General features: G+C 42.0%; 54 protein-coding genes and 1 pseudogene (2 of these 55 running past the window's edge). 26 read left to right on the forward strand and 29 right to left on the reverse strand.

What is annotated here, in order from left to right; translation table 11 throughout:
* The 3 genes from rplC to E0H87_RS12970 form a co-directional block, all read right to left on the reverse strand.
* Positions 1-115 carry the start of a 50S ribosomal protein L3 gene (gene rplC / locus E0H87_RS12960; RefSeq protein WP_131323971.1) on the reverse strand. Its footprint begins 524 nt before the window's first position, so only the first 115 of its 639 coding nucleotides appear in the window; it begins with the start codon at positions 113-115; its stop codon lies beyond the left edge, outside the window.
* Positions 116-175: 60 nt separating this feature from the next.
* On the reverse strand, positions 176-487 hold the full coding sequence (gene rpsJ / locus E0H87_RS12965; protein ID WP_000070912.1) for a 30S ribosomal protein S10: 312 nt from the start codon (positions 485-487) through the stop codon (positions 176-178).
* A 272-nt stretch (positions 488-759) separates the two neighbouring features.
* Positions 760-1494: a type 1 glutamine amidotransferase gene (locus E0H87_RS12970; protein ID WP_131323972.1), complete on the reverse strand. Its 735-nt coding sequence runs from the start codon at positions 1492-1494 to the stop codon at positions 760-762.
* 158 nt (positions 1495-1652) lie between these two features.
* Between E0H87_RS12970 and E0H87_RS12975 the strand changes: the two genes are divergently transcribed.
* The 7 genes from E0H87_RS12975 (at position 1653) to E0H87_RS13005 (ending at position 8922) form a co-directional block, all read left to right on the forward strand.
* Complete coding sequence (locus E0H87_RS12975; protein ID WP_413773126.1) at positions 1653-2840, forward strand: PLP-dependent transferase; 1188 nt, start codon at positions 1653-1655, stop codon at positions 2838-2840.
* A 19-nt stretch (positions 2841-2859) separates the two neighbouring features.
* Positions 2860-4443, forward strand: a complete 1584-nt coding sequence (locus E0H87_RS12980) for a helicase HerA-like domain-containing protein (RefSeq protein ID WP_131323974.1) — start codon at positions 2860-2862, stop codon at positions 4441-4443.
* Positions 4444-4648: 205 nt separating this feature from the next.
* Positions 4649-5857 (forward strand): NO-inducible flavohemoprotein, encoded by a 1209-nt coding sequence (gene hmpA / locus E0H87_RS12985; RefSeq protein WP_131323975.1) that lies wholly within the window; start codon positions 4649-4651, stop codon positions 5855-5857.
* 85 nt (positions 5858-5942) lie between these two features.
* Positions 5943-6389 carry an RrF2 family transcriptional regulator gene (locus E0H87_RS12990; RefSeq protein WP_131323976.1) on the forward strand — a complete coding sequence of 149 codons (447 nt, stop codon included), beginning with the start codon at positions 5943-5945 and terminating at the stop codon, positions 6387-6389.
* A gap of 87 nt (positions 6390-6476) precedes the next feature.
* Positions 6477-7298, forward strand: coding sequence for a ribosome biogenesis GTP-binding protein YihA/YsxC (gene yihA / locus E0H87_RS12995; protein WP_131323977.1), 822 nt, complete (start codon positions 6477-6479; stop codon positions 7296-7298).
* A gap of 165 nt (positions 7299-7463) precedes the next feature.
* Positions 7464-8408 carry a metal-dependent hydrolase gene (locus E0H87_RS13000; protein WP_131323978.1) on the forward strand — a complete coding sequence of 315 codons (945 nt, stop codon included), beginning with the start codon at positions 7464-7466 and terminating at the stop codon, positions 8406-8408.
* Between the two features lie 94 nt (positions 8409-8502).
* Positions 8503-8922, forward strand: coding sequence for a VOC family protein (locus E0H87_RS13005; RefSeq protein ID WP_131323979.1), 420 nt, complete (start codon positions 8503-8505; stop codon positions 8920-8922).
* Here the strand turns inward: E0H87_RS13005 and E0H87_RS13010 are convergent.
* Together E0H87_RS13010 and E0H87_RS13015 are read right to left on the reverse strand one after the other, a co-directional pair.
* Positions 8919-10163, reverse strand: coding sequence for a dicarboxylate/amino acid:cation symporter (locus tag E0H87_RS13010; RefSeq protein ID WP_131324197.1), 1245 nt, complete (start codon positions 10161-10163; stop codon positions 8919-8921). The two genes, E0H87_RS13005 and E0H87_RS13010, sit on opposite strands and share 4 nt — an antisense overlap.
* Positions 10164-10329: 166 nt before the next feature.
* A complete protein-coding gene (locus tag E0H87_RS13015) occupies positions 10330-11202 on the reverse strand; it encodes an acyl-CoA thioesterase (protein WP_131323980.1) in 873 nt (290 codons plus the stop codon).
* Between the two features lie 289 nt (positions 11203-11491).
* Here E0H87_RS13015 and plsB point away from each other — a divergent pair, with 289 nt between their 5' ends.
* A complete protein-coding gene (gene plsB, locus E0H87_RS13020; protein WP_131323981.1) occupies positions 11492-14074 on the forward strand; it encodes a glycerol-3-phosphate 1-O-acyltransferase PlsB in 2583 nt (860 codons plus the stop codon).
* Positions 14075-14197: 123 nt separating this feature from the next.
* Here plsB and E0H87_RS13025 read toward each other — a convergent pair whose 3' ends face one another.
* From E0H87_RS13025 to E0H87_RS13035, 3 genes are all read right to left on the reverse strand, one after another.
* Complete coding sequence (locus tag E0H87_RS13025) at positions 14198-15394, reverse strand: reverse transcriptase domain-containing protein (protein WP_131323982.1); 1197 nt, start codon at positions 15392-15394, stop codon at positions 14198-14200.
* Between the two features lie 30 nt (positions 15395-15424).
* Positions 15425-16039: a hypothetical protein gene (locus E0H87_RS13030; RefSeq protein WP_131323983.1), complete on the reverse strand. Its 615-nt coding sequence runs from the start codon at positions 16037-16039 to the stop codon at positions 15425-15427.
* Positions 16040-16293: 254 nt separating this feature from the next.
* Complete coding sequence (locus E0H87_RS13035; protein WP_131323984.1) at positions 16294-17103, reverse strand: NAD(P)H-binding protein; 810 nt, start codon at positions 17101-17103, stop codon at positions 16294-16296.
* 33 nt (positions 17104-17136) lie between these two features.
* Here E0H87_RS13035 and recG point away from each other — a divergent pair, with 33 nt between their 5' ends.
* Positions 17137-19182 (forward strand): ATP-dependent DNA helicase RecG, encoded by a 2046-nt coding sequence (gene recG, locus E0H87_RS13040; RefSeq protein ID WP_131323985.1) that lies wholly within the window; start codon positions 17137-17139, stop codon positions 19180-19182.
* Positions 19169-19804, forward strand: coding sequence for a ComF family protein (locus E0H87_RS13045; protein ID WP_131323986.1), 636 nt, complete (start codon positions 19169-19171; stop codon positions 19802-19804). Before recG ends, E0H87_RS13045 begins: the two co-directional genes overlap by 14 nt.
* A gap of 40 nt (positions 19805-19844) precedes the next feature.
* On the opposite strand, the gene E0H87_RS13050 is transcribed toward E0H87_RS13045, so the two are convergent.
* Together E0H87_RS13050 and E0H87_RS13055 are read right to left on the reverse strand one after the other, a co-directional pair.
* Positions 19845-20240 (reverse strand): NUDIX hydrolase, encoded by a 396-nt coding sequence (locus tag E0H87_RS13050; RefSeq protein WP_131323987.1) that lies wholly within the window; start codon positions 20238-20240, stop codon positions 19845-19847.
* Entirely contained in the window at positions 20240-20839 is a 600-nt protein-coding gene (locus E0H87_RS13055; RefSeq protein ID WP_131323988.1) for a TIGR00730 family Rossman fold protein, read from the reverse strand. The genes E0H87_RS13050 and E0H87_RS13055 overlap by 1 nt, the downstream gene beginning before the upstream one ends.
* Before the next feature lie 154 nt (positions 20840-20993).
* Here E0H87_RS13055 and E0H87_RS13060 point away from each other — a divergent pair, with 154 nt between their 5' ends.
* Positions 20994-22007 carry a magnesium and cobalt transport protein CorA gene (locus E0H87_RS13060; protein WP_131323989.1) on the forward strand — a complete coding sequence of 338 codons (1014 nt, stop codon included), beginning with the start codon at positions 20994-20996 and terminating at the stop codon, positions 22005-22007.
* A gap of 104 nt (positions 22008-22111) precedes the next feature.
* Here the strand turns inward: E0H87_RS13060 and E0H87_RS13065 are convergent, their stop codons facing one another.
* The 8 genes from E0H87_RS13065 to dxs all read right to left on the reverse strand — a co-directional run bounded on the left by E0H87_RS13065 (position 22112) and on the right by dxs (position 30925).
* Positions 22112-22396 carry a lipid asymmetry maintenance protein MlaB gene (locus tag E0H87_RS13065; protein WP_131323990.1) on the reverse strand — a complete coding sequence of 95 codons (285 nt, stop codon included), beginning with the start codon at positions 22394-22396 and terminating at the stop codon, positions 22112-22114.
* Between the two features lie 12 nt (positions 22397-22408).
* Positions 22409-23041: a phospholipid-binding protein MlaC gene (locus tag E0H87_RS13070; RefSeq protein WP_131323991.1), complete on the reverse strand. Its 633-nt coding sequence runs from the start codon at positions 23039-23041 to the stop codon at positions 22409-22411.
* 19 nt (positions 23042-23060) lie between these two features.
* On the reverse strand, positions 23061-23729 hold the full coding sequence (locus E0H87_RS13075; RefSeq protein ID WP_131323992.1) for an outer membrane lipid asymmetry maintenance protein MlaD: 669 nt from the start codon (positions 23727-23729) through the stop codon (positions 23061-23063).
* Positions 23729-24508 carry a lipid asymmetry maintenance ABC transporter permease subunit MlaE gene (gene mlaE, locus E0H87_RS13080; RefSeq protein ID WP_116761088.1) on the reverse strand — a complete coding sequence of 260 codons (780 nt, stop codon included), beginning with the start codon at positions 24506-24508 and terminating at the stop codon, positions 23729-23731. Before mlaE ends, E0H87_RS13075 begins: the two co-directional genes overlap by 1 nt.
* On the reverse strand, positions 24505-25323 hold the full coding sequence (locus E0H87_RS13085; protein ID WP_131323993.1) for an ABC transporter ATP-binding protein: 819 nt from the start codon (positions 25321-25323) through the stop codon (positions 24505-24507). The genes mlaE and E0H87_RS13085 overlap by 4 nt, the downstream gene beginning before the upstream one ends.
* 402 nt (positions 25324-25725) lie before the next feature.
* On the reverse strand, positions 25726-27633 hold the full coding sequence (locus tag E0H87_RS13090) for a DEAD/DEAH box helicase (RefSeq protein ID WP_131323994.1): 1908 nt from the start codon (positions 27631-27633) through the stop codon (positions 25726-25728).
* Between the two features lie 437 nt (positions 27634-28070).
* Positions 28071-28901 carry an inositol monophosphatase family protein gene (locus E0H87_RS13095; RefSeq protein ID WP_131323995.1) on the reverse strand — a complete coding sequence of 277 codons (831 nt, stop codon included), beginning with the start codon at positions 28899-28901 and terminating at the stop codon, positions 28071-28073.
* Between the two features lie 116 nt (positions 28902-29017).
* Positions 29018-30925: a 1-deoxy-D-xylulose-5-phosphate synthase gene (gene dxs, locus E0H87_RS13100; RefSeq protein ID WP_131323996.1), complete on the reverse strand. Its 1908-nt coding sequence runs from the start codon at positions 30923-30925 to the stop codon at positions 29018-29020.
* A 302-nt stretch (positions 30926-31227) separates the two neighbouring features.
* On the opposite strand from dxs, the gene ribA reads away from it, so the two are divergent.
* Positions 31228-31830, forward strand: coding sequence for a GTP cyclohydrolase II (gene ribA, locus E0H87_RS13105; RefSeq protein ID WP_131323997.1), 603 nt, complete (start codon positions 31228-31230; stop codon positions 31828-31830).
* A 57-nt stretch (positions 31831-31887) separates the two neighbouring features.
* Here ribA and hemN read toward each other — a convergent pair whose 3' ends face one another.
* Positions 31888-33258, reverse strand: coding sequence for an oxygen-independent coproporphyrinogen III oxidase (gene hemN / locus E0H87_RS13110; protein WP_131323998.1), 1371 nt, complete (start codon positions 33256-33258; stop codon positions 31888-31890).
* Positions 33259-33490: 232 nt separating this feature from the next.
* On the opposite strand from hemN, the gene hemF reads away from it, so the two are divergent.
* The 3 genes from hemF (at position 33491) to aroE (ending at position 35761) form a co-directional block, all read left to right on the forward strand.
* The gene (gene hemF / locus E0H87_RS13115; RefSeq protein WP_131323999.1) at positions 33491-34438 is read left to right on the forward strand and encodes an oxygen-dependent coproporphyrinogen oxidase; all 948 of its coding nucleotides are present in this window, start codon (positions 33491-33493) and stop codon (positions 34436-34438) included.
* 124 nt (positions 34439-34562) lie between these two features.
* The gene (locus tag E0H87_RS13120; RefSeq protein ID WP_131324000.1) at positions 34563-34859 is read left to right on the forward strand and encodes a hypothetical protein; all 297 of its coding nucleotides are present in this window, start codon (positions 34563-34565) and stop codon (positions 34857-34859) included.
* Between the two features lie 113 nt (positions 34860-34972).
* Positions 34973-35761 carry a shikimate dehydrogenase gene (gene aroE, locus E0H87_RS13125; protein WP_131324001.1) on the forward strand — a complete coding sequence of 263 codons (789 nt, stop codon included), beginning with the start codon at positions 34973-34975 and terminating at the stop codon, positions 35759-35761.
* A 73-nt stretch (positions 35762-35834) separates the two neighbouring features.
* Here the strand turns inward: aroE and E0H87_RS13130 are convergent, their stop codons facing one another.
* Positions 35835-38219, reverse strand: a complete 2385-nt coding sequence (locus E0H87_RS13130) for a hypothetical protein (protein WP_131324002.1) — start codon at positions 38217-38219, stop codon at positions 35835-35837.
* A gap of 240 nt (positions 38220-38459) precedes the next feature.
* On the opposite strand from E0H87_RS13130, the gene E0H87_RS13135 reads away from it, so the two are divergent.
* The gene (locus E0H87_RS13135) at positions 38460-40283 is read left to right on the forward strand and encodes an acyl-CoA dehydrogenase C-terminal domain-containing protein (protein WP_131324003.1); all 1824 of its coding nucleotides are present in this window, start codon (positions 38460-38462) and stop codon (positions 40281-40283) included.
* Positions 40284-40349: 66 nt separating this feature from the next.
* On the opposite strand, the gene hchA is transcribed toward E0H87_RS13135, so the two are convergent.
* The 6 genes and pseudogenes from hchA to hemW all read right to left on the reverse strand — a co-directional run bounded on the left by hchA (position 40350) and on the right by hemW (position 46127).
* Positions 40350-41219 (reverse strand): glyoxalase III HchA, encoded by an 870-nt coding sequence (gene hchA / locus E0H87_RS13140; RefSeq protein WP_131324004.1) that lies wholly within the window; start codon positions 41217-41219, stop codon positions 40350-40352.
* Positions 41220-41479: 260 nt separating this feature from the next.
* Positions 41480-41587 (reverse strand): annotated as a pseudogene (locus tag E0H87_RS13145) (IS5/IS1182 family transposase); the annotation flags it as partial.
* 260 nt (positions 41588-41847) lie between these two features.
* Positions 41848-42654 carry a hypothetical protein gene (locus tag E0H87_RS13150; protein ID WP_165493971.1) on the reverse strand — a complete coding sequence of 269 codons (807 nt, stop codon included), beginning with the start codon at positions 42652-42654 and terminating at the stop codon, positions 41848-41850.
* A gap of 141 nt (positions 42655-42795) precedes the next feature.
* Positions 42796-44025, reverse strand: coding sequence for a CsgG/HfaB family protein (locus E0H87_RS13155; RefSeq protein ID WP_131324006.1), 1230 nt, complete (start codon positions 44023-44025; stop codon positions 42796-42798).
* Positions 44019-44399, reverse strand: coding sequence for a hypothetical protein (locus tag E0H87_RS13160; RefSeq protein ID WP_131324007.1), 381 nt, complete (start codon positions 44397-44399; stop codon positions 44019-44021). Before E0H87_RS13160 ends, E0H87_RS13155 begins: the two co-directional genes overlap by 7 nt.
* Before the next feature lie 573 nt (positions 44400-44972).
* Positions 44973-46127 (reverse strand): radical SAM family heme chaperone HemW, encoded by a 1155-nt coding sequence (hemW, locus tag E0H87_RS13165; protein ID WP_131324198.1) that lies wholly within the window; start codon positions 46125-46127, stop codon positions 44973-44975.
* Between the two features lie 124 nt (positions 46128-46251).
* Between hemW and E0H87_RS13170 the strand changes: the two genes are divergently transcribed.
* From E0H87_RS13170 to E0H87_RS13185, 4 genes are all read left to right on the forward strand, one after another.
* Positions 46252-46713, forward strand: a complete 462-nt coding sequence (locus tag E0H87_RS13170; protein ID WP_131324008.1) for a DMT family transporter — start codon at positions 46252-46254, stop codon at positions 46711-46713.
* A gap of 92 nt (positions 46714-46805) precedes the next feature.
* Positions 46806-48104, forward strand: a complete 1299-nt coding sequence (locus E0H87_RS13175; RefSeq protein ID WP_319922779.1) for an MATE family efflux transporter — start codon at positions 46806-46808, stop codon at positions 48102-48104.
* Between the two features lie 280 nt (positions 48105-48384).
* Complete coding sequence (locus E0H87_RS13180; protein ID WP_131324010.1) at positions 48385-49686, forward strand: ABC1 kinase family protein; 1302 nt, start codon at positions 48385-48387, stop codon at positions 49684-49686.
* Positions 49687-49787: 101 nt separating this feature from the next.
* Positions 49788-50042: a type B 50S ribosomal protein L31 gene (locus E0H87_RS13185; protein ID WP_116761055.1), complete on the forward strand. Its 255-nt coding sequence runs from the start codon at positions 49788-49790 to the stop codon at positions 50040-50042.
* A gap of 89 nt (positions 50043-50131) precedes the next feature.
* On the opposite strand, the gene crcB is transcribed toward E0H87_RS13185, so the two are convergent.
* Positions 50132-50515, reverse strand: coding sequence for a fluoride efflux transporter CrcB (gene crcB / locus E0H87_RS13190; RefSeq protein WP_131324011.1), 384 nt, complete (start codon positions 50513-50515; stop codon positions 50132-50134).
* 161 nt (positions 50516-50676) lie between these two features.
* Between crcB and E0H87_RS13195 the strand changes: the two genes are divergently transcribed.
* Entirely contained in the window at positions 50677-51009 is a 333-nt protein-coding gene (locus E0H87_RS13195; protein WP_131324012.1) for a HopJ type III effector protein, read from the forward strand.
* A gap of 88 nt (positions 51010-51097) precedes the next feature.
* Here the strand turns inward: E0H87_RS13195 and E0H87_RS13200 are convergent, their stop codons facing one another.
* A complete protein-coding gene (locus tag E0H87_RS13200) occupies positions 51098-51619 on the reverse strand; it encodes a hypothetical protein (protein ID WP_227547363.1) in 522 nt (173 codons plus the stop codon).
* A 190-nt stretch (positions 51620-51809) separates the two neighbouring features.
* Between E0H87_RS13200 and E0H87_RS13205 the strand changes: the two genes are divergently transcribed.
* Positions 51810-52442 (forward strand): class I SAM-dependent methyltransferase, encoded by a 633-nt coding sequence (locus tag E0H87_RS13205; protein WP_131324014.1) that lies wholly within the window; start codon positions 51810-51812, stop codon positions 52440-52442.
* Between the two features lie 33 nt (positions 52443-52475).
* Here E0H87_RS13205 and E0H87_RS13210 read toward each other — a convergent pair whose 3' ends face one another.
* The gene (locus E0H87_RS13210; RefSeq protein WP_131324015.1) at positions 52476-52946 is read right to left on the reverse strand and encodes a Holliday junction resolvase-like protein; all 471 of its coding nucleotides are present in this window, start codon (positions 52944-52946) and stop codon (positions 52476-52478) included.
* 111 nt (positions 52947-53057) lie between these two features.
* On the opposite strand from E0H87_RS13210, the gene E0H87_RS13215 reads away from it, so the two are divergent.
* From E0H87_RS13215 to yccS, 4 genes are all read left to right on the forward strand, one after another.
* The gene (locus E0H87_RS13215) at positions 53058-53702 is read left to right on the forward strand and encodes a ParA family protein (protein ID WP_131324016.1); all 645 of its coding nucleotides are present in this window, start codon (positions 53058-53060) and stop codon (positions 53700-53702) included.
* Between the two features lie 116 nt (positions 53703-53818).
* Complete coding sequence (locus tag E0H87_RS13220) at positions 53819-54949, forward strand: AI-2E family transporter (RefSeq protein WP_131324017.1); 1131 nt, start codon at positions 53819-53821, stop codon at positions 54947-54949.
* 143 nt (positions 54950-55092) lie between these two features.
* Entirely contained in the window at positions 55093-55644 is a 552-nt protein-coding gene (sodC, locus tag E0H87_RS13225; RefSeq protein ID WP_131324018.1) for a superoxide dismutase family protein, read from the forward strand.
* 250 nt (positions 55645-55894) lie between these two features.
* Positions 55895-57671: the 5' portion of a YccS family putative transporter gene (gene yccS / locus E0H87_RS13230; protein WP_131324019.1), read on the forward strand. Its footprint extends 374 nt past the window's final position; 1777 of the gene's 2151 nt are visible here — the first part of the coding sequence; its start codon is at positions 55895-55897; its stop codon lies beyond the right edge, outside the window.

Genomic DNA, 57671 nt, shown 5'->3' on the forward strand with positions numbered 1-57671 from the left:
TGATTTGAGTGATGCGGTTAGGATCAACCTCAATCACTGTTACAGGCACAGAAACACCAGCATCTGTAAAGATACGGGTCATACCGCACTTGCGACCGACTAAACCAATAGCCATGTGCATAACCTCTAAAAAAGCGGCCTAATTAACTTTAAAAGCGTTAATTAACCGAAAGCCTTAACCCAAAGCGATCTGAACATCAACACCAGCAGCAAGATCTAACTTCATCAATGCATCAACAGTTTTATCTGTAGGTTGAACGATGTCGATCAAACGTTTGTAAGTGCGGATCTCATATTGGTCACGCGCATCTTTGTTAACGTGTGGTGATGTTAAAACGTTGAAACGTTCGATGCGAGTTGGCATCGGGATTGGACCACAAACTTGTGCGCCAGTACGTTTTGCTGTTTCTACGATCTCTTGAGCAGATTGATCAATTAAACGGTGATCAAAAGACTTCAAACGGATACGAATTCTCTGGTTAGACATACCAGTTAACTCCAAGCCAAATATATAAAGAATCACCCTTGACGCATCTCACCCCACTAAATAAAGGGTAAGTGTCAAGAGCAGTGAAATATCACTAAGGTCATGATCGATGCCACGACTGTCACGATGTTAACTACTTTCTTCGCAGTTAACCCCCTTTCATTAAAGGGTCGCTCATTATAGCCATTGTTTAACGCTTAAGCAAATCCATTTTGCCTTTTTTGGTCTTTTTTTCAAATTTCCATGATTTTCAGTTGTTTATTATTTAATCGCTATGCTGTTTTTTGTAAGACATACTCAATTGCTTGATTGAGCAACTGATTTCCCTCTAAAAAATGTGCCTTCTGTGAGCGTTTTAATTCACTTTCAGTTTGTACAAAGGCTCCAGAAAAGTGAGCCAGCTCATCATCATTCTCTAAAAATAAACTCAGGGTTTCTGGTGTAATTTCGGGATGAAATTGAAAACCGAGTACATTTCTTCCAATCTGGTACATTTGATTACGACAGGCATCATTTTCCGCCAAATGAATTGCACCTTTCGGAATCTCAAAGGTCTCACTGTGCCACTGCATGACATTGAAATGCTCAGGTAACGCAAAGCAATCTTGGGGTACATGTTGTACTTTACGTACAGTGGTCCAACCCAATTCCTGCATATTACTTTTACTTACTGCTGCACCCAAAGTATTCGCAATCAATTGCCCTCCCAGACACAACCCAATAGCTGGTTTACCTAAAGCCAAATAGCGTCTGAGCCAACGTTTTTCGATTTTTAGCCACGGATAATTTACTTCATCGTTTACACTCATCGCCCCTCCCATAATGATGAGAAGGTCGACATCTTCAATTTGCGGCAAAGCCTCAATTTCGAGCGGCAAATCCACAGGTAAGGCAAAAAATTCTGTGGCTGTAATCTGTGCCTGATGTGCTTTTAAAAACTCATAACAACTACCGAACCCTTCACCAGCAATATGCTGAAAATAATGTACTTTTAAATGCGACTTCATGCGCTGTAACCTATTGTTGTAGCTTTGCTTAGATTTAGCAAAATTGAAGCCAACTTTTGATTTGGTTGCCTGTTTTTACAGTTCTTCCCAATTCGGTAGCGAAAATTAACTTATTCTCTTAATCTAGATGCCATCTTACGCTTTACATGAGCCTCATCTTGAACAAGAAACCTCAAACTGCGCTAATTCATGCACCAAGAAAAGCACCCCAATATATTTCCAGCGTTCAACCTCCCTTGTTTCGTGCATCTACCATTATTTTTGAAAATACCGATGCACTATTTAATCGCCACTGGACTGACCCGTATGACTACAGCTATGGCACTCATGGCACTCCAACAACGTTTACCTTAGCAGACCAAATTGCTCAAATTGAAGGTGGAGACTATTGCTTATTGGCACCCAGTGGACTATCCGCAATTAATTTGGTCAATTCTGCCTTACTGGCACAAGGCGATGAAGTCTGGGTACCCGATAATGTCTATGGTCCCAATATGGAACATCTGCGCAATCTGGAAAAACGTTATGGCATTCAAGTCAAAGTTTATAATCCTGTCGATGTTACGAGTTTTGCGCCATCTCAGCATGCCAAACTCCTGTGGCTCGAAGCCGCAGGATCCGTCACCTTAGAATTTCCAGACTTGGTCGGCTTAGTTCAAAAAGCACAAGCTCAACAGATTTTGACCGTATTGGATAATACTTGGGGGGCAGGTTTAGCATTTAACCCGTTTGATTTTGCTGCTGAGCACTTAGCCGTAGATATCAGTGTACATGCCTTAACCAAATATCCGAGTGGTGGTGGCGATATTTTGATGGGCTCTGTGGTAACACGCAATCAGCAACTTCACCATCAATTATTCCGTATGCATGCCATACAAGGTATTGCCATCTCTGGCGATGACACTGCCCAGATTCAGCGTAGCTTGGCTCATATGTCCATTCGTTACGAACAACAAGCGACATCTGCCTTGAAGTTGCTCGCATGGTTAAAACAGCAACCACAATTTAGTCAGGTCTTACACCCAAGTGACCCTGATGCTGCTGGGCATACGCACTGGAAACAAGTCTGTACAACAGGAAAAAGTGCAGGCTTGGTGAGTGTAATTTTTAAACCCGAATATGACTTAAAAGCAGTGCGTAAATTTTGTGATCATCTGAATTTATTTAAACTCGGATTTAGCTGGGGTGGCCCAATCAGCTTGGTCATGCTGTATGAACTCAACCACATGCGCTCACTAAAAAATACACATTTACAACAAGGTTTATTGGTCCGCTTTTGTATAGGACTAGAAGATGCTGAGGATTTAGTCCAAGATATTCAAAACGCATTAAAACAGCTCGAATAAATTCTAAAATAGGTGAAAAATGAGTACACCAATCGTCATTGCAAAAAAAACCACTGATACAACACAAGACATTGTTTTACATTCTCAATTTGCCAATCGGCACGGTCTAATTGCGGGTGCAACGGGAACTGGTAAGACGGTGACCTTAAAGGTATTGGCGGAAAGTTTTTCACGCATTGGTGTGCCCGTTTTCCTTGCCGATGCCAAGGGAGATGTTTCGAGTCTAGCCCAAGCAGGCAGTAGCAATCCAAAATTTGATGAGCGTATTAAAAGCCTCGGAATTGACTCTATTCCCTTTGCCGCCTCGCCTGTAGTGTTCTGGGATTTATTTGGCGAACAAGGACATCCAATTCGCAGCACAATTTCGGAAATCGGCCCCCTTTTATTGGCGCAAATGCTGAATTTAAACGACACTCAAGAAGGTGTTTTATCGGCAGTTTTTCGCATTGCTGATGATCAAGGTTTATTGTTGATTGACTTTAAAGATCTAAAAGCCATGCTCGGTTATGTCAGCGAACATGCAGCAGAATTCAAAGCTGAATATGGCAATCTCTCCCCTGCCAGCTTAGGTGCCATTCAACGCAATTTACTGGCGCTCGCCGATCAGGGTGGAGATCAATTTTTTGGTGAACCCAGCCTAAATATTCTTGATTTTATTCAGACCGATAGTAATGGTCATGGCTATATCAATATATTAGCCGCTGACAAGCTCATGAATACTCCAAAGCTATATGCCACTTTTCTACTCTGGATGCTCTCTGAATTATTCGAACAACTGCCTGAAGTTGGCGATATGGATAAACCCAAGCTGGTGTTCTTCTTTGATGAAGCCCATTTACTGTTTGATAATGCCAGTGCCGCGCTGCAAGAAAAAATTGAACAAGTGGTGCGCTTAATTCGATCCAAAGGCGTTGGTATTTATTTTGTGACCCAGAACCCGCTGGATTTGCCTGAAAGTGTGTTAGGGCAACTCGGAAATCGGGTACAACATGCCTTACGTGCCTTTACACCTAAAGATCAAAAAGCCGTTAAAACGGCTGCGGATACGTTTCGTGCCAACTCTGAATTTAAGGTTGAACAAGCCATTACTGAACTGGGCATCGGTGAAGCCCTCATCAGTTGCCTTGATGAACAAGGCATACCGCAAATTGTCGAGCGTGCATGGGTAATGCCTCCCTATTCCTCTTTCAGCCCGATTAGTCCAGAACAACGTCAAGTCTTGATTTCACAAAGTATCGTGGCAGGCATTTATGAAAAAAGCTTAGATCGCGAAAGTGCCTTCGAACTTCTACAAAACAAAGTCGCTGAACGCCAGCAACAAGCGGTACAAGTTGAACAAGAAAAACAACTTGCCAAAGAACAAGAAGCGCTCGCGAAACAGCAGGCCAAAGAAGCTGAAGCAATGGCTAAGCAACAAGCACGTGAACAAGAGCGTATTGCAAAAGAACAGCAAAAAGAAGCCGAACATGAAGCCAAACAGCGTGAGAAGCTGATTCAAGACACGGTCGGAACTTTTGCCAAAAGTGCTGCTCGCAGTTTAGGTGGCTCAACTGGACAAAAAATTGTGCGGGGTTTATTGGGTTCTTTGTTTGGTGGGAAATAAGCTTTCCCACCACCTTAGGGCGTAATCTACACATAAAAAACTTAGGTAAATCATACAATTCCTATTGCCAAATTTTCAGCATAGACCCTTAGACTATTTATTCCATAAAAAAAATATGGTTTTGTGTTAAAAATAGATTGCAATTAAAATATCAAAGATGTATTTTAAATACATCTTATAAATAACAGCCAAGTGAGATCACCTCATGACTCCGCAGCAAATTGAACTTGTAAAAGCCACTGTCCCTGTTCTTCGTGAAAATGGCGTTGCATTAACGGGCTATTTTTATAACCGCATGTTAGGGAATAACCCAGAATTAAAAGAAACCTTTAACATGGGACACCAACGTAGCGGTGCTCAAGCACAAGCACTTGCGGGTGCTGTATTGGCTTATGCAGAAAATATCGAAGATCCTTCTGTTCTTTTGCCTGTGGTTGAATTAATTGCACACAAACATGTCAGCCTGAATATTCAAGCTCCTGACTATAATATTGTGGGCGAAAATTTACTCCATTCAATCAGTGAAGTCCTAAACATCTCGATGGAAGATCCATTAATTGATGCATGGGCAGCGGCTTATGGTCAGTTGGCTGATCTATTTATTAGCACTGAAAAAGCCATTTATAATCTGCATCAACAAACACAAGGCAGTTGGTTAGGCTGGCGTAATTTTAAAATTGCCAAGAAAGTCGTAGAAAGTAATGAAATTACCTCTTTCTATCTCGCACCTGTCGACGGCGGCGCATTACCAAAATATGAAGCAGGTCAATATATTTCAGTTCGCGTCTTTGTCGAAGAGCTAGGGTTAAAACAACCTCGCCAATACACCTTATCTACGAGCCCACAAGCAGACTATTTACGTATTTCAGTAAAACGTGAAGATGAAAAAGGTGATTTAGCGGGCGGTTGGGTATCAAGCACACTACATGGTTTGGCTAAAGGTGCTGAAATTGAAGTCTCTGCACCAACGGGTAACTTCTATCTGATTGATAGCAGCAAACGCAATGTCTTTATCAGTGGTGGTGTCGGCTTAACCCCAATGATTGCCATGCTTAATCAATTGGTTACACTGGATATGCCACAACCTGTCAGCTTTATTCATGCGTGTCGTAGCAGCCAAGTCCATGCCATGAAACAACATATTCATGAGCAAAAATCAAAATTCCCTCGCCTAACAACGTTTACCGCCTACGAATTTCCACATGAAGGCGATGTATTAGGTGAAGATTATGATGTCGCTGGACGCTTAGACTTAGGCACAGTAGATGCAGCATTGTTACCAAAAAATGCCGATTACTACCTCTGTGGTCCAATGCCATTTATGGCTGAGCAGCATAAAGCCCTCGTCGCTCGTGGCATTAAGCCTGAACAAATTCATAGTGAAGCATTTGGTACAGGTGGAGTTCGCATCTAAACCTGCTACCGCATGCGTACCGTATAAGGCTAGTCTATGTTAGACTAGCCTTATCTATTCATCTCAAAAAAAGATGAGCACAATCATGCAGCTAAATAAATTTACCGACTATGCCCTGCGCATACTGATGTATATTTCACGACCGAGAGACAATGCTTATACCATTGCTGAAATTGCAGCAGACCTTCAAGTCTCACAAAACCATTTGGTTAAAATTGTGCACTTTATGGGCAAACAAAACTGGCTGATTACCACCCGTGGTAAAGGTGGCGGCATACGGCTAAATCCCGAGGCGGTACACCTTAAAGTCGGTGAAGCAGTCCGCACCTTGCAAGGTGAAAATCCAATTGTAGAATGCAACAATCCGCCCTGTGTAATCAGAAGTCATTGCGGTCTAAAAGGTATTTTAGATCAAGCACTCGAACAGTTTTATCAGCATTTAAATCAATACACCTTAGGCGAAGTACTGGCTCGCTCAAATGCTAAAAATACCAAGACCATGACCAATGGCATTGAACTGCTCAACCTATAATATTTTCAGACCACAAGAGGAAAATTCGCGTGTGTGGGCGACTTCCTTTATACTAGGCACTTGAAAACTAGTGAATGAAGTTGAGTTATGCACCACAGCAGAGGAAAATCAAAAAACAGTAAAACCGCGCAGGCGCCTAAGCAAAAGATCAGCTATGAAAAAAAGCTTGATCCTGCGATTACTGAATATGCTGTACGTGCACTCAACTGGCTACGCAAAGCCGCATTTTTAATGAGTGCACCCAAGCTCGATATCTGTGTAGAAGATACTGGCTACGAAATTGCGTTTGCTGGACGCTCCAATGCAGGTAAATCCAGTGCAATTAATGCGTTAACTAATCAAAAACAATTGGCACGTGCCTCAAAAAAACCAGGCCGTACCCAAATGATCAACTTCTTTAGTTTGGGTAATCCAGATCAGCGTCTGGTTGATTTACCTGGCTACGGATACGCAGCCGTGCCTGAAGCCATGAAAATTGTGTGGCAGAAAGAACTCGAAAACTACCTGATTCATCGTCAAAGCCTACAAGGCTTGGTATTGTTGATGGATATCCGCCATCCCCTACAACATTTCGACGTAATGATGTTGGAATGGGCTTACTCACGTAAACTGTTTGTACACGTGTTGTTGACCAAATCGGATAAAATGAACCGCGGTCCTGCCAACAAAGCCCTATTAGATGTGAAACAACAATTGAAGAAAATGAAACTCGATTTCTCAATTCAATTGTTCTCTTCACTCAATAAACAAGGTTTAGAAGAACTTGCCAGTGTCATGGGTGGTCGTCTGAATTTCACCCTTGAACAATCTGCTGAGTTTGACCTAGCGCTTATTCCTGAAGCGGAAGCGGATGATTTGGCTGAAGACAGCCTTGAAGATGATGAGAGTGATGCTTTTGAGGTTGAATAATTTGAAGTCGATGCACCCGAGCAAGCACCGAAACAAGATTAACTACTGCTAAACCCGATCAACTCATCATGAATTGACATTGAAATGTCCCGCATTGCTAAACACATTGCGGGACATTTTTTTCATACTGCCCTCAATGCGTCAAAAAAAGCTTGAGACCGTAGAATGAAACTCTTACAACGACTGAAAAAAACAAAAATTGGCTCTTCCATTCAATATCGTATTCAACCGCGCAAAGTGAAATTTGAATGGCAAAATACCCCTGTAGATTGGGTGCCAGAACAACCATTTGTTAGCTATTTTATTAATGAAATTAATATGATTTTACCTGCTGGCGAGTTCTGGTTTTGCCGTCTGTACAATAAAGTGCTACCGCAAATTCAAGATGAAAAACTCAAACAAGACGTGCAAGCCTTTATTCGTCAAGAAGCGATGCATGCACAAGCACACAACTCTGCCAACAAAGAATATTTACGTGAACGCCACATCGATATTCAACGTAATCTGGATTTAATGGATTTCCTATTTGGAGAACTATTAGCAGATCAACCTCTGGGCTTAAATATCCCGAAACCACTGGCTCATCAATGGGACTTGTTCCGTCTAGGTATTATCGCCACTGTTGAGCATATGACTTGTGTTTTGGGTAAATATGCACTCTACAATACCGAGTGGCAAAAACGTGGCGCGGATCCTGCCATGCTGGATTTGGTTAAATGGCATGGTGCTGAAGAAATTGAACACCGTACCGTGGCATTCGATTTGTACCGCCATTTGGGTGGCGGCTATTTGGCACGTTATTACCTCAGTGTTGTGGTCATTGCTGCGGTACTTGGACTCTGGGTCGATGGTACAGCACATATTATGCAGCAAGACCCGCGCTTTCAATCGATTCGCCCCGCCATCTATAAACCTTGGATTTGGAGAGAATGGTACGCCATTTCTCAACGCAATAATGGTTTGTTACCCAATCCACTCTGGCTGATCTCACAGCAATTGGGCTACTTAATGCCGTGGTACGACCCTGTACATGAAGCCAAAACTGAAGATGCGATTGCCTATTTAAATCAATCCCCTGCGGCCTTACGTGCCATGCTCAAAGTCGCCTAAAACTCGAGAATATCCAAACACGACAAAAAGCAGACTGAACATGTCTGCTTTTTCATTCATCCTTAAAATTATGTTTAGATGTTGAGCACTCGTCATGCATGCCCATCTTAGTGTACTGACCCTTGCGGTTCATGACCTCCAAGCAGCACTGGATTTTTACTGCCAAGGATTAGGTTTGAAAAGTGAAGGGATTATTGGAGAAGAATATGAAAATGGTGCCGTTGCCTTTATTGAACTGCAATCTGGATTAAAACTAGCACTTTGGCCTCAGCAAAGTTTGAGCCTAGATTCGGAGTTGGCTCTAACGCCGTTCTGTGCGACTGGATTTTCGCTTGGACACAATGTTGGTTCAGCAGCCGAAGTCGATGCCATTATGACCCAAGCAGCGCAGGCTGGTGCGACCATCACCAAAGCGGCACAAACCACCTTTTACGGCGGCTATGCAGGTTATTTTCAAGATCCAGATGGACATCTCTGGGAAATTGTCTGGAATCCCTGTTGGGAAAAAAGCTAACTGTTTGGTTCCGTTACAGCTTCACGAGTATGACGATCAACCACCACACTAATCATCATGTCACCCTGCACGTTCACCACGGTTCGCACTGTATCCAACAAGCGATCAATCGGCAATAAAATGGCAATCGCCTCTGCTGGCAAGCCGACCGATTGCAACACCATAATCATCGTAACCATGCCTGCACTTGGAATACCCGGCGCCCCCAAAGATGCAATCATTGCAGTCAAGCAAACAATGATTTGCTGTCCCAAACTTAAATCTAAACCAATTAAATTGGCCACAAACAAAGCTGCTGCCGCTTCATATAGCGCTGTACCATCCATATTTAATTGCGTACCCAATGGAATTACAAAACCCACAGTGGCAGGACTCACCTTCAGGTTTTCTTGTGCACATTTCATAGATAGCGGCATGGTCGCAGAACTTGAACTGGTTGCAAATGCGGTAATCAGTGCGGCTCGCGTCCCTTTAAAGAACGTCACAGGATCCATCTTGCCAAAAATCCATAACAGCAATGGCAACACCACCGCGCCATGGAAAATAGTGGTTCCTGTCACCACCACAGCAAATTCAGCTAAACGACTGAGTACAGAAAGATCTTCCGTAGCAATTAGCTTGGCGAGTAATGCAAAAATCCCCAATGGCGCCAGTTTCATGACCCAACGAATCATCAGCATCATAATTTCAAAGAACTGTCCCGCAAGCTGACGCACCACTTTAAAACGCTCACCGCCATGTACCAATGCCACACCAATAAACAGTGCAAACACCACCACAGCCAAGACATTCCCTTCTGCAAAGGCTTTGAACGGATTGATCAGAGTGTTTTGAATAAAATTGGTAAAGAAAGAAGATGGCGTTAAGGTATCAGGCGTTTGGTATTGATTGATGTCATTCTGGAATAAAGCGATATCTACCCCCTTCCCGACATCAAATAAATGCGCACAGCCAATTCCTAGAATTAACGCTAAAGTGGTTGTGGTGACACAACATGCGACCGTGATTTTCCACACTTTCCCAAGCTGCCCACCCGCCTGTAAGTTAGATACCCCAACCACAATTGAACTAAAAATCAGGGGAACTAACAGCATTTTCAGTAGACCAATGAAAATACTACTAATAATGCCCAAGCCATATAAACTGGTGCTAAAAAAACTACTCTGTGGAAACACACTGAGTAGAAAACCAAAAGCAATCCCCAGAATGGCAGCAATCAAGATTTGGGTATTTAAGCTCATATCTGCTGTAATTTTATCTTTTAAAGTCACACCACTATGGCATACCTTCTACGTGAAAATCGAATTTTTCTTACCCAAAAGGAAAGACCTATATCACGCAAAGCTTGGGATAAGGATTCAAAATAAAAAAGCCTCATTACAATGAGGCTTTTCTAATTTTTAAATCTTACTGCGTTTCAATTTCTCTGAGCCGAATCAAGCCTTCTTGGGTGGTACTACAGACCAACTCACCATTTTGCCACATCCGTCCGAAATTTAGTCCACGCGAGTTGGCACTCACCGTTGCCTCCATGTCATACAACATCCAATCATCCACACGGAAGGGTTTATGGAAATACATCGCATGGTCAATACTGGCACATTGCAGACTTGGTGATAACCAGCTTAAACCATGCGGACGTAATGCCGTGGTCATTAAAGTAAAGTCTGAATAAAATGCGGCAATCGCTTGATGCAGTGAAACCTCATCGATTTCTGGCGTAATTGGATCATGCGTACGAATGTAGTGCGCGTAAGAAGGCGCTGCTGGTTGTGGCTGATATGGATTCATTGGATCGATTGGTCTAATCTCAACATGACGATCACGCATAAAACTAGCCCGTACATTTTCAGGCACAAATTCGACCAGCATTTGTTTCAATTCAGCTTCCGATTTCACTTGCAGCGGTGCTGGATAATCCGGCTCCTGAATCTGATAATTCAAGCCTTCTTCTGGTTCTGCAAAAGAAACCATTGCGGTAAAAATAGTACGCCCATGCTGAATGGCACGCACTTGACGACTGACAAAACTTTTCCCATCTCTTAAACGATCCACTTCATAAATGATGGGTGCATTCACATCCCCCCCGAAGAGAAAATAAGCATGTAAGGAATGAGCGGGGCGATCTGCCGTGTAAGATGCAGCACGTAAAGCTTGCCCCAAAACTTGCCCACCAAAAACACGTTTGCCTACCAAATTACGACTTTGGCCGCGAAAAATATTTTCTTCGAGTTTTTCAAGGCTAAGCAGTTCAACCAATTCTTGAGTTAAGGCATTCATAGCAGACCCGTTTTAAATTTTGACACACCCATGTTGGTGTTGATTAGAAAGACCATAGAGCGCTGGCTCTAAAACTATATTACATAAATGTTGACCGTTCCCCTAGAGATTAATTGACTGTACTGTCACTGTAATTTTCAAATTTAATTGCTAAAAATATCTGGTTTAACGCTAGAATCTTGGCATAAGCAGTGAATTTATCAGAAAATGACATCTGATTTTTGATTACAATTACACAGAATAATTCCCCCTTCACATTTTGGGGCTTCGTACCGTATTAGGAGTATTTATGTCCAAGCGTGGCTTTGGTCAAATGTATCGCCAGCTTTCCAGCAAGCTACTTGACCTTGTGGTAACCCCTCATATTTTGGGTGAAGTACCCAGCAACCCGACAGCTCCAACCACCAGTGAAGACCCAAATGTTGCCAACACACCGAGCAAGAAAGTGGTGTGCTATGTATTACAAAACTATTCACGTAGTAATGCCTTGGTGGTCGATGGCGAAACTCGTCGTTTAAAATTACCTGCCGCATTAGATTCACTCTTGATCGGTGAACATAAAGAAAAAGCCTCGATCTTATTTTTGCAACATCATGATGAGCAGAACTTACTGAGTCCACCACCCAATACTTTTCCACCCCGTCTATTACGCCTGATCGATTTACTCGACAAGCATCCAGATTTAGATATTGAACTGGTGCCTGTAACGGTGCTGTGGGGTCGTTCGCCAGATAAAGAAGACTCTTGGTTTAAATTATTATTCACCGATACATGGGCAACACCAAGCCGCGTGAAGCAGATGGTGAATATTGGCTTACATGGACGCGAATCTTATCTGGAATTCCACGAAGCCCAGTCTTTACGCGACCTGATTCAGTACGCTAAAACCACCCATCCAAATTTATCGCCTGCAACGTATATTATTAGCAGCTTAAATAACTATATGGATGCGCAGCGTGAAGTGGTGCTCGGTCCTGACTTATCTGACCGTCGTAACGTCATGCACAGCCTGATTAAGGCACAAGATGTGCAAGATGCCATTCGTCGTGAAAGTATCCGTAGCAAAATCAGTATGCTTGAAGCAGAACGTCGAGCAATTAGCTATTTAAATGAAATCGTCTCGGACTATTCATCTTCTGCGGTACGCTTTGCTGATATGGCGCTGACGCGTTTATGGACACAGCTCTATGATGGCGTTGAAGTGCATAACTTCAGCACGGTACGTGAATTGGCGAAAGAATACGAAATTATTTATACCCCATGTCACCGTAGCCATATCGACTACTTGTTATTGTCTTATGTGATTTATAAACGTGGTTTGATGGTACCGTACATTGCGGCGGGTGATAACCTGAATATGCCATTTGTGGGTCAATTATTACGTGGTGGCGGTGCTTTCTTTATTCGCCGTACTTTCCGTGGGAATGGCTTATATACCACCGTTTTTAAAGAATATTTATACAGCATTCTGTCGCGCAACACACCTTTGGAATACTTCATTGAAGGGGGCCGTTCACGTACAGGACGCCTGTTACCTGCAAAAACAGGTATGCTCGCCATGACAGTTCATAGTCACTTACGTGGACGTGCCAAACCAATTGTGTTTGTGCCAACCTATATCGGCTATGAACGCCTGATGGAAGGTTCAACTTATGTCGGTGAAATGCAAGGTAAACCGAAAGAAGCGGAATCTGTGCTTGGGATTATGAAAACCCTGCGCAAAATTGAACGCATCTTCGGGAAAGTACACGTAAACTTCGGCGAACCTGTGTTCTTGGATGACAAGCTCAAAGCTTTTGGTGCGGATCAGATTCGCATTCAGAAAAATGATGATCCAATTCCAAATGAGGTCTCTGATGCAGTGAACAGTGCAGCACACACTATTTTGGAAAACATCAACCGTGCCGTAGTGATTAACCCAGTATCGTTATTGTCTCTGATTTTACTAGCGACACCAAAACATACTCTGGACGAAGAGTTGTGCATCAAGCAGTTAGATGCGTATCGCAATTTACTCACCGCACTGCCTTATGATGAACGCACACAAGTTACACCTCTTTCTGGCAAAGAAATTATTGCTTACGGTTTAAAACTCAAACTGATTAAGCGCGTGAAGCACGTTCTGGGCGATATTATCGCGATTGAAGACAATCAAGCGGTATTACTCACCTACTTCCGCAATAACATTGTGCATGCTTTTGTCTTGCCATCTTTGATTGCGGCTTTGGTTGAACACAACGGTACCATCAAGCGTCACGACTTATGTAACGTGATTCGCACCTTATATCCATTCTTGAAAGCTGAGTTATTTCTTAAATGGGATGATGAAAGCTTAAAAGTACAGATCGCTGCTTATGCAGATGCTTTAATTAGTGCAAAACTTATCACTGAAGATGCGGAAGGACATTTAATTTCCCCTGCACCGAACAGCGAAGAACACAATCAATTGTTAGTCCTTGCAGGTCCTGTAATGCAGAGCCTAGAGCGCTATTACATGACTTTGGCACTGATTACACAGCGTGGTTCTGGCAACATCTCGACGCGTCAAGTGGAAGAGTTGAGTCACTTGGTGGGTCAGCGCCTCTCTGTACTGTATGAGTTCAATTCGCCAGAGTTCTTTGATAAAGCCCTGTTCCAAGGTTTTATTCGTGTACTGACGCAGCAAGGCTATATCAGCACCAATGCTGAAGGTTCGATTGTGTTTGACAGCAACTTTAGCAATATTGCTGCCAATGCCAATTTGGTACTGGACGATGTGACTTTGCAAATGTTGCAGCACATTACCACTTTTAGCGATGAAGAGTTGAAGCAGGTATTAGATGCAGTTGCTGCTCAGCAAGCGAAACGTCGTTTGAAGCGTAAGAAAAAGTAATTTTAAAAAGCATAGGTATCTGCGATTGGCAGATACCTATGCTGTATGTATAAGAATAAGATGATATTTTAGTTAAATGGACTGAAATAAATTTAGGAATGTTGAGAAAGCAAGGGGATTACCTTATATGCTAAAAAAGAATTTCTTTTGACGAGCACTGAGACGCTCTATATCTAATCCTAATGATGTTAGAAGTTTTGAGAAAATAATTACCTTCTTTGCACTTATTTCATATTGTAGTTCACTGATATTACAAGCATCAGGGAAAGCTGCACCATATCCATTAGAGATGTATTTCATATCTTGAATTACATCAGAAAAATCTTTTTTATTCTTAAGATTTTTATTTAAAGAATCATAAACTTCCAATTTACGATGAATTGTTTTAAAAACCACATCCGGTACATATGCCTTAAATTTAGTACCACCAAATTTAAATTCTAGACCCAAGAAATCAATAGGTTGGTTTTTTACTATTTGAGTTTTTGATTTACTCCCCAAAGGAGGAATATTTAGTTTTATTTTTTCTAATTCTATAGTTACTTTTTTTAGATAATCTAAGGCTTGTTTACGTGAAGAACAAAAAATAATTAGGTCATCTGCATATCGTACACATTTAATATTTTCTTTATCAATAAAACTATCAAAATCATGTAGATAAAGTGATGCAAGAAATGATGACATAGGCATACCTTGTCGAATCCCCTTACCTTTTTTAGACTTCAAAAGAGCATTTTCTTTTTCATTGTTTAAATTATCTTTTTGAAGTCTTGTTTCCACCCTGATTATTTTTTCCAGTAAGTAATTTATTTCAGGTATATCGAGCTTATCAGTAACAGTTTTTATAGCTAATCGACGATCTAAATTATCAAAAAATGAGGAAATATCAGTTTTCAATACATATGGATATTGGTTTCTTAAACTTAAAGCCTTAGTTCTCGCTTTTATGGCTCCAGCTTCTGTAATTTTAGCTGAGAAATCATGATCAGTAGCCAAAATATACTTACTTTCGTAATGTTCCTTAATATATTTTAAAAGAAGTTTTTGAATGACTCGATCTTTTATAGATGGAATACAAATCAATCGAAGTGTTCCATCTGACTTTTCTAGAAAATTAGGATGTAGTGCTGTTGGCGAATATGTTTTAGTAGCCAAGTTATTTAAAATCTCAGCTAAAATTTTTTCTTTTTTTAAATTAAACTCATTAAACGATAAATCATCTTGATAGTACTTAACAGTTAATAGATGAGGAGATTGTTTTCTAAATAATTTATTGAAAGTTGTAATGAAATTATCTTTAACGTAAGTCTCAAAATCCATTGACTCTTTCTCTGTATGCTTATAATGCAGCTACCCATACAGGTACGAAGTGATTCTACGCATCACACCATCCCTGCTGTTCACTAATTTTTCGATGAACGTATATGATCCTGTCAAGGACTCTGCTGAAATCGGTGTGATGTGCTGTACTCGGGTCGCATCATTGAAGTTTTTGCCGTGTTTTGGCATCGCTTCAGATTTACCCCACGCACAGTTTTTGACATTGCTTACAGCCATATATTTATAGCACTTTACTAAGTCATTTGTCAAGCATGAAATTGTAACAAAACATGACAGCAGTGTTGCCATGCTAAAAGGGCTAATTAATAGCACTGTCAGCATGATTAAAATCATTACTGCCATAAATATGCTTTGATGAATATCCATACTATGTTGAATCTGTTGAGCCTTCATAGCCACGACCTCCGAATTTATGTTGGATTCCTCTTTAAGACTGGTAGCAAGAGGAATGAGTTTTCTACGCATCACACCATCCCTGCTGTTCACTAATAACTCGATGAACGTATATGATCCTGTCAAGGACTCTGCTGAAATCGGTGTGATGTGCTGTACTCGGGTCGCATCATTGAAGTTTTTGCCGTGTTTTGGCATCGCTTCAGATTTAACAATGCAAATATAAGCCATAATTAATCAAAGGTATAGATTTAATTAGCGTTTTTATGGTGAATTAAATTTTAGCTAAAATATTAATAATCTTTTAAATTAACATAATACCATTTACATGAAATAATCTGCTTATTCCTTATAACTCAAAATCTCACATTAAGTCACTCTAGTGATCAGCGCACTAAAATGGCTTTAGGGCAATTTTCCATTTTACAAGACTGATTTCTAGCCAATATTTCACATCTTTCACTCGGCAAAGTACAAAATATTCCTCACTCATTCTTTACCAACAACACTGAATAATCATCAAAACAATTTGGATGCTGTAATTCAAAATCCGTCTGCTGCATGTTGGAAGCATAAATTCGTTTACCTGATACCGCATCGCTTTCCAAAACTAAAACTGGTAGTGCCAACTGCTGCTGAAACCACTGAATAATTTCATGTAAAGGAATGGGCTGATTATTCGTGACAATATAAGAACTTTCAGGATGTTCCTCGTGAATCAAATGTGCCAGAAACCGGGCTAAATCTTCAATATGAATACGATTGCTATAATGAATATTCGGATAGGTCGAAGTCTGCTGTGCCAACTTCACCATACGCGCAACAGACGCCCCGTAAATGCCTGTCGGTCGAATAATGATGCTTTGCTCAGGATATGCCGCCTGCCACATCAACTCCATCTGCCGTAGAATTTCGCCTTGTGCATCGATCGGCTTAGGTAATGTCGTATCATCAATACGCTCCCCTACCTGTTCGCCATAAACTCGGGTTGAAGACACTACGATGACTTTTTTGACAGGATGAGCTTGTAAGGCCTTCTGCATCGCAGGAATGGCATCAACGAAAGTCGCTTGATAGCCTTCTGATGTACTCGATGCGGGAGATAACAATACATAGACGATATCGACAGGAGTAATTTGACTCAAATCAAGTTGATGAATATCTTGAATCAAATGTGTAGCAAAATCCTGCGGTTTGGCAGTACGGCTAATTGTGGTAATTTGGTGGCCTTGTTGAAATAATTGTTTAGCAACCCGTTGAGATGTTTTACCATAACCTATAAATAAAATATGCATTTAGCACCTAATGAGCACTTTAGTTGAGGGGACATGGCCGCAGTCCAACAATTGCAAGGGGTTGGAAGTGCCTCTGCTGCATTACTTGAAAAACTGAATATTTTCACCACGGATGATTTACTGTTTCATCTGCCGCGGGATTATGAAGATCGTAGCACGATCATTCCAATGAACCAATTGGAGGTTGGGCGCAGCTATCTGCTTGAAGGTACGGTAAAATCTGTCGACTTTCCATCTGGAAAGCGCAAATCTATGGCCATTTTACTGGATGATGAATTCGGTAAAGTCACGTTGCGCTTTTATCACCTGTATAAAGCTTTGACGGATCGCGGCAAAGTGGGCAATCGTTTACGGGTTTTTGGTGAAGTCCGTGTCGGTGCACGTGGCTTGGAAATGTATCATCCTGAAATTCAGCTCATTAGCGAACACACGCCACTGCCGCAAACCCAGCTCACGGCAATTTACCCTGCGACTGATGGACTCACTCAAACCAAACTGCGTGAATACGTTAAACATGCGTTAAAACAGCACAGTGATGATTTACCAGAGTTGCTGCCACAGAAATTCACCAATGGCTATGCTTTAAAGCAAGCCTTGTATTACATCCATGAACCACCACTAGATGCCAATATGTTGCAGTTGAGCCAAGGCTCACACCCTGCGCAGCAACGTCTCATTTTTGAGGAGTTGGTGGCTCATCAAGTCAGTCTTCTGACCCGCCGTGCCTACATTCAACAAATTGCAGCACCTTCGTTTGCCACCAGTAAAAACTTTGCTAAACAGCTACTCTCTGCTTTGCCTTTTCAAATGACCTCAGCCCAGAAGCGCGTGTCTAAAGAAATTTCCGAGGATTTAAAACAACACAAGCCGATGTTACGTCTGGTACAAGGTGATGTTGGTGCTGGTAAAACGCTCGTAGCAGCACTTGCTGCTTGCCATGCCTTAGAAGAAGGTTGGCAAGTTGCCCTCATGGCACCGACTGAAATTCTTGCAGAACAACATTATTTGAATTTTAAACGCTGGTTTGAACCTTTAGGCTTAAATGTGGCATGGCTATCAGGCAAGCAAAAAGGTAAAGCACGTGCCTTGGCAGAGCAACAAATCCAACAAGGCTCGGCTCAACTGGTCATTGGTACACATGCCTTGTTCCAAGATAGTATTGCCTTTCATAAATTGGGCTTGGTGATTATTGATGAGCAACACCGCTTTGGGGTCGATCAGCGTTTGGCACTTCGTAATAAAGGCGCACAACAAACCACGCCCCATCAATTGGTCATGACTGCAACCCCTATTCCACGCACACTTGCCATGTCTGCTTATGGCGACTTAGATACCTCTGTCATTGATGAACTGCCGCCTGGTCGAACCCCGATTCAAACGGTGACCATTCCTTTAGACCGCCGTGAAGAAGTCCTGCTACGGATTGCTACGAATTGCGCCGAAGGCAAACAGGCTTATTGGGTTTGTACATTAGTCGAACAGTCGGAAACTCTAGATGCTCAAGCCGCAGAAGCCACCTATGCCGAAATCAAGCAACGCTTTCCAACACTCAATATCGGACTGGTACATGGCAAAATGAAAGCCGATGACAAGCAAGCCGTCATGCAACAGTTCAAGGACAACGAGCTACAACTGTTGATTGCCACCACGGTGATTGAAGTCGGCGTAGATGTGCCGAATGCCTCGATTATGGTCATTGAAAATGCCGAGCGACTGGGCTTATCACAACTGCATCAGTTGCGTGGGCGTGTCGGGCGTGGTGCCACAGCCAGTTTTTGTGCCCTATTGTATAAAAATCCTCTCTCGCAAAATGGACAAGAACGCTTACGCATCATGCGTGAAACCAATGATGGCTTTATCATTGCAGAGAAAGATTTAGAAATTCGGGGGCCCGGGGAATTACTCGGAACTAAGCAAACAGGAGATATGGGCTTTCGCGTTGCCAAATTAGAACGGGATGATCATTTGCTCAATCAGGCGCATTATGTGGCACAACAAATCCTGAAAGACTATCCAACTCAGGCCGATGCCTTACTGAAACGCTGGCTGCCTGAAGCCCCTCGCTATGCCTATGTTTAAACCTTTTTTTACAGCTCAGCAATGGCTGCATTCGGTACTACCCTGTCAGTTTTGTGGACTTGAGCGTGGTCGTCATGCGAGCCTCTGTCAAGATTGCTGGAACCATTTACCTTGGTTCAAACAATCCGTGCAACGTCAAGAAATGGAGGTTCAAGTCGCCTGCCATTATGCCTATCCCATTGATCGCGTAATTCAACAATTTAAATACAAGCAGCAATTACATTTTCAAATCTTGCTAACAGGGCTGCTTAAACAGTTGGACTATCAACAAATTCAAGCCATCGTTCCCATGCCAATTTCCACTCAACGGTTAGCCGAACGAGGTTATAACCAAAGTGTCATTCTGGCACAGCGTTTGAGTCAGCATCTCAATATTCCAGTGTGGCAACCTATTCAACGGCAGCATCAACATGCGCAGAAAGGCTTAACACGTCTAGAACGGCTGGATAGCATAGAACAACAATTTAAAATTGCCCCGACCAATCGGCTGCGTTTTCGTCGCGTGTTAATGCTCGATGATGTGGTAACGACAGGCAGCTCACTTCAAGCATTGCAGCAAGCTCTAAATGAACTGGGCTGCCGAAAAATTACAGCCGCCTGTATTGCAGCAGCTCAGGTTTAATCATAGAAGTACTGATTCAATCCATTTGAAAAAGCTATACCTATCTCTTCAAATACTGACGCACCCATGGCAACACGATTTCTCGAGTCAATGGTGCTAAAGGCGTGCTCTGGTCATCCAACTCAATCCACTTGAGTTCAGCAATTTCAGCTGCAATTTGAGGTGCAGTGTCCAGTTCTACATGAAAGACATGGCTGACCAATAAATAATCGGGTTCATTGGCCGCAGCAGTTTCAAAACGTCCCACAAACTGAATAATTTTCGCCTGACAGCCAATTTCTTCCGCGATTTCACGCAAAATACATTGTTCAGGTGCTTCATCTAGTTCTAGCTTGCCACCCACCTGCATAAAGAAACGGGTATTATGCTTACGCACCAATAAAAGCTGCTGTTGTGCATTCAAGACAATACCCGCAGCGACAGTAATTTGTTTCATTAGGCGTGTTTCACCAAGTCTTGCTGCTCAGTCATACCCCATTTCGGCGTAGGCGCAACATAGCTTTCAAACTGCTGTAAGATGACTTCTAATGATGCATCGGCAATTAAATTTTCACTAAACCGTGAATGGGTAAAACCTTTCTGCGTGGTTAAGTGAATGAACTTAAGCAAGTCATCATAAAACCCTTCAACATTTAAAAATGCACATGGTTTTAAGTGAATCCCCAATTGCGCCCAAGTCCACTGTTCAAAAATCTCTTCCAAAGTTCCCGCGCCTCCTGGCAATGCAATAAAGGCATCAGAAAGTTCGGACATTTTGGTTTTACGTTCATGCATGTTTTTCACCACATGTAATTCCGTCAAATCAGGATGAGCCAACTCACGGTCTACCAAGGCATGCGGAATAACACCAACCACTCGCCCACCCGCTTGTAAGGCACTATCCGCGATCACACCCATTAAACCTGAGCGCCCACCGCCATAGACCAGTGTTTTGCCTTGTTGCGCTAACGTTTGTCCAACATGACGAGCTGTATCTAAAAAAATTGTGTCTGTACCAACCGCTGAACCACAAAAAACTGCAATAGAATGTGTCATTATTTCACCATGTTATGATCTTGTCATACCGCGAAAGTAAAGTAGATCGAGATTTTTTCATAAATTAGCAATTCAATCAGTGTTTTTCATGAAATCCTTGTCTAAAATACACCCATCGATTTAACCCATACTGCGTAAGGGAGAAAAGACATCCATGCTTGAAGCCTTTTACGCCACAGAGCGCGGTAGTTTAGAAGATGCCACCATTAATGGCGGTTTCGATTTACACCCAGAATTGGTCTGGGTCGACCTCATTGCTCCTTCACAAGAAGAACAGCAATGGGTTTTAGATGCCTATGATCAAAATCTCCCCACTTTAAAGTCATTAGAAGACATCTCTTCATCTGCCCGATTCTACCGTGATGATGATGGTATTTTGCATATCAGCACGTATTTTTTAACGAAAAATAAAAATTATCAGGTAGATGGTGAAGCGGATGATAATTCCAGTATTTTAGCGACAGTACAAACGGTTGCTTTTATTTTACATAAAGAGCGGTTGTTTACTCTACGTGGTGAAAAACTGGTGGCCTTCCGTGCCTTTCGCGCACGCGCACGTCGCAATGATTACGAAATTGAATATAAAGACCCGACTTGGGTACTTTTGGGTTTACTGGAAGCCAAACTGGATGAACTTGCGGATATCTTGGAAGATATCCACAAGGACTTGGAAAAATACTCCACAGAAGTGCTGAATAACCGTCATCGTGAACAGATTCTCGACCTTGATGACATGATTACCCGACTGGCACAGTTAGAAGATATGTTAGGTAAAGCACAACTGTGTTTAATTGACTTACGTCGTGTGCTGACCTTTTTATCTCGTCCGCGGGCCTTGGGCAGTCATATCTATGATGCGGACATTCGAGAGTTGAGTGAAGATGTACGCTCACTGGTCGAACATGATGCCTTCTTGTTCCAGAAAGTGCGCTTCTTGCTAGATACCACCTCAGGATTCATTAACACGGAACAGAATGACACGATCCGTCGCTTCTCGATTTTACCCAGTATGTTGGCACCCCCAATGTTGGTGGCCAGTATCTACGGCATGAATACAGATGTTTTACCTTTTGCCCACGGCACCACCAGCTTTATCGCCGTTAGTATGATCATTGTCGGCTTCTTTATTGGCCCACTGATTTATTTCCGCTGGAAAAAATGGATCTGAATATTATTTTTTACATGGTGTGATCCACGAAGTACAACGGAAGATTGTCTTTTTGAGCATAAGATGCAACATAAAAAAAGCACCGCAATTGCGGTGCTTTTCTTTTAGATCAAATGCAAATCATCTTGCAGATGACAAGCCTGAATAATCTTCATCATTTTGTCAGGCACAGCCTTAAAGTGTAAACCTTGTGCTTGTGGCGTTTGGCGTAACCAACGCACCAGTACAGCCAAAGCCAAGGTACTTCCTTGTTGTAACTGCGCCAAATTTACCACCACAGGCAACTGTTGTTGCTGAATCAATGCAAGACCCTGCTGATAGTATTGCTCAGCATTGTCATAATCTATTTTTCCAGTGACTTGTAATTCCTGATTGACGAGACTAATCACCTTTCACCTATCTTATTTTTTCTTTACTGCTGCATCAGCATCGGGTTCAAAGTTAGCAATCGCTTTATCCAGATCACCACCATTACGCTTCACTGTTGCTGCAAACTGGTTACGGAATTGTAGACCTAAATCAATACCAGAAACGTTGATATTACGAATCTTCCATTGGCTGCCTTTATCCGCCAACTGGAACGAGACAGGAATCTTTTCACCATTGTTATTAAAGTCAATGGTCACAACAGGGTTAGCACTGCCTGTCGCTTTGTAAGGACGAACAGTGTAGGTTTGGTTACTGAATTTCGCAAATGCAGTCCCATAATTTTCAATCAGTGTTTCGCGGAAGTTCTTTTCAAACTGTGCACGTTGCGCCGCTGAACTGTACTGATTGGTTGCATAAGTACCCATCACAATACGCGTGAACGCTTGTGAATCCACATATGGGTCTAAGTTTTGACGTACAATTGTTTTTACCGCTGCTGGGTTATTCTGCAATTTCGCATGGTCGGCTTTTAAGCGACCAATTAAGCCATCCGCCACACGCTTAATAAATACTGGAGGGGCTTCAGCTGGCGCAGCAAATGCAGTACCTGCAATCATGGTTGATAAAATGCTTGCCGTTAGTGTTTGTTTCAACAACATATTCACTTCTAAATTCCTCTATCAATTACTGAACAAATGCTGGTTCAGCATCTGTTTTTTCAGTTGGTGCCTCAGCTTCTGCCGATGGAGTCGATGACTTACTCGCACCCGCTGTAATAAATTTACTAATCAAATCTTCAAGATCCATCGTTCCCTGAGTATTGGCAATCGATGCACCGCGCTTGATATAGTTCAAACCACCACCTGGAACCACTTTCAGATACTTCTCACCCAACAAACCGTTGGTTGCTACCATTATGTAAGCATCTTCATCAATACTGGTGATGGATTTCATGTTCGCAATAAGTTGCTGTTCCATTTCTTTTTGTTTCGCTGGTGTAGCTGCGGTATATTCTGTGCTATAGCGCAACTCATCCAACGCATTGTTTTCAACTGTCTTTAACTGCTCTGCATTAAAAGACGTTAATTTACCATCTAGCTCAAAATGTACTGTTGCCAAACGCGTCACTGGATCCAAAGTAATATCAGTTACCCGACCAATGGTCACACCACTCATGGTGACTTTGGCACGAGGCTTCAAGCCATTCACATTATCAAATTGTGCCGTCATGCTATACGCATCACGTAAGTTGGTGCCGACTAAACCACTCACTTTCATTGCCAAGAAAAACAATGCAACACCGAAAACAATGACAAATAATCCTACGGCCAGCTCACTTGCACGTGATTTCATTAAACCCCTCCGAACATGACCGCAGTCAACACAAAATCAAAACCTAATACACAAAGCGATGAATACACCACAGTACGTGTTGTGGATGTTGCAATACCTTCCGATGTCGGTACACAGGTATAACCTTGGTAAACCGCAATCCAAGTACAAAGAATGGCAAAGACAATACTCTTAATAATCGTGCCATTAAAGATATCTTTATAGAATTGCACATTACTTTGCATGCCACTCCAGAAAGACCCCTCATCAACACCCAGAAAATCGACGCCGACCATTTTACCGCCAATAATACCAATGGCAGCAAACACCACACTCAACATCGGCAAGCTAAAAATCCCTGCCCATAAACGTGGTGAAACAATCCGTTTTAAGGGATCAACCCCAATCATTTCCATACTGGACAATTGTTCGGTCGCTTTCATTAAACCAATTTCTGCGGTCAGTGCAGAACCTGCACGCCCAGCAAAAAGTAAAGCAGCCACCACAGGGGCCAATTCACGTAACAACGTTAATGACACCATGGTACCCAACATGGCTTCTGAACCAATGTTGACCAAAATAGAATAGCCTTGTAAGCCTAGAACCAAACCAATGAACAAACCCGATACCGAAATAATCAGTAAGGACATCACCCCAACACGGTACATTTGGTAAACAAACAGTTTGACCCCTAACCATGTTGGCATTGAGCATAGAATTTGTAGCAACATAATGGTTGCAACACCAACACCCTGAACACTTTGAATAACGCGTCTACCTAATGAGGCAATAGCATTCATGCACGAACCTCGCCTGCCAAATACGCTTGATGACTAAACTGATACTCTACAGGACCTTCAGCAGCCCCTGTCAGGAACTGACGCACAAATGGCGATGCATTGGCTTGCAACTCTGCGGGTGTACCTTCACCTTGCACCTTCCCTTCTGCAACCACATAAATATAATCTGCGATAGAGAGTGTCTCTGACACATCATGCGAGACAATAATAGTGGTCAGCTCTAATGCCTCACGCAGAGAGCGAATCAAACGCGTGAGCACCCCTTTAACAATCGGATCCTGACCTGCGAAAGGCTCATCATACATAATCAATTCTGGATCTAATGCAATTGCGCGTGCCAATGCGACACGTCGGTTCATCCCGCCCGAAAGCTCAGAAGGCATGAACTGCTCTGTTCCACGCAACCCTACGGCTTCTAACTTGAGTGCAACCAATTCTGCAATCAAATGCTCAGGTAATTGGGTATGTGCACGTAAAGGAAAGGCAACGTTTTCATACACACTCATATCGGTAAATAAAGCACCGCTTTGAAACAGCATGCCCATACGCGCCCGTGCCGCAAACAATTCATTTCGCGACATTTGACCAATATCTTTACCGTCGAGTAGCACTTGCCCATGATCTGGGGTCAATTGCCCCCCAATTAAACGCAACAGAGTAGTTTTACCTGTTCCAGATGGCCCCATAATGGCGGTAATCTGACCACGTCGAATCTTCAGACTGACTTGGTCATAAATGATTCGTTCCCCTCGCTTAAAACTCAGATCTTTGACTTCAATCAAAGCTGAGTTTTCAAGGGGTGCTTGATTATTCATAGCGGAGAAAGTTCCTGCAATTTTCCAGCACGCATACTATAAAGGATTGAACTATAAAATGTTACCTAGTTACGTCGGGTAAACTGTGTGCAATTTGTTTTTTGATTCGGTGATTTTAATTATATGAATCTGCTCACACAGCATAAAAATTAGAACGCTGTGTTATATAAATTGAGCGTAAAAGAAATAGATCAGATTGCTCAGCAAAAGAATAAAACCAAGATAAGGCATAATGACCTCTTTTAACGAATACCCTAACACAGATTGTTGTTCTATATTGTTGTTCATATTTGTCATATTTCAACATAAATTTGACTTAGTATACATTTTTTAAACAATAAACAAAATCTTTAAGCATAAAAAAACCAGCGCATTTGCGCTGGTTTTTTTAGAACGTATGACTTAGTCGTTAAACTTACGACGACGGTCACCACCTTCACGACGTGGACGATCTTCACCACCGAATGAACGTTGTGGACGATCTTCACCGCCGAAAGTACGTTTAGGACGATCTTCACCACCAAAAGTACGTTTAGGACGATCATCGCCAAACGAACGTTGTGGACGGTCACCGAAACCACCTTCACGACGTGGTGCTGGACGATCACCAAAATCACGCTTTGGACGGTCGCCAAAAGAACCTTCACGACGTGGCTTGTAGTCTACACGGTTACCGCGGTTGTCATCATTCGAGTCAAAACGTGGCTTATCGTTGAAACCGCCTTCGCGACGTGGACGATCACCAAAATCACGTTTTGGACGGTCATCAAAAGAACGTTGCGGACGATCACCGAAACCACCTTCACGACGTGGCGCTGGACGATCACCAAAATCACGCTTTGGACGGTCATCAAAAGAACGTTGTGGACGATCACCGAAACCGCCTTCACGACGTGGACGATCATTATTAAACTCACGACGTGGACGATCTTCACCACCAAATGATGGACGATCACCACGAGGTTTGTCATCGTAGCTACGACGTGGACGATCTTCACCGCCTTCACGACGTTTAAAGTTGCTTTCGCCTTCGAAACGACGACCGCCACCGAAACCACCACGACCGCCTTCACGACCACCGCGGCCACGACCACCACCATCACGGCCACGACCGCCACCATCACGACCACCGCGTGCAGGAGGTGGAGATGGCTCAAGACCTTCGATTTCAGATACTTCTAAACGTGCATCTAAGAAATCTTCTAAAGCACGGATTTTACCACGTTCGCGGTAAGTGGCTAAAGTGATTGCTTTACCCGTACGACCCGCACGACCTGTACGACCAATACGGTGTACATAGTCTTCGTTTTTCATTGGAAGACCGAAGTTGATTACGTGTGAAATGGTTGGTACATCAAGACCACGTGCAGCAACGTCCGTCGCAACTAAAATTTTTGCACGACCTTCACGGATACTACGTAAACGACGGTTACGCACGGTTTGTGGCATAGCACCATGAAGTGCTACAACTGATAAACCTGCTTCAGCCAATTCTTCAGCAAGCATGTCAGTGTCTTCTTGAGTAGAAGCAAATACAACAGCTTGATCTACGTCTTCAGCACTTAACCAATGCGTTAGTAATTTTTTCTTGTGCTCAAAGCCATCAGTCCAGTGTAAAGTCTGAGTGATGTCAGTATTCGTAGAGTGACCAGTTTCGATTGCAATACGTTGTGGATCATTCATCATGCGTTCAGCAAGTGTAATGATACGACCAGCAAATGTTGCAGAGAACATTAAAGTCTGTTTACGGTTTGCAGCAAGATCGCTAATCGCTTCTAAGTCTTCAGAGAAACCTAGATCAAGCATACGGTCTGCTTCGTCGACAATAAGCGCATCAACTTGGTCTAATTTAATTTGACGACGGTTTACAAGGTCAAGTAAACGACCTGGTGTTGCAACAACAACTTGCGCACCTTTTAACTGTTGGATTTGCTTACCAAACGGCATACCACCCATGATCGCTGCAATACGCGCACCTTTCATGTGACGGACAAAACCAATCGCATCTTGACTTACTTGTTGCGCCAACTCACGTGTTGGGCAAAGAACCAAAATATTTGGTTGAGTAATTGCTTTCATACGTTCTTTGAACGGAACGAAAGTCTCTTGACCTGCAAGTGCGTTTAACGTTGGAAGTAAGAACGCCGCAGTTTTACCTGAACCTGTTTGGCTTGATACTAAAAGGTCTTTACCTTCTAAAGCTGCAGGAATCGATTGTTCCTGTACAGGCGTAGGAGAAGTAAAACCTAAGCTTTGTAAAGCTTGTTGTAACGATTCATGTAAAGGAAAATCAGCAAAAGTTTTGCTCATAGAGTATTTCACCCGAAAAATGGGTGCTCCATTAAAAATAAAATTTGATGGACATCGGCAAAAAGCGGCACAGCAATAATCGCTGAAAATATAGAATCAGCGGCGATCCGAGAACGACGATGCGTATAACGCACATTTGATTACAGCCGCAACCTGAAGGAATCGCTTAAGCGATTGGGTGGGGCGCGAAATAATGTCCTCTCTTTGGACCGGACGCGCATACACAATGATAGAAGAGAATGTTCAGGTAATGAACGAAATTTAGTGCGTGGCAAGATTATAACAGCATATTTTTAAAAGTCACCTATTTTAATCGACTTTTACCATTTTTTTCTGAAATATTATTCAAAGATGCAATTAAGCCTTGGAATTCTATATAAAAAAAGCCCTCAATTTTGAGAGCTTTTTTATCATGACTTGATCACATCATCATTCGATTACTTTGCTGCATCGCCCCATGCTGGCACGACGGCCTGCATTAATGGCTTTAACATTTTCATTGAACATGCCAGCACTTGACCATTTTCCATAGAGTCGCTACCACCACGTGCATCAACCACAGTACCGCCCGCTTCTTTCACAATCAACTCGCCTGCTGCGATATCCCAAGGCTTTAGACCGAGTTCGAAATAAGCATCGAAACGACCCGCTGCTACATATGCCAAATCTAATGCTGCTGAACCTGTACGACGGTATTGCGCACCAGCTTCAGTTACATTTAACAATGAAGCAAAATGATTTTTTGCATAAGAAATCACTTCACCATTGCGTTTTGCACGGTAAGCATGACCCACAGACATGAAGGTATTTTCAAGGCTGTCTTTCACATTTACACGGATACGGCGTTGGTTCATCATGGCGCCACGACCACGACTAGCAGAGAACAACTCATCTTTCACAGGGTCGTAAATCACGCCGTGTTGAGTAATGCCTTTATGTTGAACTGCAATAGAGATACAGAAGTGAGGAACACCGTTAATGAAGTTTAAAGTGCCATCAAGTGGGTCAATGATCCAACACCAATCTGCGTCGTGACCTTTGCCTTCTTGAAGACCAAACTCTTCACCAAGGAAACTGTGGTTTTTATAGCTTTTACGTAGCGTATCGATGGTCAATTGTTCCAAATAACGGTCTACACGCGTTACTGGTCCATCAATTCCTTTTTCTTCGACTTGTAGATCAAGTTTATGACGATTTTGATGCGCTTTTAAAAGCTCTTGACCGACTGTTTGAGCCGCACGCGCAGCCATCACCACCATAGGTTCCATTGAACACCCACTACAAATTTGAAGATATTGATTAAAGAATAATGCATAAAAGCCCTTATATCTTAACAAATATAAGCGCTTTTAGGGAAAAAATGTTTCGAAAATTTAGCTTTTGATTAGCTTATATTTTGTACAAGCTTTAACCATACAGATTCTATTGATTTAACAATGCCTTGAGCATCCAAACCTGCTTGTTGCAACATCTGACTATGCGTTGCCTGATGCATAAAGTTATCTGCCAAGCCTAAATTCAGCATCGGTTTAACAATCTGCGCTTGTGCTAAATATTCATTGACTGCACTACCAGCACCGGCCATCACTGCATGTTCTTCCACTGTGACAAACAATTGAGTTTGATCGGCTAAGCGCGATAACATCTGTTCATCTAAAGGTTTCACAAAGCGCATATTCACCACACGCACACCAACATCTAATTGCTGTGCAAGGCTATGTGCTGCTTCCACAGATGCCGCAACACGACTACCAAAGGCCAGAATACTGATCTGTTCATCGGCAGTTTCATTCAATTGCAAGATGATTTCTGCACGCCCAATTTCAAGCTCAGCCATGTGCTGCTGTATTTCCACACCTAAGCCATTGCCACGCGGATAACGTACCGCAGCCGGCCCTGGATATAGATATGCAGTATGCAACATCTGACGACATTCATTTTCGTCTTTCGGTGCCATGATGACCATATTCGGCACCGTACGCATAAAGGCATAATCATATGCGCCTGCGTGGGTTGGACCGTCTTCACCCACCAAACCTGCACGGTCAATACCGAACGTTACATCTAGATTTTGTAATGCTACGTCATGGATCAACTGATCATAACCACGCTGCAAGAAGGTGGAATAGATGGCAACCACAGGTTTTAAGCCTTCGCACGCCATCCCCGCAGCTAAGGTCACTGCATGTTGCTCTGCAATCGCTACATCAAAGAAACGCTCTGGATATTGCTGCGCAAACTTGACCATACCTGAACCTTCACACATCGCAGGTGTAATGGCCAGTAAACGCGAATCTTGTGCTGCTTGATCACATAACCACTGACCAAAGACATCTGAATATTTAGGCGCTGTTTGCGGTGTCGCCTTGGCATTTATTTTACTAATGGCATGGTATTTAATTTGTTCTGCTTCAGCAGGTGCAAAGCCTTTGCCTTTTTTGGTATAGACGTGAATTAAACGTGGTCCACTGCGCTTTTTCAAAGCTTCAAAGACTTGCGCCAATTCTTTAACATTATGCCCATCGAATGGGCCGAAATAATCAAAGCCAATGGCTTTAAATAGGTTGTCGGCTGCTTCCGTCGCGGATTGATGCAAGCGCGAGTTATATGACCATTTTGGATGTGGTTGTACGTAGGCTTCACCTTGTTCTGAAATATGAACCGACTGACCACTTTCCCAAATTGCAGCCAAATGTTTGGCAAAACCACCCGTACTGCACGAAATCGACATGTCGTTGTCGTTGAGTACCACCATCAAGTCAGCATTATGCGCCACGGCATCATTCATGGCTTCAAATGCCATGCCCGCAGTCATAGCGCCATCACCCACAATCGCGACCACATCACAAGGATTTTGTTGGTAGCGACGCGCTAACGCCATTCCCAGACCCGCTGAAATTGCAGTAGATGAGTGACCTACCCCAAAAGTATCAAAAATCGATTCTTCTCGCGCAGGAAATGCCGCTAAACCATCTTTAGCACGAATGGTCGTTAATAGCTCACGACGACCTGTTAAAGCTTTATGCGGATAGGCCTGATGCCCCACATCCCAAATTAGGCGATCATTTGGCGTGTTAAAACAGTAATGCAGAGCGACTGTTAGCTCAATGACACCCAAGTTTGCGCCAAAATGTCCGCCGCTTTGCCCAGCTGCATACAAAATAAATTGACGTAACTCATCCGCCACTTGTGGTAGTTGATCACGCGCGAGCAAACGCAGTTGTTGTGGATGATCGATCGTATCCAGCAACGGTGTTACAGGGCGTTGAGTTGGTATTTCTGTATACAACATATGTGGCAAAGCCTTCTAAAGCCTGGCAAATCCTAAGCTAGGTAAATGGGTTACTCGATCATCGCGGGATGATATCACCTTCAATCAGCCACATTTCTGGCGATGCGTACTTGAGCACAAAACTCAATTGGCGTTTTTTGGTGCGTAGATTATCCTGAATAATATAGCTATTTATCAACTATTATCGTTCGCTTTCTACAAAAAAGAAAATCTTGCACACATTTTCAACGTGACTATTCTACTAATGTCCAAGCATTACGCTATACTTTAGTCAATTTATAAACTATTTAACGGGTTAAACAGTGCCTATAGAATTTGTCGCAACGTCTCGCCTTCCCACTGCTTTTGGTGAATTTAAAATTACGGTCTTTCAAGACCCGAAAACGGGTGAAGAACATGTGGCGCTCTCTAAAGGACTCGATACACCGCCAACGGGTCCAGTATTGGTTCGCATTCACTCGGAATGTTTGACTGGCGATGCTTTTGCCTCATTAAAATGTGACTGTGGCCCGCAATTACAAGCCACGCAAAAACTGATTAATGAAGTGGGGCAAGGCGTCATTCTGTACTTGCGTCAAGAAGGTCGTGGTATTGGGCTGACCAATAAAATTCGTGCCTACGCCCTGCAAGATCAAGGACATGACACCGTCGATGCCAACCTCATGCTGAATTTACCTGCCGATGCACGTCGCTACGACATGTGTAGCATTATGTTGGATCACCTCAATATCAAAGAAGTTCACTTGATCACAAACAATCCATTAAAAATTAAAGCATTAACCGATCTTGGCATTAATGTAATTGATCGTGTACCGCTCACGGTCGGTTTAAATCCATTCAATGAAGATTATTTAAAAACCAAACATGAACGCATGGCACACATGTATAAAAAGGATGACTTTTAAGTCATCCTCGTCTGATTTATTTGCAAGTTTTTCAATCAATAACAGCATTTAAATCAGCTAAATCGTCATCGAGAAAATACGATTATTTGGCATTTTCCGATTTAAACGCAAATCGAATGCCATACAAATATTCCGTACAAAGGGTTTGCCTTGCTCAGTAATCTGAATGCGATCTGCTTCAATCGTTAACAAGCCATCTTTTTGCATTTCTTCCAGTTGTTTTAATACCTGCGGTAATTCTGGAAATCGCTGAGCTTGATCCTGCCATGACGTCGTAAAGGTACACATTAAATTCAGAATATGTTGCCGAATCACCAAGTCTTCATCACTTAAAAGATGCCCCCGATAGACAGGGATTTCATTTTGCTCTAGACCTGCATAATAATCTTCTAAAGTCTTTTCATTCTGCGCAAAGCTGTACCAACTGTCGCTAATTGATGACAATCCTAAGCCAATCATGACTTGCGTTTTGGATGAGGTATAGCCCATAAAATTACGATGTAAATTGGCTTGCTGAAAGGCTTGATACATTTTGTCGTGTGACAAAGCAAAATGATCCATGCCAATTTCATGATAGCCTTGTGCCAATAGTTTTTTCTTGCCCTCTTCATAGAGCTGGCGTTTTAATTCATCTTTGGGGACATCCTGATCTTTAAAACCACGTTGTCCATTGCCTTTAATCCAAGGCACATGCGCATAACTATAAAATGCCAAGCGATCTGGACGTAACAGATTGGTTTGATCAATGGTATGTAAAACATCATCTAAGTTCTGAAAAGGCAAGCCAAAGACCAAATCATGCGAGATTGAGGTATAACCAATGTCTCGTGCCCAATCGGTCACTTGTTGTACATGGGCAAAAGGCTGGATGCGATGAATGGCTTTTTGTACTTTTTCATTATAATCCTGCACCCCGTAGCTGACACGGCGGAAACCAAGGTCATATAAGGCTTGCAGATGTTCACGCGTGGTATTATTGGGATGCCCTTCAAAACTAAATTCATAGTCTTCGGCAACTTCAGCTTTCGCCAAAATGCCTTGAATGAGTTGGATTAAATGTTCGACCGAAAAGAAAGTCGGTGTGCCACCGCCCAAATGGATTTCTTTGATGATGGGTTTTTCGACCAACAACTGACAATACAGATCCCACTCTTTTAACACCGCTTGGATGTAAGGCTGTTCCATCTCATGCTTTTTGGTGACGCGTTTATGGCATCCACAAAAAGTACATAGGCTTTCACAAAATGGTAGATGGATATACAAACTAATGCCTTCTTGAGCATTCGATTCATCAAATGCTCGCTTTAGGCTTTGCTTCCACTGCGCCAAACTAAAATCTTGCTCTTCCCAATACGGCACAGTCGGATAACTGGTATAACGTGGACCTGCAACATTGTACTTTTGAATAAGGGAGTTGGCTTGAGTCATGGATGCCCCATCAGAATCGCTGCCTGATACAACAGGCTTGAGTCCTCTATTGTGCGGAGCTTAAATTCAGAATTCAACCCAGCCTTTTAGTCGGGATAATTTCTATGAGATCAGACAGATACTGCGATTTAAACCAACCAACTCATTTATCCAAACAAGAAAAAACCTTAATTTTTTTATGATTTTATGTTACATGTTAGAGCAACTTTTATTATTTTTTTAGAGGGTTGAGATGCAACATCCAACGTCCACAGATATTCAACGTGTTCGTGACTTTCTTCTCGATTTACAAGCCCGTATTTGCGCCAGCTTAGAACAACAAGAACGTGCTGGCGGTGGAACTGCTGAATTTGTGATTGATGATTGGCAACGCCCTGAAGGTGGTGGCGGACGTTCACGCGTATTACAGAATGGTACGGTGATTGAAAAAGGTGGTGTAATGTTCTCACACATTAACATTTCCAAACTGCCTGCTTCTGCCACTGAACGTCATCCTTCGATTGCAGGTGCAAAAGCGCAAGCTATGGGTGTGTCTTTGGTGATTCATCCTAAAAATCCGAATGTGCCCACTTCACATGCCAATGTCCGTTTATTTGTAGCGGAGCCTGAAGGACAAGACCCGATTTGGTGGTTCGGAGGTGGCTTTGACCTTACGCCATTTTATCCCAACGATGAAGATGTACTGTCATGGCATCAAACAGCGTATGACTTATGTGCCCCATTTGGCGATGGCGTCTATGCCGAGCATAAACAATGGTGCGATGACTATTTCTATTTAAAGCATCGTGATGAACAACGCGGTGTTGGAGGTTTATTCTTTGATGATTTAAATCAATGGGACTTTGAAACCTGTTTTAACTACATTCAAGCGGTGGGCAATGGCTACCTAAACGCGATCTTGCCAATTTTCCAAAAAAATCAAGATAAACCCTATACTGAAGCACAACGTGAATTTCAGCTTTACCGTCGTGGTCGTTATGTCGAATACAATCTGGTGTATGACCGCGGTACACTCTTTGGGCTACAAACAGGCGGACGAATTGAATCGATTTTGGTCAGTTTGCCTAATTTAGCGGGTTGGTCATATCGCCCTGAATGGGAACAAAATAGTCCCGAAAAACGTCTGTCCGATTACTACTTAAAACCCCATGACTGGTTAACCGAACTGGCTCCACAATAACCAACTGCCGGAATTAAAATAGCCATGACTGAAACATGGCTATTTTTTTGCATCCTTTTTCTGAAGGGTGATGTACATCTCTGGCATATTCGCTTACAGCTTTAGACTATGCAAAACACGATTTTTGATTACACTCAACAAGGTTCGATTACTTGATGCCCTCTATGTACAACAACAGGGCAAACGGACTGTGAATTTTTCAACTTTAGGTTTAATGATGATTAAAACAATGCAATCAACAACAGGATTATTTTGGAGCATGCTGTTTACCTTTTGTGCTGCACTCAGTATTAATCTTATTTATGAATATACACTCACCGATCACTTGAGCTTGAGTGTGACAATTTTGGCAGGCGCTGTGTTGCTGATTAGTTTGTTTTTACTTTTAATTGATGTAGTTCAAGACATTTGTAACCCCTAAGTTCAAGCTGTAATCTGGAACCTACTCAGAGGGAGCATTCAAGACGTTCTGGTCTTTAGCATTACAGCAAATTACCGTATAGTGCTGCATATTTCTCCACTGGATCTTGTGTGATGCGCAAAAAGTTTGCCGTGATTGGCAACCCGATTGAACAGTCCCGTTCCCCTGAACTTCACCATGCCTTTGCAGCAAAAACGGGCATCGATCTCCACTACTGCAAACGCTTAGCCCCATTAGATGGCTTTGAAGCCAGTGTGCAAGAGTTTTTTGCTCAAGGGGGCTGTGGCATGAATGTCACCGTTCCATTTAAAGAGCAAGCCTTTGCACAATGTCAGGTCCTGACCGAACGAGCCAAAATTGCCAAAGCCGTCAATACGCTATGGATACAGGATGGCATACTGTACGGCGACAATACCGATGGTCAAGGTCTGGTCAATGCGATCCATGCTTTGGGTTGGTCACTCGCACAAAGCCGTATCTTAATTTTAGGGGCAGGTGGGGCAACACGTGGTGTGATTTATCCTTTGGTACAAGCAGGCGCGAAACACATCGTGATCGCCAACCGTACCCTATCTCGGGCGGAACAACTGGTGACAGATTTACAACAGCATGTGCCGCAAGCTGAACTCAGTGCGACAGCGCTCACCGCATTAACTGGAGAATTTGATTTGGTGATTAATGCCACTTCTGCCAGTTTGAGTGGTGAAGCCTTAATCCTTCCAGAACAACTGATTTTTCACCATGCTTACGAAATGGCTTACGGCAAACCCTCTAGTTTTCTAGATCAAGCCAAAGCACGCGGCATCCCAAGTTCTGAAGGGTTTGGTATGTTAGTCGGGCAGGCCATAGAAGCCTTTTCCATTTGGAATGGGGTAAAGCCTGAGTTAAAAGATTTTCTTTAAACACGCAGTCAAACCCATGCAAGAAAAATAAAAAAAGCCAACCGACTGGGGTTGGCTTTTTTAATACATCACTTTATTTCAAATGCGTAGCCACAGCGACATACGCTTTTTCATACAGATCATAATCCATAAAACCATCGTGGTCTTTGCTTAACTTGGCAATAGATTGCTCGGAAAGTTTATTTTTACGATCATCGGCAAATGCTTGTCCCAACACGGCTGCTGCACTTTTTAAGGCTGTGGTTTGTTCAGCATTGAGCTCATAATCATCCTTGAATAACTCAATATAATAATCTGCAAAGATAGCTTGCGGCGTTTTATACTGCTGAATTCGCTTATTCCATGCCTGATATTCTTTCGCACCTTCCGATGCTTCCAGAACAATCCGCGCAGCACTATAACCTAGCTCATCAAACTGGTCTGGCTCCAACAATTTATGCTTGTCTTTGAGTGCATTTAAACGCGTTAACGCTTTGCCTTTTGGTTCTTCTAAACGGTCATTGAAACGGTAGGCATAGACTTCGGCAATTTCATTTAATTCGCTATTGCTATAGTGCTTCACCACTTCAGGACGGTTTGCAGACAACATCAAGACAAATACAGATTGATAGGTTTTGATATAAGAACCTGTGTTCGCAAAGGTTTTTTCTGCCAAGTCTGACAACTGCTGATCAAAGCTCAAACGATCTGCCTGCTGCCCATCTACACCAGTTCCAGACATGCCTAAAGACTTGGTAAAGCCAGTCACTGCATTTTCTAACATTGAACCTTTGGTGACTTCTTCAATCGATTTGGCATCGCGTAATGCTTTTTTATCAATCGGTGTGGCATGTCCATAATTCGAGACTTGCATATCTACATGGATACCGAAATTACCAATCGTCTCATCAGCAAATTGTAATTGATAGGCCAAATCCACCGCGCGACCTTGATTATCCAACGCCACATCAATCGTGACTGGCATCGCCTGTCCACTTTCCGCTAAAGCAGCCTGAATTTCAGGCTGATGCTTGATCCATAGTGCCTTAAATGCCTGCACATCGGTCAATTGATCGCTGACATAAGGTTCAAAAATATGTTGTACTTCTTGCATCGCCAACACTTTTTGCTCCAGTGCAGAAGCAGAAGCGGTTGATTTCGCATTACCTTGCACTGGTTGTAGCAACTTGACGCCATAAATATCCTGACAGTAAGTCACATCACCAATCGCAAGATGTTTTTTACTGCCCAACAACGCTTCACATGCCTGTTCCGACAAGAGTTGATTTGATGATGCTGCGGCAACTGCACCCGTAGCAATATCTTCTGCCGCCGCATCTTCAACAACTTCTTCCTGTGCTTCAGCAACCTCTTCTGTATGTTCAGATGCATCAGTTGATTCTTGCTCTGGATATAACAATTCATCCAAGCGATTATTGATTAAGGTTGCAACACGCTCTGAAGATGCATAGGCTTGTGCACTCACTGATTCATCACTTGCTGCAACCGCCGCTTCTGAAGCTTTTGCAGCCTCTTCTGCTACAGTTGAAGCATCTTCACTGACGGTATCCGTTTCAACCACGCCCATGACTCGCTGAGTAAGGTAGGGTTTATTAATCTGCTCAAACAAACTCATTTGCAGCATTAAACGACCCAAATCACCTTGATAGCGAATTTTGTTGCTGATGCCCTGTTGTTTTTCTGATGCTGAAACATGCACACGCTGCAACTGTTGGGTATCTGCCAGCATATAAGGCAAAGCATTGACTTGCTTCAAATACTCAACCAGCTTCGGCACATTTACACGACTAAGATCTTGTTTATATTTGGAAAAATCTAAATATGCATAAGATGCCTGACTGTCTTTATTAACCAAGTACGGCATGAACGCGAAATAATTGGCATAGAACTTATAGTTTTGAAAATCCACCACCATTGGGAGCTTGGCTTCAACCAATAGCGTTGGTTTTTGATATTTGGCCACCAAATTTAAAGACGCCATTTTGTCTCGATAATGTACCGAACCATCATAGCTAATTTTTAAATCATTGATAAAATTCATAAGACCAGCAGCAACGCGTGCGGATGATGAATCCGAACCTTTACCGTAAGCATACGGATTTTGCTCTGCAACAATTGCCTCATACAAGGCCTGCTTTTCTTGTTTACTCAACGACAACTTTTGTTGTTTTAAGTACTGATCTAATTGCTTTTGAATGGCAGGCTCTAAATTCTGCGTTGAATTCGAGGCTGGTTGAGTACTGGCAATTTTGCCTTTACTGGTATCGAACTGGAAACCCATGTTACCGCGATAATCGTAACTCGGATATTCATACATCGCATTGACGCCAGTAACCGCTTGTTGTTCCAAAGAGGTATTGGCCAAAGAAGATGCATTCGAATTGGATTTTATGACATGCTGAGAGCAACCGACCATGCTCAAACTTAAAAGACAGCAACTTAAATATTTTAAACGCATAGGTTTTTTTAAACCCCTTATTTATTTATACTTTAAGACATCAAGAAAATTGATTAAATGATCAAAAGACCGCAGATACTGTAGCAAAAAAATACAATATTTTGATAACAATTTTTACCTTAATTAGCCTTTCTGACATTTTTATTGGGCTACACTATCAATGTATTTTTATAACTAATGTGAATAATCAAATTATCGATTCAGATAATCCAAAACTATTTTTAAATTAGGATTAATATCATGCCAGCATATAAAGCCCCTTTACATGACATTCGCTTTTTAATGAATGAAGTGTTTGACTACCCTGCACATTACAAAACTTTATCCAACGGCGAACTCGCTGATGCTGACACTGTAGATATGATTCTAGAAGGTGCGGCGGATTTCTGTGAAAACGTACTCTCTCCGATTAACCAATCTGGTGATGAAGAAGGCTGTCATTTTGACAATGGCGAAGTAAAAACGCCAAAAGGTTTTAAAGAAGCCTATGAGCAATTTGTCCAAGGGGGTTGGCAAGGTTTATCTTTCCCTGAAGAATTTGGCGGTCAAAATTTACCGCAATCTTTAAACCTGATTAAATCGGAAATGATGGGGACAGCAAACTGGTCATTCCAGATGTACCCGGGTTTAAGTATTGGCTGTATGAACACCATTTTACAGTTTGGTACAGATGAACAAAAAAATCTGTATATGCCGAATTTGGTCGCAGGGACATGGTCAGGCACCATGTGTTTAACTGAGCCACAATGTGGTACAGACTTAGGCCAAGTCAAAACTAAAGCCGAGCTAAATGCGGATGGGACCTATAGCATTTCAGGCACCAAAATTTTCATCTCTGCGGGTGAACAAGATTTAACTGAAAACATCATTCATATTGTTCTTGCACGTCTTCCAGATGCACCTGCGGGTACCAAAGGAATTTCGCTGTTTATTGTGCCTAAATTCTTGGTGAATGAGGATGGCAGCCTCGGTGAACGCAATCCTGTAACTTGTGGTTCGATTGAACATAAAATGGGAATTCGTGCCTCTGCAACAGCCGTCTTAAACTTTGACAATGCGGTCGGTTACCTCATTGGTGAGCCAAACAAAGGCTTACATGCCATGTTTACCTTTATGAATACCGCACGTATTGGGACAGCAATTCAAGGCATTGCACATGCTGAACTGTCTTTCCAAGGTGCTTTGCCTTATGCCAAAGAACGTATGTCGATGCGTGCCCTGTCTGGTAAAAAAGATCCTGAAAAAGCCGCTGATGCAATTATTCACCATGCCGATGTACGTCGCATGTTGCTGACTCAAAAAGCCATTGCAGAAGGTGGCCGTGCCATGATTTATCATGCTGCACAAATTGCCGATAAAATGGCGGATGCTTTAACACTGGGTGACACCGCCGCTTTTGAAGCAGCCGATGATCATTTAGGTTTTTATACCCCAATTTTAAAAGGTTTCCTCACCGAATTGGGCTTAGAAGCTGCCAACCACGGTATGCAAGTTTATGGTGGGCACGGTTATATTAAAGAATGGGGCATGGAGCAAATTGCACGTGATGCACGTATTGCAACGTTGTATGAAGGTACCACTGGTGTTCAAGCACTCGACTTGATTGGTCGTAAAGTTCTACTGACCTCTAAAGGTAAAGTGATTCGTGACTATACGGCTGAAATTTTGAAATTCTGTGGTCAACATGCACGCAATAAATACATGCGCCGTTTTGCGTGGGACTTAACCAAGCTTTGTGCACAATGGAATGCGTTAACTGTCCGTATTATGCTGGCGGCACGTAAAGACCGTGACATCGTATCAAGTGCATCGGTAGACTTCCTCATGTTCTCGGGTTATGTGATGATGGCTTACTTCTGGGCGCAACAAGCAGCCGTCGCTTCTGCCAAACTTGCTGCGGGTGAAGGTCAAGAAACCCCTGAATTCTATAAAGCGAAAATTAAAGTCGCAGACTTCTACTTTGAGCGTTTGCTACCACGTACACAAGGTCATGCTGAAGCGATGGTGAATCCTTCTCGCACCATGACTTCTCTGGCTTCGGAACACTTTAGTTTTGATTACTAAGTTATAAACTCAATAAAAAAGACCGCTAAGGCGGTCTTTTTTATTGCTTAAAGCTCTTTCATCCCTCTACTGAACTTCTGCTAAAAGTGCCTGAGCTGCCATTTTACCCAAGGTATTCGATGCCAATGGACTATCGCCTGTAATTAGCTTACGGTCTTGAATACATTGTCCTGACATCTCTTTATTGACCACTTCAACACCCAGCTTTTCTAAACGATCTGCCAGCAACCACGGTAATTCCCCAGGCATATAGCCGATATCTAGGTTTGCCCCTTGATCAAGTGCATCGGGGAAAACACACATTTTATAACCTTTGAAAATATAGTTTTCAGGAGCCTCATTCAATGCAGCCGCTAACAGTCCTGCTGGCCCATGACACAGTGAAATCACAAATTTATCTTTTGCCACCGCCCATTTCAGTAAGGTTTTTAAATCTTCACTTTCAGGTAAACCAATTAAAGCGCCATGCCCACCCGGAATGAGCACAGCCAAATAAGGAGAGTCATCACCTAAACTATTTTTCAGTACATCTGCAAGTTTTAAGGGCTTCTTAAACTGGGCCAAATATTTTTGGAATGTTGTAGGTACGACTGCGTCTTCATGCGGCATCGCCCACATTTCAAGCTTAACGGGATTGCCCGATAAAGTCGCAATATCAATTTCAAAACCTGCACGGTCTAAGTGATACATCGGCAATAAGGTTTCTACAGGATGATTACCCGTAGAGAAGAATTTGCCATTTTTCATGAGCAAATAGCGTTCATCGCTTGCAATCATCAGAATTTTTTTATGCCCAGTATAAGGCGTTGGATAGTCGGTCCCATCAAAATCAGTTTTACTGGCGGTGTATTGAGAAAGTGAATAAGGTGAAGGGAAAAAGGCATTGTCTTCAGCTAAATCAGGGGTTGGATTACGGTCTTGGCTGGTCTGTGCCATGCTGATTCTCCTTTGTTATTACTTGGTTATTTTCAATTTTTCGAACCTTAGCGTTCTGTACCACAGCTCATTTATTCAGCATAACAAAGTTTCAAAGTGGCTCTGTTTTAAGATGTAAATATAAGCTGGTCTTCATAACAAAATACAAAATTGGGCAATAAAAAAACCCCGACATCCTGTCGGGGTTTTTTGTATTAACTGCTATAAGGTATAACTCCTGTCGTACCTGCATCCTTGCGCTGATCTTTATTGTTATTCTATTGTGTAACAGGATCAAACCAAATCGAGATATTGCCTCGATTAACTAAGGCGTTGTTGTAAGTAGACCACTTAGTAGTACGATAAACTTTAGGTGTAGGCTTATTCATTTGAGTATTATATTGCGAAATAAGCTCTTAGCAGAGGTTTGTGCAACAAAGCCATTCTTAGTTTAAAAATTTATTGGATTATAAATAGATTCTCTCTAATTTATAAAATTATTCTCATCATAACAGTTACTTACAGACATCTTGTTTTTATCCAATGAAACTCATGCATTGTCAACCGTTATACACTTCTTTTTATTCATCAATAAAAAGAATCCAACCATCTTAGATAGTTAGATTCTTTACGACGTTATTGAATAGGATTATTTTACAGTGACAGTTATAGAGCCTGTATTTGCTGCACCAATTGCTGTTGTTGTAATATCGCCAAGTGTGTTGGTAAAACCAGTAGTATTAACCGAAGCATTAATATCACCTGAGTTAAAGGCAACATTGGCCGCAGCATAATTGCTTAAAGTACTTGTATAATATTCATAATTACTACCACTAATTGCTACATTAGCACCAGCTTCGGCTGCTGCTGAGAATGCTGTGGTCGCATTTGTATAATAGTTGCTCGCACTACTATTGCTCGCGCTATTACTTGCACTACTACTGTTACTAGCAGCATCACTAAATATTCCACTATGATGCCATCCTCCTTCTGAATATGCAGCTTCTGCTGCTTGTTGAGCTTCTGCTGCTTGTTGAGCAGCAGCAGATTGGTCTGCACCTGAACTTGTATCTGTAGTACTTGAACTTACTGAACCTTTCATATACCCAGAAAGACTTCCTGCGAACTCACTGCCACTTCCTGAAGTCATATTTCCCTGTTGAAGATTAATCGTTCCGTTATTGACTGCACCAATTGCCGTGGTTTTAATATCTCCCGTCAATGAATTAACGGACTGAGCATCTACTTGAAATCCATAATGATGACCTGTGCTGAGATCAAAACCTTCACCTATAGTATTCACACTTGCATCCACATCACCCGTATTGATTGCAAGATTTAAAGCAACACCATTTAGACCTTGTTCAGATATTGCATTCAGAGTATTGGCCAAATTAGTATCAACAGATATAACTGTGCCTCCTCCTGGGCCATGTGTACCACCTGCCATAGCCATACTAGATAGACAAGCCATTGATACGGATAAGAAGAGTGTTTTAATTGGCTTTTTCATGATTATTTCCTTGTTTATACTGAAATACTCCTCGCTAAGTACTTCTTTTTTTATTGCAGTGAGAGCGAGCCCATTTAATATTTTTTAATCTCGTTGGGTAGAAGACCAATAATTTTCAACAACAGCGGGGTTTACACTCCAAAGCTGTTGAGATTTCTCATCTTCTTGTTTATCTTCCGCCTTCACCTGCTTTGCAGGCACGGGCTGATTTTGACTAATATATTTGATCAAATCTTGCTTACTCATTTCAGGTTCAGCATCAGGATCCCTAATCAAATCGGACTCTTTCTGCTTTGGAGGCTGCGTATCTTTACTCGGTGTATCTACTGATTTATTTTTATCTGTTACTGCCGTACTTTTATTGATGACATTGGCTGACTTATTGGGATCTGTCACCGCAGTTGTTTTATTTACGGAGGATGCTTGTGGAGTCATTTTCAACGCCTGAGTATTCTGTTGCTGACTAGTTTGGTACTTATGCAATGCAACAGCACTTCGCGTTAAATTTAGCTGCCCAAATTCTGGTGGAATAACCGCTCGACAGCTTTCAAATGCATTAGGTGGAATCACCTGATTCAATAATTCAAAGGTTGCCAAATTCAACATTTGACGTAAGGCAAAGTTGGTCGCCTCGCGCTCCCCCTTACCGATTTGAATATTAAGTAAGGTATGCCCGACAAATCGACCTGCATTCAAACTATAATCTTGTGCAACAATTTGTTTTTGTAGCGATACATTTCCTACCACTCGACTGGTTCGTGTATCAGTTAAAGATAAATCAAGACCAACCATAATACGTGTTTGGCTATAAGCGGGTCCAATGCCCGCAATTTGCATATCTAAACCGCCCCCAGGAATGAAGTCCAAGCTATTAATACTGCCAGTTACATAATAATCCGAAGCCTGAATATTTTTTGGATCACGAATTCCCCACCTCGCCTCACTTTCAATAATACGAGGATCACGTCGATTAAGTAGGCTTACACCTGCTTGAAACAGGGCGGACTGCACCATATCCCCTGCACCTTGGGTGACCATTTTTCCTGTACCACCATCTGTAACCATATCTTTACCTGTTTGGTCTAAAATGGCACCGACAGAAAAACTTACATCACTGCGTAGACGGCCTTTTAAACAGGACAGTGCCATATCAAAAGGAGTAAAAATATCGGTGATTGGGGGGCCTTGCACTAACGTGACGGGTTTCTTATTAGAAGATGCTAAACCTGTACAACCTGCCAAAATCTGACTGAGCACAAGTACTACACTTAAAGAAGTTATCGTTCTTTTCTTTTTAATTGGATAATTCAACATAATGTGGCTCCTGTTACGGTGCCTAAATTAGGACATGCTTGATTGGCTTTATTGGTCGTTGAATTAACTTCTGCTTCATTCTGTGCATCAGCAGAAATACCAACCGAGTTATCTGAACCCGTAATGTTGACACTGCTTGTAGATGAATTGACTGTACCGATTGAACTGGTAGAGGTTGTATTACTATAAACTGTGGTTTTGCCTACACCATCGTAATAATCAGAATCCATTAACTCTATTAAATTGGCTTGAACCAAATGCTCTGCCGAACGTGTTCTCGAGGGCTCCCAGCGCTGACTCCATTGGTCTACCGCATAGGCATTATGTAAAAAAAATAAACAACACAATCCTATTCTTATCGCTGCTACTTTCATGACTGTGACCATCCATTTTGACCTACTTGCGATTTTTATTTAGCGCGTCCAATCTCGCTATTTAGATAATCTTAAGTAAATTAGATCACAGTTACAAAGTTAAAACTCACTCAATATATTCATCAACATTATATATTTAAATAGTATTGATAATATGTTATTGTTTTAATATTCATTAACCAAAACTAGTGATAATTTTTAAATTGTAATAAATTATTAAAAAAATGAGGCAAATGGCTACAGAAAAACCAAATAAATAGTTGATATTAAAATAAATTTAAATATATAAAATTAAAACAAACATCAGTCATCTAATTTAAAAAATCTTTATTTAATCAACCCACTCAATTTAAATCAAAAAATAAACATAAATATAACTATATAAATTAAATATTATTTCATTTTAAAATTACAATTATTTAGATAATAAAATAGAGATAATAAAACTCAAATAAACCAAAATAATTAATTATCTATAAAATTAATTAAAGAATTTAAATTATCACACATCTCCAATTTGATGGTAAATTACCATCAAATTTAGCCAGGCAATTAATAAGAATAATTACACAATTAAAGAAACTCTTCCAGCACCGAATTTAAAAACACATGCCCCTGCTCGGTACATGCCAAACGAGTTTCATCTTGCAGCATTAATTTTCGACTGCGCAACGAAGCCAAGGTTTCAGACAAATTATCTAAATTTAAACCTGTACGCTGTGCATAATTTTCGGCTGCAACCCCATCATTTAAACGCAAAGCATTCATCATAAATTCAAATGGCAATTCATCTGCTTCAATCCGCTTAAACTGCACATGCTCCGCAGGGACTTTCGCTAAATAATCCTTGGGTAACCGAGTTTTCTGAAAACGATATACGCCGTCCGGCTGGGTAACTTTGCCATGTGCCCCTGCCCCAATCGCCAAATAGTCACCAAACTGCCAGTAATTCAAATTATGTGCCGAAGGTAATTCTTTACGCCATGCCGAAACTTCATAGTTAATAAAGCCTTGTGCTTTTAAATAGGCTTCGCCTTGAGCCTGAATTTCTTCCAGTACATCGTCTACAGGTAAAATGGGTTGGGTTCTAAAAAAAACGGTATTCGGTTCAATGGTCAGTTGATACCATGAAATATGCGTTGCGCCATTTTCCACCGCGAGCTGCAAATCCAATAAGGCTTGTTCTAAAGTCTGCTCAGGCAAACCATGCATTAAATCTACATTGACTCGTTTAAATCCTGCATCACGTGCCAAACCGATTGCCGAAATGGCATCGGCATTACTATGAATACGGCCTAACTTTTTTAAATGCTCGGTATTAAAACTTTGTACCCCAATCGAGAGGCGGTTAATACCTGCTGTTAAATAATCGGCAAAAGGATCATGCTCGACCGTACCCGGATTGGCTTCTAAGGTAATTTCACAATCGGCCTCAAAAGGCAGCAAAGCTTTTAATTGGCTAAATAACCATTGATAACCTTGTGCCGAAATGAGCGAAGGCGTTCCGCCACCAATAAACACACTATGAATACTACGACCTTGAGCAAACGCCACTTGCGTTTTAAAGTCTTCGACCAAAGCCTGTAAATACTGTTGCTCCAAATCCAAAGACAGTTCGCCATCAGGTACTGCATGCGAATTAAAGTCGCAATACGGACACTTACGCACACACCAAGGCATGTGAATATATAAAGACAACGGAATATTTGCAGGATGTAAATCTGTCAAGGAATCGACTCTAAAGCACAGCGGTAATCTTGCATATTTTAACATGACTGCATCAAGACACTTATGAAATCTGCGTGTATTTGGATTAGACTGATAAAAAGACAAGAAGAATGAATGGTTTAAAATGCTGAAAATATCGAGCCAGTTGCTGTTTTTCTTACCGCTTGCATTCGGTATTGGCATTGCCATGACTTTTCAAACTGCCATTAACAGCCAATTAAGAGAACATTTGCATTCCCCGCTTCAAGCGGCTTTGTTGTCATTTACTGTGGGGACAATCGTCTTAGCACTATTGGTGCTGTTACAGCCCGTACCCAAACCTCATTTACAAGATTTTTCCAGTATTCCTGGATACCTATGGTTGGGTGGATGCTTAGGGGTTTATGCCATTAGTATAAGCATCTATACTGCCCCTAAATTAGGTTTTCTCACGTTCTCAGGTTTGGTTATTTTTGGTCAAATTCTGACGTCGATGATTTTTGACCATTTTGGTCTACTTGGTACCGACAAAACGCCTGTGAATTGGCAGCGTTTATTTGGTGGCGTCGTAATTTTTATTGGTGTGCTTCTCACTTTACAACGCTAAATTTATTCTGACCAAGCACATAATGAAGATGAGTAATTTTTGTGTCTAATGTCATATCTACCCGCTATGAATTAAAACAACTTTTCCATTTAATGTTACCCATTTTGGTGACGCAATTTGCCCAAGCTGGTTTGGGATTAATTGATACCATTATGGCTGGGCATTTATCCCCTAACGATTTAGCCTCTATTGCTGTTGCGGTCGGTCTGTGGATTCCTGTGATGCTACTGTTTAGTGGCATTATGATTGCGACCACGCCTTTAGTCGCCGAAGCCAAAGGTGCACGCACTCCTGAAAAAATTGCCACTATTGCTCGTCAGTCCTTATGGGTCGCTTTTATTTTAGGAACCATTGCAGGACTTATTTTACAGGTCATGCCCTTTTTACTGCCGTTGTTTGGCGTGCCCGAAAGCCTACAACCCAAAGCCAGTTTGTTTTTACATGCGATTGGTTTTGGTATGCCTGCCGTGACCATGTATGCGGCACTGCGGGGCTATTCTGAGGCTTTAGGTTATCCACGACCTGTCACTGCTATTAGCCTTCTAGCTTTAATCGCACTGATTCCACTGAACTTTGTGTTTATGTATGGTTTAGGTCCTGTGCCTGAATTGGGCAGTGCAGGCTGTGGCTTTGCAACGGCCATTTTACAATGGTTGATGTTCCTCACCCTTGCCACCTATATTTTTAAAAGCAGCGCGTATAAAACCACACAAGTCTTTGCCCTATGGGAAAAAATTGACCCTTACTGGATCAAACGCATTTTAAAATTGGGTTTGCCAATTGGCTTAGCCATTTTCTTTGAAGTCAGTATTTTCAGTACCGCGGCGATTATTCTCAGTCCATTGGGTGATACGATTGTCGCCGCCCATCAAATTGCAATCTCGATTACCTCACAATTGTTTATGATTCCCATGTCCTTAGCAATTGCCCTGACCATTCGTGTAGGGACCTATTACGGTGAGAAAAACTGGGCCGCCATGCGCAAAGTGCAATCTGTCGGATTGGCTGCGGGCACCTGCTTTGCCCTCATTACCATGCTGCTGCTTTGGGTATTCCGTGCCGAGATTATTGCCATTTATACGTCGGACTATGATGTGGCACACATTGCGATGTATTTGGTTTTATTTGCCATCGCCTACCAACTTATGGATGCTTGGCAAGTCAGTGCTGCGGGCTGTTTGCGCGGTATGCAAGACACCAAAGGGCCAATGTGGATCACCATGATTGCCTATTGGGTCGTGGCTTTTCCTGTCGGTATTTATTTGGCGCGCTTTACCCCGATGCAAGCGGCAGGTGTATGGGTGGGTTTGATTGTCGGTTTAACTGTGGCTTGTGTACTGTTGCTCAGCCGCCTCTATCTAAATAACCATCGCCTCAAACAGTCGGCTTAACTGATTATCGTACTTCCTTGTATCTTGAATATGAGGAAGTACAGCTACACTCTGAATTTACAACAATTTTCATCCCCTTCTGCCTTATTTCCATCCCCCCTTACACAATTGAATCTAATCCACTTTGACCAATATCACCTAAGACTCGATATAAAACTTGCTGATTTCAACCCAAGCTCTAAACATCTTCACGCATTTTAACAATTTAAAATAGGCAAACTTAGTTTTAACGCCTATGATCAAAAACACTCAAGACCGAGATCTTTCCGAGGAACACTGTATGGCTAAAACGACTCGTACACCTGGTCGTCGCTTTATGAAACTTGCCAGTATGACTGCAAGTATTGCCACCAAAACCGTGTCCAATTCGATTAGAAACTTTAATGCCGATGAAGAACAAAAAAATGCGGCACGTAGCCAATTGTTTCAGGATATTGGTATTCAGATTGCGGACACGCTCGGTGAGATGAAAGGCGCCGTGATGAAAGTCGGTCAAATTGCCTCACAATATAAAGATATTTTCCCACCTGAAGTGGCACGCGCGATTGCTAAACTGCAACGCCAAGCGCCCGCCATGCCTTTTGCCGAAATCAAAAAACAACTCGAAAAAGAACTGGGCAAACCTTTAGATCAAATCTTTAAACACTTCGATGAACAGCCTTTTGCCGCGGCCTCGATTGGTCAAGTGCATAAAGCCATCTTACCGCATGGTGAACAAGTGGTGGTGAAGGTGCAATATCCAGGGGTAGATGAAGCCTGTGAAAGTGATTTAAAACAGGTGCGACTGGCATTACGCCTTATGGGGGTTTTAAAGGTCGACCGTAAATTACAAGATCGTTTATTTCAGGAAATTCAAACCAGTTTAGACAATGAACTAAATTACCAGATTGAAGCACAGAACTTGGAAGTGGCTCGCACCTTCCATGAAAAACTCGACAGTAAAATTATTATTCCCAAGGTCTATCCCGACTACTCTTCTCGACATGTCCTGACTTTGAGTTTAGAAACTGGCGAAAGCATTGAAACTGCCAGTACATGGTCACAAAAGACCCGCAATGAATTAGGCCGACGTTTACTACGTGCGATTGGGCAGGAAATTTTCTATCTGAAACGCTTTCACTGCGACCCACACCCAGGCAACTTCGCCTTCCGTGAAGATGGCAGTGTGATTATTTATGATTACGGCGGTGTGAAAGTGCTGTCTAATGAAATTGTGCATCATTTCAAACAATTGATCCAAGCCTCTCGTCGACAGAATATTTCCGAAATTGAACAGCAACTGAATGCCTTACACGCCATTGCTGAACAAGGCAAATTTCCTGAGCCTTTGTATAAAGCTTGGTTAGAAGTGTTAATGCGTCCGCTGACGACACAGTATGACTTTGCAGAAAATTCAGCGCATCATGATGGCATGGAGCTGGTGAAATCATCACTGAAATATTGGGATGTGTTTAAACCTTCTCCTGACACCTTAATGGTCAATCGCACCGTATCTGGACATTATTGGAATCTGATTCATTTAAAAGTAAATGACAATTTAAATGACGTTTTTGAAGCACTTGTCCCTTCCCCACACGCCTAACGAAGCTTCATAAAAAGACCAATCGCATGATGGGTCTTTTTATTTGGATTATTTATGTCATATTATAACATATCAATTAAGATTCGATAAGGAGTATAACCATGCGTCCAAATATTCATCCCGAATATCGTGAAGTGCTGTTCCATGATACCAATGCCGATGCTTATTTTATTATTGGCAGTACCATGCACACAGCGCAGCAAAAAGAATATCAGGGACAGGTTTATCCTTATGTCAGCTTAGATATTTCCAGCGCCTCACATCCGTTTTATACAGGTGAAGTTCGTCAAGCCAGCAATGAAGGTCGTGTTGCTAGCTTCAACAAACGTTTTGCACGTTTTCAACGAAATCATTAAAAATTAATCTAGATTTAAGTTTGGCGTTCTAAACTACAACTATTCAGAAGTCTAAGTCTCTATCCTCCACTTAGACTTCTTTTTTTTACTTAAGTTTTTAATGGCAACAAATAGGAAAAAATAACATAGCCCACGGCCAGAAGAATTACCCCAAAAATCACACTTGAAACAGCATAGCCAATTGCCCACATGGCTTGCCCTTCGCGCAATAAATTAAAGGTTTCTAAGCCGAAACTCGAAAATGTGGTGAAGCCCCCTAAAATACCCACCATTAAAAATAAACGTGCATTATTCTGTAAAGTTGGATATTGCTGACTAAAGGCAAAAAATACCCCTGCCAAAAAACAACCCAGCAAGTTAATACACCATGTTGCCCACGGAAAGGTCGAACTGGATTTAATGAAATAACTGCCCAAACCATAACGAGAAACAGCACCGATTGCACCACCCAGTGCCACTAATAGCCAATTCATGCCGATAGGATCTACATTAAATAAACCCTGTTATCCTCTTCTGATCCCGTATTGTCAACGTTCCCTCTGATAAAATACGATGAGGAAAATATAAAAATCGTCCGAATTTAAACAAAACTTGTTATAGTCAGAACCCATTTTCTACTGTGTTTGAGGATATTATGGCTCAGGACTTACTGGCACAATTACAATCAGGTGAAGCTAAATTTGCAGATGTATTGACGTATATCGAAGCGCGTTATACCCATACCCCAACAGCATTCAAAAATGGACAGCACAACAATGCTGCAACTGAAAACCAAGGCAGTGCCAAAGTCTTTTCTTTTGCCAAGCTCAATGATTTAAATCCTGAGCAAACCTTGTCTTTATTTGCAGAGCACTATGCTGCGGTACTGGCAACACCTGAAGCAACAGATCATCAAAATATCCGCCAATTCATGCAAAATGGCTGGGCAGGCGTTGAATTTGAAGGGCAAGCATTAACTGCAAAATAATTGCACGCTCATCTGCCCAAAGCACTGTTCAAATTTATCCTTCACGTCACAATGAAATAAAGGGTGAACAGTGCCTAGGCGCATCGAATTAAGCTTTGACTTTCTCAATCCAGACAATAGATTTCACACGAAATAATTCACATGCGCCATCGCCTGTATCCGTTGGCGTTAAAGATGAACGCCAAACCAGATCTTTGTCTTTAACCTCGACCAAATCGCCCTGTAAGCGTACCAAATCTCCCCGTTTTACTTTCTGAATTTGCTGTGCAACCTGCGGATTGGCAGGAATAATGTGCATATTTGACACCATTTGCATGGCTTGCTCAGTTGGCACTGGCACTTTATCCATTTTCCAATTCAAGTAGCGATCATACTGATTGACTGAAATATGACGGGCAATTTCAGGTTCTGCAAATAAACCCCAACTGACCGCATAATCAATCGGTGAAAACTTGGCTTGTTCATCATCGCTATAGGTTTTAGACCCCAAAATTCGGAAATCCCCCTTAAACGGCTGCAACACAGAAATCGATTGATCTTTAACAATCGGTGCCAAACCCTTGGCAATATTATATTCAATCGAAGATGCCATTGAGCCTGTACTTAACATACTCAAACCCAATAATGACAGTGCAATGAGTCGAACGTTCATGGCTACCTCTTGCAATACATTTAAACCTGTTCTAGTGTCGATCTTACGCCTGAACCTCAGCTTAAAACTTGCAGAATTGGTAACAATATAGAAGAGTTTGGTCACAACCACCCAATTCAACCGCCATTTAGAGTGAACAGATACCGCCATGCTTTATCAGTTTTATCAACAACAGATTTTCCCTCACTTGCTGAATCAGGTCATGCAAACGGCCAGTTTAATGGATAAACGGCGTGAGCTTTTGCTGCCCGTTGCAGGCGAAGTGCTCGAAATTGGCTTTGGGACAGGCATCAATTTGCCATTTTATCAAAATGTAGATTTACTCTACGCCCTCGAGCCTAATCAAGATATTTTTAAATTGGCCTCCAGCCGAATTTTTGCAAGTGATATCGACGTGCAGCATTTACAAGCCCGTGCGGAACATATTCCCTTAGCCGATCACTCTATCGACCATGTGGTGAGCACGTGGACCTTGTGTAGCGTAAAGCGACTGGATCAAGTCTTGCAAGAAATTCAACGTATACTCAAACCGAATGGTACTTTGCATTTGGTCGAGCATGTACTCAATACCGAGAAAAAAGGCATACGCCAATTGCAACATCTCATCACACCTATTCAAAAACGTTTGGCTGATGGCTGCCACTTAAATCGCAATATTGAACTGGCATTGCTCAAAGCTGGTTTTCGCCTGACCCAATATGACTATTTTTATGCCGAAGGTATTCCCAAAATTGGACAGCAAATGTTGTTGGCACATGCACAAAAAGCGTCGTCTTCTTAAATGCTCTCCGTACAGGATTTAAGGCTATCGAGCTTAACTATCTTCAAAGTCAATCCGAATGGTCTCAAAACGGATTCGACCTTGCTGAATGGCTTGTGCAATCGCTTGCTGACCTTTGGTTAAGCGCGCACCGCCACTTTTAATATCAATCAGCACAATCTCAATATCATCGACTTTGCCTTGTCCATCGCGCAAATCGGTATAGCCATCAAAGACCACATAATCTACAGGATCGCCTAAAAATTTGGCATCACTGGGTAAGTATTGAAACTCGGGTAAAATCGGGGCAAATTGTTCCGCCATTTTGCCTTTTAAAACTGCACGGCTGGTATTCACGCTGCGTTTTTGTGCCTGAGTAAGAGCTTGCTGATGTTCCAGTTGTAACTCCGCAATATAGCGTTCATATTCAGCTTTAATTTTACCGTTACGGGTTTGACTTAAAATGAGTGTCGTCAGTACAACCCCAATACATGCCCCTATCAGCATCGCCATCCAAATCGACATGCATTCTTCCTAATTTCAAATAAATTTTGACTTACAACTTTTGTCCTGTGCCCTAGTCTTCGCACAAAAGAATGATATGCTAGGACTGAACAGAATTAAATCTTTAGGGTCATGAAAACAATTTTAATTGCCAATCAAAAAGGGGGTTGTGGGAAAACTATCACAGCGATTAGTCTTGCCGCAGCATTAGCACAAAAAGGCTATAAAGTTGCTCTGGCCGATGCGGATAATCAGAAATCGGCGCGTCAGTGGCTGAAACAACGCCCTGAAACTGCTGCCAACATTCAAAGTCTGGATTGGCGTCAGGACAAGTCCGTCGGTGAAAGTCCAAAAAACATTGAGTATCTGGTCATTGATGCACCTGGCGCATTATCAGATAGTCAGGCTGAACAACTGATCAGTGAAGCCCATGCCATTATTACGCCCTTGCAGCCTTCATTTTTCGATATTGATAGTACCCGTCGTTTCTTAAAACATTTGCAAGAGATTAAACGGATTCGTAAAGGAAAAGTGCAGATTTTACTGTTGGCCAACCGCGTTAAAGCCAATACATCGGGTTCAAAAGAAATTCAAGATTTTTTCAGCAAAATTGAACAACAACCTGTCGCATGGATTTCAGAACGTACCGCTTATGGGCAACTGGCTATGCAAGGTTTAACCGTATTTGATAAATCTCAGAAAAACTATTTAACCCTGCAAAGTCAATGGCAGCCTGTATTGAACGCCATTATTGATGATCCCAGCGAGTGGTTCTGATTTTTCAGGATAATACGGCCCCGTCGAGATTATGTGAAACTTACCGAGCACTCATTTTCGAGTGTGCTGTTTTCGGTTAAGATGAGTTTGACCCTTAATATTGATCAGTGAAAATAGTGCAACAATACGCGCCTACAATACAGAAAGTCTTGTTATTTGGATTGTTTTTTATCCTGATGTTTTTGGGCTTTCATGTGCTCAAATACTTTATTGTGCCTGTACTGTGGGCCACGATTATTGCCTATATGACTTGGCCACTGTACCAGTCCATTTACCGTTCCTGTGGTCAACGCTCTACCCTAAGCGCAACACTGATGATCTTATTCATTATTTTGGTGATTGGTATTCCTCTCACATTTGCCATTTTTATTTTGCAGCATGAAGGACGTAATCTCTATTACGAACTACAAAAACAAGTTTTTTCTGGGCATTTTAATGTGCCTCAATTTATCCGTGACCTACCTGTGATTGGTAAAGAAGTTACGCGTACTCTCAAAGAATTAAATCAAGACCCAAACAGCATTATTCAGAATATTTCCAATTGGATTCAAGGTCATCTGAATTATGGCAAATTTTTATTGAATGAAATTAGTAAAAATATTATTAAACTGTGTTTCGCCATCATGTCGCTGTTTTTCTTTTACCGTGATGGACAAACCATTTTAAATCAAGTCAGTAAAGCGCTGGAAATGGTCATTGGCCCGCGCGTACACCATTATATTGATACCATCTCTGAAACGACTCGTGCTGTGGTTTATGGCGTAGGTTTAACTGCTGTTGCACAGTCATTTTTAGCCGGTCTGAGTTATTTGGTTGCAGGTGTGCCAAATCCAATGGTACTAACCATTATTACCTTCTTACTGGCACTCATTCCCTTCGGTCCTCCTTTGGCCTATACCTCTGTTGCCCTATGGCTATTTGCTCAAGGGCAAACCATCGAGGCAATTGGTGTCATGGCGTGGGGGGTCTGTATTGTCAGTACCGCAGATAACGTGATTCGTCCTTTGGTCATTTCTGGTGCGACCCAAATTCCGTTCTTACTGATTATGTTCGGGGTGTTGGGTGGTATTGCCAGCTTTGGCTTAGTTGGCTTATTTATCGGACCTGTGATTTTAGCGGTATTGCTGGCAATTTGGCGTGAATGGCTACATGAAACCCATGAAGAAGAAGCTCTGATTATGCCTAAAGCCACCCTCGCCTATGATCTGGATAATGACTTTGATCCTCCCAAAGATCCACCTCAATAAGACCCCGCCTTAAAGCCAGTGGTATACCCACTGGCTTTTTTATTGATGAAACTTATACATCCCCAAACGCAATCAATACCTTATTCAGGCTTAATCTCTGCTTAAATAGTGATCATTCATAGATCACAGAATAAGGAACATCGATGCGAACTGCTTACTTCAATACTGGGATACTCACACTTTGTACTGCTCTGCTGATTGCAGGTTGTAGTACCACCCCCACCCAATCCACGACGTCTAATGTGCGTACTGTTCAATTAAATAGTGTTTCTGCCCAAGGCATTGGTGCTTCGGTGGGAACGGTAACCTTACAAGACAGTCCTGTCGGCTTAATCATTCAAACACAATTAACCAACCTGCCTGCTGGCCCACATGGTTTTCATATCCACGAAAAAGGTTCATGCGAACCTGCTGAAAAAGACGGCAAAATGGTGGCTGCTTTCGCTGCGGGTGGACATTACAATCCAACTCAAGTTGCCCACCATGGAACACCCATGACAGGTCATATGGGTGATTTACCTGTGTTACATGTTAATTCTGCGGGACAATCACAACTCAAACTGATTGCACCACGCTTAAAACTGGCAGATGTTCAAGGCCATGCCCTGATGATTCATGCGGGTAGTGATAATTATGCCGATCAACCTAAACCTTTAGGCGGTGGTGGAGAACGCATTGCCTGTGGCGTCATTTAAGTCCAACTATGGATAAGTTCAGGGTTATACACAAGCTGAAGTTCATCACTTGAACAGTGTTGATAAACCGCAACTTATCCACAATTTTGCCTCATACACATGTATCTTGATCAAAATAATTGCCATAAAACCACCATAGCCAAATAAAAAATAGCTTTAAGCCTTGCACAATAATCAATCAAGAATTGACAGCTGAACTAAAAAAGATCAGGCTAATTGAAAATGAAAATACCTGATAAAGAATAAAATTGTGAATCCTTTGCGTCAGTTCCTGCGTCCTTTTTTCTCCAATTCAATTTGGGTCTATTGCCTACAAATCCTGATTGTGTTGACAGGAACCACGCTCGGCTTGTTTTATACAGGCCATCAACTGCTCATCGTTCCTGTAACGCTTGGTGCAATTGCCGCAGCCCTTACCGATTTCGATGATCGGCTTAGTATTCGGCTGCGCAATTTGTTCTATGTCTGTATTTTATTTTTTAGTGTCAGCTGCATTCTCGAATTTCTTGCCCCATATAAACTGCTGTTTATTTTGTATTTGTCCTTGTCCAGTGCTTTACTGATTTTGATGGGTGCACTGGGACAACGCTATGCTGCCATTTCCTTTGGTACTATTTTACTGTCTATTTACACCATGTTTGGGCTTGGAGAATATCCAGTATGGTATCAACAACCTAGTTATTTTGTTTTAGGTGCGTTGTGGTATGGACTCAGTTCTATACTGTTTTATTTGCTCAAACCCACACAAGCCGTCCAAGATAATTTGGCGCAAAGTTTTCAGCAACTTGCAACTTTATTACAGGCAAAAGCGCGACTGTTTGATCCCGATAATATTGATAATGTTGAAACGCTACTGTTTGACGTTTCGCAACAAAATGCGCAAGTGGTGCAACGCTTAAATCATTGCAAAGCCTCATTGCTGACTCGTTTAAAAGCCTCACGGGCCAATCAAAAAACCATGTACTGGCTCAATCTTTATTTTCTGGCGCAAGACATTCACGAACAAGCCACGTCCAATTATTTACATTACGAGAATATTCATCGCAACTTTAGCCGCACCGATTTAATCTTTCGGATTCAAAAAAATATTCGTTTGCAAGCCAACTCCTGTCAAAAATTGGCAGAATGTATATTGCAGCAACAGGCTTTTGAAATGGATTCAACACATGCCTCCGCTTTGCAATACCTAGAAGATTCCATGCACCATTGGGTTTTAGATCATCCTCATAATATTGAAGTCAAAAACTTGAGTTTGGTGTTACGAAATTTACGCAGTGTCCAAGAACAATTTTCCAATTTAGCCATTGAACAAGATCATTACCAACAGCATTACTCTGCACATCAAGACAATTTAAATCTGTTAGATGATGACATTCATGGCATACAAGACCTATGGCTTAAACTCCGTCAACATTTAACCCCACAATCTGCCCTGTTTCGTCATGCAGTGCGGATTGCCTTTGTCTTTGCGGTAGGCTATGCCATTTCTTTATTACCATTTGCCAAACATGGTTACTGGATTTTACTCACCAGTTTATTTGTCTGTCAGATCAGTTATTTTGCTACCAAAAGCCGTTTAAAGCTGAGAACCCTCGGAACAATTTTGGGTGTGATTTTGGGTATACCACTGTTGTATTTTGTGCCCAGTATTGAAGGACAACTGATCCTGACCATTTTATCTGGGGTGGCATTTTTCTATTTACGCTCACAAAAATATGCCATAGCCACACTCATGGCGACTTTGATGGTGCTACTGATTTTCAACCTCAAAGGTGCAGGTTATGACATCATTTTGCCGCGCATTATAGATACTCTACTCGGCTGCTTTATTGCATGGTTTGCAGTCAACACCATTTGGCCAGATTGGAATTTCCGTAATATTTCTAAAAATATTCTGAACAGCAGCAACACAACCTTGGATTATTTCACCGCGATTGTGGAGCAATATCAGCAGGGTAAAAACAACAGTATGGCTTACCGTAAGGCGCGTCGCTTAGCGCATGATGCACAAATTGAACTGTCTAGCA

It is taken from the genome of Acinetobacter sp. ANC 4178 (genome assembly GCF_004331175.1).
In the GTDB taxonomy this organism is placed as follows: domain Bacteria; phylum Pseudomonadota; class Gammaproteobacteria; order Pseudomonadales; family Moraxellaceae; genus Acinetobacter.

What these genes read in the sequence shown, in the direction of transcription:
- rpsJ (WP_000070912.1), bottom strand. Translation starts at nt 487, where the DNA reads ATGTCTAACCAGAGAATTCGTATCCGTTTGAAGTCTTTTGATCACCGT.
- E0H87_RS12970 (WP_131323972.1), bottom strand. Translation starts at nt 1,494, where the DNA reads ATGAAGTCGCATTTAAAAGTACATTATTTTCAGCATATTGCTGGTGAA.
- E0H87_RS12980 (WP_131323974.1), top strand. Translation starts at nt 2,860, where the DNA reads ATGAGTACACCAATCGTCATTGCAAAAAAAACCACTGATACAACACAA.
- hmpA (WP_131323975.1), top strand. Translation starts at nt 4,649, where the DNA reads ATGACTCCGCAGCAAATTGAACTTGTAAAAGCCACTGTCCCTGTTCTT.
- E0H87_RS12990 (WP_131323976.1), top strand. Translation starts at nt 5,943, where the DNA reads ATGCAGCTAAATAAATTTACCGACTATGCCCTGCGCATACTGATGTAT.
- yihA (WP_131323977.1), top strand. Translation starts at nt 6,477, where the DNA reads ATGCACCACAGCAGAGGAAAATCAAAAAACAGTAAAACCGCGCAGGCG.
- E0H87_RS13000 (WP_131323978.1), top strand. Translation starts at nt 7,464, where the DNA reads ATGAAACTCTTACAACGACTGAAAAAAACAAAAATTGGCTCTTCCATT.
- E0H87_RS13005 (WP_131323979.1), top strand. Translation starts at nt 8,503, where the DNA reads ATGCATGCCCATCTTAGTGTACTGACCCTTGCGGTTCATGACCTCCAA.
- E0H87_RS13010 (WP_131324197.1), bottom strand. Translation starts at nt 10,163, where the DNA reads ATGAGCTTAAATACCCAAATCTTGATTGCTGCCATTCTGGGGATTGCT.
- E0H87_RS13015 (WP_131323980.1), bottom strand. Translation starts at nt 11,202, where the DNA reads ATGAATGCCTTAACTCAAGAATTGGTTGAACTGCTTAGCCTTGAAAAA.
- plsB (WP_131323981.1), top strand. Translation starts at nt 11,492, where the DNA reads ATGTCCAAGCGTGGCTTTGGTCAAATGTATCGCCAGCTTTCCAGCAAG.
- E0H87_RS13025 (WP_131323982.1), bottom strand. Translation starts at nt 15,394, where the DNA reads ATGGATTTTGAGACTTACGTTAAAGATAATTTCATTACAACTTTCAAT.
- E0H87_RS13030 (WP_131323983.1), bottom strand. Translation starts at nt 16,039, where the DNA reads ATGGCTTATATTTGCATTGTTAAATCTGAAGCGATGCCAAAACACGGC.
- E0H87_RS13035 (WP_131323984.1), bottom strand. Translation starts at nt 17,103, where the DNA reads ATGCATATTTTATTTATAGGTTATGGTAAAACATCTCAACGGGTTGCT.
- recG (WP_131323985.1), top strand. Translation starts at nt 17,137, where the DNA reads ATGGCCGCAGTCCAACAATTGCAAGGGGTTGGAAGTGCCTCTGCTGCA.
- E0H87_RS13045 (WP_131323986.1), top strand. Translation starts at nt 19,169, where the DNA reads ATGCCTATGTTTAAACCTTTTTTTACAGCTCAGCAATGGCTGCATTCG.
- E0H87_RS13050 (WP_131323987.1), bottom strand. Translation starts at nt 20,240, where the DNA reads ATGAAACAAATTACTGTCGCTGCGGGTATTGTCTTGAATGCACAACAG.
- E0H87_RS13055 (WP_131323988.1), bottom strand. Translation starts at nt 20,839, where the DNA reads ATGACACATTCTATTGCAGTTTTTTGTGGTTCAGCGGTTGGTACAGAC.
- E0H87_RS13060 (WP_131323989.1), top strand. Translation starts at nt 20,994, where the DNA reads ATGCTTGAAGCCTTTTACGCCACAGAGCGCGGTAGTTTAGAAGATGCC.
- E0H87_RS13075 (WP_131323992.1), bottom strand. Translation starts at nt 23,729, where the DNA reads ATGAAATCACGTGCAAGTGAGCTGGCCGTAGGATTATTTGTCATTGTT.
- mlaE (WP_116761088.1), bottom strand. Translation starts at nt 24,508, where the DNA reads ATGAATGCTATTGCCTCATTAGGTAGACGCGTTATTCAAAGTGTTCAG.
- E0H87_RS13085 (WP_131323993.1), bottom strand. Translation starts at nt 25,323, where the DNA reads ATGAATAATCAAGCACCCCTTGAAAACTCAGCTTTGATTGAAGTCAAA.
- E0H87_RS13090 (WP_131323994.1), bottom strand. Translation starts at nt 27,633, where the DNA reads ATGAGCAAAACTTTTGCTGATTTTCCTTTACATGAATCGTTACAACAA.
- E0H87_RS13095 (WP_131323995.1), bottom strand. Translation starts at nt 28,901, where the DNA reads ATGGAACCTATGGTGGTGATGGCTGCGCGTGCGGCTCAAACAGTCGGT.
- dxs (WP_131323996.1), bottom strand. Translation starts at nt 30,925, where the DNA reads ATGTTGTATACAGAAATACCAACTCAACGCCCTGTAACACCGTTGCTG.
- hemN (WP_131323998.1), bottom strand. Translation starts at nt 33,258, where the DNA reads ATGACTCAAGCCAACTCCCTTATTCAAAAGTACAATGTTGCAGGTCCA.
- hemF (WP_131323999.1), top strand. Translation starts at nt 33,491, where the DNA reads ATGCAACATCCAACGTCCACAGATATTCAACGTGTTCGTGACTTTCTT.
- aroE (WP_131324001.1), top strand. Translation starts at nt 34,973, where the DNA reads ATGCGCAAAAAGTTTGCCGTGATTGGCAACCCGATTGAACAGTCCCGT.
- E0H87_RS13130 (WP_131324002.1), bottom strand. Translation starts at nt 38,219, where the DNA reads ATGCGTTTAAAATATTTAAGTTGCTGTCTTTTAAGTTTGAGCATGGTC.
- E0H87_RS13135 (WP_131324003.1), top strand. Translation starts at nt 38,460, where the DNA reads ATGCCAGCATATAAAGCCCCTTTACATGACATTCGCTTTTTAATGAAT.
- hchA (WP_131324004.1), bottom strand. Translation starts at nt 41,219, where the DNA reads ATGGCACAGACCAGCCAAGACCGTAATCCAACCCCTGATTTAGCTGAA.
- E0H87_RS13150 (WP_165493971.1), bottom strand. Translation starts at nt 42,654, where the DNA reads ATGGCTATGGCAGGTGGTACACATGGCCCAGGAGGAGGCACAGTTATA.
- E0H87_RS13155 (WP_131324006.1), bottom strand. Translation starts at nt 44,025, where the DNA reads ATGTTGAATTATCCAATTAAAAAGAAAAGAACGATAACTTCTTTAAGT.
- E0H87_RS13160 (WP_131324007.1), bottom strand. Translation starts at nt 44,399, where the DNA reads ATGAAAGTAGCAGCGATAAGAATAGGATTGTGTTGTTTATTTTTTTTA.
- E0H87_RS13170 (WP_131324008.1), top strand. Translation starts at nt 46,252, where the DNA reads ATGCTGAAAATATCGAGCCAGTTGCTGTTTTTCTTACCGCTTGCATTC.
- E0H87_RS13175 (WP_319922779.1), top strand. Translation starts at nt 46,806, where the DNA reads ATGTTACCCATTTTGGTGACGCAATTTGCCCAAGCTGGTTTGGGATTA.
- E0H87_RS13180 (WP_131324010.1), top strand. Translation starts at nt 48,385, where the DNA reads ATGGCTAAAACGACTCGTACACCTGGTCGTCGCTTTATGAAACTTGCC.
- E0H87_RS13185 (WP_116761055.1), top strand. Translation starts at nt 49,788, where the DNA reads ATGCGTCCAAATATTCATCCCGAATATCGTGAAGTGCTGTTCCATGAT.
- crcB (WP_131324011.1), bottom strand. Translation starts at nt 50,515, where the DNA reads ATGAATTGGCTATTAGTGGCACTGGGTGGTGCAATCGGTGCTGTTTCT.
- E0H87_RS13195 (WP_131324012.1), top strand. Translation starts at nt 50,677, where the DNA reads ATGGCTCAGGACTTACTGGCACAATTACAATCAGGTGAAGCTAAATTT.
- E0H87_RS13200 (WP_227547363.1), bottom strand. Translation starts at nt 51,619, where the DNA reads ATGTTAAGTACAGGCTCAATGGCATCTTCGATTGAATATAATATTGCC.
- E0H87_RS13205 (WP_131324014.1), top strand. Translation starts at nt 51,810, where the DNA reads ATGCTTTATCAGTTTTATCAACAACAGATTTTCCCTCACTTGCTGAAT.
- E0H87_RS13210 (WP_131324015.1), bottom strand. Translation starts at nt 52,946, where the DNA reads ATGTCGATTTGGATGGCGATGCTGATAGGGGCATGTATTGGGGTTGTA.
- E0H87_RS13215 (WP_131324016.1), top strand. Translation starts at nt 53,058, where the DNA reads ATGAAAACAATTTTAATTGCCAATCAAAAAGGGGGTTGTGGGAAAACT.
- sodC (WP_131324018.1), top strand. Translation starts at nt 55,093, where the DNA reads ATGCGAACTGCTTACTTCAATACTGGGATACTCACACTTTGTACTGCT.